The sequence below is a fragment of the Phaeobacter sp. JH20_37 genome, from assembly GCF_048056015.1.
In the GTDB taxonomy this organism is placed as follows: Bacteria; Pseudomonadota; Alphaproteobacteria; order Rhodobacterales; family Rhodobacteraceae; genus Phaeobacter; species Phaeobacter bryozoorum.
In genome coordinates this window covers 113001-168973 of record NZ_JAYMWW010000020.1, presented here as the reverse complement: position 1 = coordinate 168973, position 55973 = coordinate 113001, and the positions used below count along the sequence as shown (strand labels likewise).

Below are 55973 nucleotides of genomic sequence, written 5' to 3'. Positions count from 1 at the left end.
AACGACTTCACATTAGCGGATTTTCGCAAATCAATTTAATCGACACAATTTTCTTGGTGAAATCACCTTGGGAATAGGGTCATAAATGAATGCGCCTCGTAGCATCACGATGCGCATTCATTTATGGAGAAGAAAATGGCCGTTGACCTCACAACGATGTCACGAAAAGAGCTTTTGGAATTGCAGGCGAATGTCGAAAAGGCACTGAAAGAAGCCGAGCAGCGCGAGCGCATCGAAGCATTGAAAGCCGCCGAAGAAGCTGCCGCAAAATATGGTTTCTCGCTTGACGAGATTGCAGGCAACAACCGGGGCACTGCCAAGAAAACCAAGGCAGCTCCGAAATACCGCAACCCGCAGAACCCGGAAGAAACCTGGACCGGTCGCGGTCGCAAACCTCATTGGGTCCATGCAGCGCTGACATCGGGCGTTGATATTTCCGATCTGGAAATCTGATTTCCAGAAGTTGAGGACAAAGTATGACTGTTCATATCGGAGCCGCCAAGGGCGAGATTGCCGAAACGGTATTGCTGCCCGGCGATCCCTATCGCGCGAAATGGGCCGCCGAAACATTTTTGAAAGATGCCCGCCTCGTGAATGAAGTGCGCGGAATGCTGGGCTTCACCGGCACCTGGAATGGGCATCCGGTCACCATTCAAGGCAGCGGAATGGGCATGCCTTCCCTGTCTATTTATGTGAATGAGCTGATCCGTGACTACGACGCCAAAACCTTGATCCGCATTGGGTCCTGTGGCGGAATGCAGGACAAGGTGAAAATCCGTGACGTGATCCTCGCCATGACGGCAACCACTGTCAGCTCCCCTTCGCGTGGGATTTTCAAAGAGGTCAATTTTGCCCCCTGTGCCGACTGGTCCCTGCTTCAGGCTGCCGCGAAGGCCGCAGAGGCGCATAAGCTCACGCCGCATATCGGTGGCATCTACTCATCCGATGTTTTCTATGACGAGCGACCGGACCTGAACGAGCAGATGGTGCGTCATGGCATTCTGGGCGTCGAGATGGAGGCAGCCGAGCTTTATACCCTGGCGGCCCGCTACAGACGCCGCGCGCTGGCGGTGCTGACGGTATCCGATCACCTCGGGACAGGCGAGGCGCTGCCGTCCGATCAGCGTGAGCGGAGTTTCGGCGACATGGTGGAAATCGCTCTCGAAGCGGCCTTTGCCTGAACTGAGAAATCGCAAAGACCCATAGAAAAGGCAGCGCCGATCGCGCTGCCTTTTTCGTTCTGCCAGCAGCCAGGCTCAACCGCGCCCGTGACTACGGTCATACCCGTTGCGCGCAGGTGGCCGCCAATCTCCCAACGCACCGCTTTCGGGGGTGAAGAGCTCAATCAACAACGGATGACAGGACGCGGTGTCACTGGTGTGTTCGTCACCACAATCGCCTCCCGGACAGGCGCTCAATGCGCCCAAGAGGTCAATTTCCGCAAAAAACTCAAGATAGTCGCCTGGGCGCACTGGGCTCGCTTTCATGAAGTACTGCCCGGTGTCACGAGTAAATCCGGTACACATGAATACGTTCAGGACATCGTGAATATGCGGCTCGGCTGCGTCCAGTGGCATATCCAGATGATCTGCCAGCGCCCGGGTCAGGTTGGAATGGCAGCAATGATGATAGTGACCGCCAGACAGCAGATTACCGGTGTAGGGGTCGCAGCGGGTGCCGATCACGTCATGAACCGAGCCGCCATAGCCGTCGATCCCGTACCAGCCCAGGCTATCCGCAACAATGGTCGCCATCGGACGCAGATGCGGCAGGCTGCTCCACAGCCTCTCCCCCGTGGTTACATGAGTTCCATGCAGCGCACGCGTTTTGCCGGAGAAAAAGCGCTCGGTCAGATCAGCACTGTTCCAGAGATTTAGGTCCCCGACCTGCGGCCCCTCGACCGAGGTGATACGAAAGAAGCTTCCAGCAGAGACGCTGAAACAGGCCGCCTCCCGCGGCGAGACCAATACTTCGGCGGTTTTCTGCGCCGTCTCACGAGCAGTCCGATATCGCGACAGATCCGGCTTGGGCAATGTCTCGTTCGGGTAGCAGATGACTGGCGCCACGGCACGCCTTTGCTCTGCATCTTCGGGAGGCTGTGCCTCGGTGCCGGGAAAATCAGTAGCGGACATGGCGCAAACCTCTCTGTTGTTTGCGCCATGAAATCCAATGCAGCCGCCGGAAACAAGCCGACATTGCAGGGTGCTCAGGCCCTGCTGATCAAAGATCCGAGATCAGATCACCACCACATCGAGCGGTGGAAAGCCGTTGAAGCCAACGGAGGCGTAGGTCGTCGTATAGGCTCCACAGGAATGGATCACAACGCGATCCCCTGCTTTCAGATCAAGCGGCAGCTGGTAAAGCTGCTTTTCATAGAGCACATCAGCACTGTCACAGGACGGGCCCGCCAGAATGCAGGGGCCGGTCTGCTCATCCCCATAATCGGTTGTGATCCGGTAGCGGATAGCCTCGTCCATGGTTTCCGCCAGGCCTGAAAATTTGCCGATATCCAGATAGACCCAGCGGTGCAGATCGTGCGCATCCTTGCGCGAGACCAGCAACACTTCGGCCGCGATCGCGCCAGCCTCAGCCACCAGGCCACGACCGGGTTCCGCCATGATCTCGGTTGCGTCGGGGAAACGTGCCTCCACGAGCGCCATGACCTCCTGCGCATAGCGATTAGGGGCCATCACCTCGGTGCCGTAGCTCGCCGGGAAACCGCCACCGATGTTCAGCAGGGTCAGCTCATGACCGGCGGATTTTGCGGCCTGCCAAACCTGGGCGACCTGATCAAGCGTGCCAGCCCACATCTGCGGCTCGCGGGTTTGCGAGCCAACGTGGAAGGATACGCCGGAGACAATCAACCCAACCTCGCGGGCGCGGTCCATCAGGCTAAGCGCCATCGCACTGGAGCAGCCGAACTTGCGGCTGAGCGGCCAATCCGCCCCGGTGGCTTCGACCAGCAGGCGGATGCAGACATGGGCACCAGGCGCATGGGCGGCCAGCTTGTCCAGCTCGGCCAAGGCATCAACCGCGAAATGGGTGATCCCGATCTCATGAGCAAAGGCGATATCGCTCGGCCGTTTGATCGTGTTGCCGAAGGAAATCTGGCCAGGCCTTGCGCCTGCAGCCAGACACATTTCAATCTCGGCGCGGCTGGCCGCATCGAAATTTGCCCCCATAGTGGTGAGCCGGCGCAGAATCTGCGCTTCTGGATTGGCTTTTACCGCATAGTGGATTCGGGCACGCCCAAGGCCTTGGGCCAGGGCGGCGTATTGCCGGGCAACAGCTTGGCTGTCAATCACCAGTGTCGGGCGGTCAAACGCGGTCTGTGCGATATAGGACAGGTGGCGAGAAACGGGGACAATAGCATCTTGACGGGCAAGTTGCCCGGTTACGTTTGCGTTCATGGTCATCTCCAAAAGACCCGGCCATCTATGACCGCTCACTTCAATCAGAGACGTTACCGTCGCTACGTAACCATGGGGGATAACCCTTGGGACAGAGGCGCGTGCGTTGGCGTCTGTCCGCCATATCTACCAAACACACGAGTCGATCAAGAGTTTTCTGGGCCACTGAAGCCCTTATTTTCATGCGGGATTTGATCAGATTTCAGCCATGCGCCTATTGCAACACTTACCCGGTATTTCGGGGTCTGAGGCATGCACGCGGCACCCCGTCTCCTGGTTGGACGGCACCACAGGATGCACAGCGCCACTGGCTCGCCGACTTTTCCTGACGCCAGCGACAATCCCGGCTGAGGGTGGATGTATTGTGGCGCCAAAGGAAATATCCAAGGACACCGAGCAACAGAAAGAGGATCAACACTGGCATATCGCCTGTTTACCGATCCCCACTGTCAGCCGCAACTTCGGGGCGCAGTGGCTGCTCGACAACGCAGAACGCCGCCCACAGCAGGTGAGCGGCGTTCTCCCTAATCAAAGCTTGGCAGGGCTTAAACCGCGCGTTCAACCATCATCTGCTTGATATGCGAAATTGCCTTGGCCGGGTTCAATCCCTTCGGGCAGGTCTTCGCACAGTTCATGATGGTGTGGCAGCGATAGAGCTTAAACGGATCCTCCAGTTCATCCAGACGCTCAGGTGTTGCCTCATCGCGGCTGTCGATGATCCAGCGGTAGGCGTGCAGCAGCGCGGCCGGCCCAAGGTAACGATCCCCGTTCCACCAGTAGCTCGGACAGGATGTCGAGCAGCTGGCGCACATGACGCATTCATACAGCCCGTCCAGCTTCTTGCGATCCTCGATGGACTGCTTCCACTCTTTCGCGGGGCGGTTGGTCTTGGTTTCCAGCCATGGCATGATCGAGGCATGCTGGGCGTAGAAATGGGTCAGATCAGGGATCAGATCCTTCACCACCGGCATATGCGGCAGCGGGTAGATCTTTACGTCGCCCTTGATCTCATCGAGGCCGTAGATACAGGCCAGGGTGTTGATCCCATCGATGTTCATCGCACAGGAGCCGCAGATCCCCTCGCGGCAGGACCGGCGGAATGTCAGGGTCGGATCGATCTCATTCTTGATCTTGATGAGCGCGTCCAGAACCATCGGACCGCATTTGTCCATATCGACAAAATAGGTATCCACCTGCGGGTTTTTGCCGTCATCCGGATTCCAGCGGTAGATGCTGAATTTGCGCACATTGGTTGCGCCTTCGGGCTTGGGCCAGGTTTTACCCGTGGTGATCTTGGAATTTTTCGGAAGTGCGAATTCGACCATAGATCGTTCTCCTTGCTTAGCTGCCCGCCAGCCACAGGCACAAAGCGCTGCGCTGGCAGGAGATCGGTGTCCGCGCTCCGGCAAGGCCGGAACGAAGATCTGTCGGTGTAGCGACCCGGTCGGTCGCAATCTGGTAGGCGCAGGGCAGCATCAGCGCAGCCCTCCCGCCGCTATCGGCGTCTGATCTGCAAGCGACGCAAGCCTTTTGGCATCGTGAGGGTAGTGTCGGCTCAGCGCGGCAAGCAGTGCCGTGTCACGCGCTGCGATATGCAGGATCGCCTGATACTCAGCGTCACCGGACATGCGCTGCCAGCGCTGATCCGTCCGCAAATCAAAATCGGCGCCAGCCTCTGGCGTATCAAAGGACGAACCACCGCCATAGCGCTGAACCTTGCCAAGGGTATTGTCAACGCAGGGCAGCCCCAGTCGATCCAGCAGAGCGGAGCGGTATTCCGCGTCATGTATCCAGACATCATAGTCAATCACGGTCAGAGCGAGATCATCCGCCTGCGCGACCAACTCCAGCATCTTGCGGTAGCTGTCGATCGCCCGCAGCACCGAAGCGCTACGATGCGCTACCGTGAAATCCGGGTTCCGTTGTAGCTTCTTCAAAAGCGAGGCCGACCAGTTCAGAAACCCACGCAGCAACAGGATATCACCGCTCAGAAGAGTCTCGTCCAGATCACCGGAAACTGGCCGTTCCAGACCGAAGTCCGACGGCACCGTATCCTCATATGAGATGAGCAAAAGGCCACCGGCCCCCAGCGTTGCCCCCAACCCTGCCAGATCGCGCGTATCATGGCGCGCCAGCTGCACAGCGTTGCGCTCCACCCCCTGATGATGCGCCAGCGGCCCCCGGCCCGATTTGCAATTGTTGAAGAACAACGCCTGTCCGTGCGGCGCATTGCGCTGCAACCAATTGGCTACCGCATGATTGCCGGAACGACGCATCCCGAACATCCGCAGCGCAGCATCGGGCCGCCAGCCGAGTTCTGGCCAACAGCCCGCATTGCCAACAACGCCTGCAACCGGCATCACCGATGATGTCCGACCTGTCGCCATCACGCGACCACCTGCACAGATGTCGCCACTCCCCCGCGTATGCGGGGAAATGTTGCAATCTGATATGCTGGGGCTGCCTGCATCACGCTCTTAGAAGGTCCGTGCTTTGGGCGCGATCTTCGCCTCGCTGATGCCACCTTCGGCCTCAGTGGTGAGCGGCTCGACGATCACCGGGCGATAGGACAGATCCACCTTGTTGCCATCGACGCGGCTGACGGTATGAACCCGCCAGTTTTCGTCGTCTCGGTTGGTGAAATCCTCATGCGCGTGGGCGCCACGGCTTTCCTTGCGCGCCTCGGCGCCAACGATAGTGGCCAGCGCGTTTGGCATCAGGTTGGTCAGCTCCAGCGTTTCCATCAGGTCCGAGTTCCACACCAGAGACCGATCGGTCACAGCCAGATCATCAAGCTTAGCAGCGATCGCTGTCATCTTGGTTACGCCTTCGGACATGGTCTCCGAGGTGCGGAACACGGCAGCGTCGCTTTGCATGGTGCGCTGCATCTCAAGACGCAGATCAGCGGTCGGTATACCGCCCTTCGCGTGGCGCAGACCATCAAACCGATCAAAGGCCTTGTCAACCTGTGCCTGGTTCAGCACCGGGTTCGGGGCATCCGCATCGACAACCTTGCCCGCACGGATCGCTGCGGCGCGGCCAAAGACCACGAGGTCGATCAGCGAGTTCGACCCCAAACGGTTGGCACCATGCACCGAGGCGCAGCCCGCCTCGCCCACGGCCATGAGGCCCGGCACAACGGCGGTCGGGTTATCTGCGGTCGGGTTCAGCACCTCGCCCCAATAGTTGGTCGGGATACCGCCCATGTTGTAGTGCACCGTGGGCAGAACCGGGATCGGTTCCTTGGTCACGTCAACACCGGCAAAGATCTTGGCGCTTTCGGAAATGCCCGGCAGCCGCTCGGCGAGCGCCTCGGCCGGCAGGTGGCTGAGGTTCAGGTGAATGTGGTCGCCATGCTCGCCAACACCGCGACCTTCGCGGATTTCCATGGTCATCGAACGCGAAACATAGTCACGCGGCGCGAGGTCCTTATACTGGGGCGCATAGCGCTCCATGAACCGCTCGCCTTCGGAGTTGGTAAGATAGCCACCCTCGCCACGCGCGCCCTCGGTGATCAGACAGCCGGAGCCGTAGATGCCGGTCGGATGGAACTGCACGAACTCCATGTCCTGCAGCGCCAGGCCTGCGCGCGCCACCATGCCGCCCCCGTCGCCGGTGCAGGTATGCGCCGAGGTGGCAGAGAAGTACGCCCGTCCGTAACCGCCGGTCGCCAGCACAACCATCTTGGCGTTGAAGACATGCATGGTGCCGTCGTCCAGCTTCCAGCAGACAACGCCCTGACACTGCCCGTCCTCGGACATGATCAGGTCGATGGCGAAATACTCGACATAGAACTCAGCATTGTTCTTCAGCGACTGACCATAGAGTGTGTGCAGAATGGCGTGGCCGGTCCGGTCCGCAGCGGCACAGGTCCGCTGCACGGCGGGACCCTCGCCGAACTCTGTGGTGTGACCGCCAAAGGGACGCTGATAGATCTTGCCTTCCTCGGTACGCGAGAACGGCACGCCGTAATGCTCCAGCTCATAAACCGCCTTGGGCGCTTCACGGGCCAGATATTCCATCGCGTCGGTGTCACCCAGCCAGTCAGACCCCTTGACTGTGTCATACATGTGCCACTGCCAGTGATCAGGCCCCATATTTGACAGCGACGCCGCGATGCCGCCCTGCGCCGCGACGGTGTGGGAGCGGGTCGGGAACACCTTGGTCACACAGGCTGTGCGCAGGCCCTGTTCTGCCATGCCGAGGGTCGCACGGAGGCCAGCACCACCGGCGCCAACCACGACCACGTCATAATCATGTGTTTCGTATTCGTAAGCAGCCATTGAGAACCTCGGAATTTACAGGGCCAGGCGGATCAGCGCATAGGCGCTGACAGCGGCCACGGCATAGGACAGGCAGGTGATCAGAATAATCGTCAGACGACCTGCAAAACCGTGAACATAGTCTTCGATCATAATCTGCGCGCCGGATTTGAAGTGCATCATGCCCACCCAGATGGTCAGCAGAGCAACCAGCGCCGGGAACGGGCGCGCGTAATAGGCTGTGATCTCTTCGTAGGATCCCCCCAGCGCGGAGCCAAAGGTGAAGACAAACAGCGGAACCAGGATCAGCAATCCAATGGAGCTGACCTGCATCGACCAGTGATGTGCTGTACCGGATTTTGCTGCACCCATGCCAACGGCACGCTTGCGATCTGTCAAATAGCGCATTGCGACGGCTCCTTCAGCTCAGACGATAACAAGGGTGAGGACGGTCAGAACAACCGATCCGATAATGACGGCCCAGCCCAGTTTCTGCGCGGGTTCCAGATCCAACATCTTGCCGTTGTCCCAGATCAGGTGACGCACACCGGCCAGCGTGTGGTACCAGAGGCCCAGCACCGACAGGCTCATCACGATGTCGCCGAGCCAGCTGGTCATCACCGCATTTGCGGTGCGGAAATAATCTTCAGAAGTTGCCGCCGCCAGAAACCACCAGGCGATCAATAGCGCGCTCACAAGCAAGGCATTGCCCGTAATCCGCGTCAGGATCGAGGTGATCGAAGTGATCTGCGGGCGGTAGACCTGCAAATGTGGCGAAAGCGGGCGGTTGCCCCGATTTACATCGGCCATGTTGGCTCCTTTCCGGTTAGCTGACGACGTTTTAGCGGTTTTTTGCGTCCTGTCACGCAAACGAGCGGTAAAAATGCGCAGTTATTTTTGGGAATGCTACGAAAACAACAATATGTGATCACACGGTTCCGGTAAGTGATCACAAAACAGCATATAGGTGAATCCTTACAGAATCACATGGTGTTCGCGAATTTAATGGACTGACGGGACAAAGCTGCCCAAATCTGCATTTTGCTGTGCCACTTCCCGCAACAGTTTTTTGCGGATCGCATCTGGATAGTCGTCGAATCTGGCCGCAGTCTGAACAAAGGCGCCGGGTCCGTGAATGAGCTGTTCAAAGAAATACGCCGTCAGATCCGGCTCGCTCTCCTCAATTGCAAGCGCATTGACAGTCACCCCTGCCGCGCTGAGAGCACCGCGCATCGCCGTCGGCTCGATCCCCTCATTCGACGGCCCGTCACCAGAAACATCGATCACCCTGCGGCGGCAGCTCGGCACCAGCTGGAACTGCTCCAACGCCAGCTGCAGTGCCTCACCGATGCCGGTTGCGTAGTTGCGCCAGGGACGCGGAGCACTGGCAATCTCCGCAGCCAGCCGGTCGACCGCCGGGAAATCTGTGACGCTGCGCCAGCTGAGCGTCAGGTCCTGGCGCCCGCTGCCCGACCATTGAATTAGCGCTACCCGCGCCTGTGCCCGCACCAGAGCCTCGGCGACGATCCCATCGCGCAGCGCCGCAGCCAATCCCTCCATCTGCGTGCGGTATTCCTCGACATCGACGCTGCCGGAGACGTCAACCGCCAGAACCAAGGCAAGATCGCACGCCCGCGCCTGCATCGGCGCCAGTGTCACAAGCATAATAACGCACAGTCGAAGGATCCGCATATTCCAAGCTTAGCGAAAACCGGGCGGTTGCCCTATCGTTTTTCGCAGCCCGCCCGCTGTCCCGCAAACAGGGTCTCGATCGGCGCCCAGTGACCCAGCACCTGGCGGCTGTGCCGATCATAGGCGAACCAATTGCCGCCACCAGCGGGCTGATCCCAGCGCCGGTCAATCGCCACGCCCCTCAAGGCGCAGTATAGCAGTGTGCCGACCGCCCCGTGACCACAGAAAACTAGCGCTGAATCCGGGTAATCCTGCTCCACCGCCTGAACCTCCCGCTGGATCCGCGCCTGCGCATCAATAGCTCTCTCCCAGCCGCGTACCGACTGCGACGGCTTCGCAAAGAAGGCGTCAGCCTGCACCTCAAAGGCGTCAGGCAAAAGATACCCTGTGCTGGAGCGATCGTTCTCATGCGTGTCCGGTCGACAGCTGACCAGCGCCCCAAGCGCGGCGGCCAGCGGCGCGGCGGTCTCGACCGCTTTGCGTTCGGCGCTGGCGATCACCGCCGCCTTGCCTGTCGGCTGCAATATCGTCAGACGCTGCGCCAGGTGCGCCACCCGCGCTGAGCCGATCGCGGACAGCCCCCAATCAGGCGGGGCGACAGCCGCGTCTATCTCCACCTGCGGATGCGTGATGTAAAGAACAGTGGCGGGATCAAGTTCGATCATTTCACACCCATTGATCCCGCGTAGGTCATCGTGGCATCAGGGCCCAATAGTCCAGATCCAGCAGGACCTCGGGCCGATATTTGTTGTCATCCCCCTTCAGCTGGAACGGAGCACCGCCACTCGTCGCAACCAGACGTAACCGGATTGCCCCAACCCCGGGAGCCGCGGTTTCCGCCTTGTCCAGAACCTCCGACCAGGCGCGAATGGTCATGCCGGATGTGCAGGGGTTTGCGTGGGCGCCTCCATTCAGCCCCACGATCATCTGTGCATTGGCAAGGCCGTTGAACGACAGCGCCCGCGCCATGGAAATCACATGACCACCATAAATCAATCGTGAGCCATCAGGCCGCGCGGTGGTGTCGAAATGCACTTTGGCCGTGTTCTGCCACAGGCGCGTGGCCAGCATGTGCTCAGCCTCTTCAACAGTGACCCCGTCAATATGGTCTATCTGCTCGCCAACCTCATAGTCGCCCCAGCGATGCGTCTCGCCTGCCAGCGTGAAATCATAGTTGGAAAAATCCAGCCCGGCAGGAATGACCAGCTCCTCAGCAGAGATCACCCGGGCCAGGTCCGGAATGCAGGTCTCCGGCGCAGGGACGTCCAGATCGCCTTTGCGCACCATCACCCAGCGAACATAGTCAAGCACGCAGTCATCACGTTGGTTGAGGCCACGCGTCCGCACGTAGACCACGCCGGACTTTCCGTTTGAGTTCTGCTTGACCCCAATCACCTCACTCTCGGCGCGCAGGGTGTCGCCCGGGTAAACAGGCAGGTGCCAGCGCCCCTCCGCATAACCGAGGTTCGCCACCGCATTCAACGAAACATCCGGCACGGTTTTGCCAAAAACCATGTGAAACGCCGCCAGATCCTCCAGCGGCGATTGAGCCAGACCACATCCGCGCGCAAATTCATCCGAGGAATAGAGCGCATGTCGCGCCGGGTAGAGCGCATGATACAATGCGCGCTCACCACCTGAAACCGTCCGCGGCACCGCATGATGCAGCACGTCGCCGACGGCATAGTCCTCAAAGAACCGGCCCGGATTGGTCTTGGCCATTAGTGATCTCCCAATTTGGTGTCAGGGGTATAGGTGCCGGGCACCTCTTTCACCACAGATTGACCACAGCGCATGATACCCTTCACCGGATCGAAGGTCTGGGTGGGACTGCCATAAAGCTCCCACCCTTTGTTCAGTGCATCGGTCACCTTGTGGCAGAAGGCCGAGGTGTCGTCCTCGGACAGAAAACGATAGAGTTTCATCAGCGATCACCCCGGAAACGGCGAAGGGCCAACCAGCCCGTGGATATAGCCGATCACCCCCAGCAGCACGATCGACGCGACAAGGAACATCCCATCTTTTGCGATGCTGCCTTTGGGGTTCGGAGTCCAGTTCGGCTCGGACCGGTTGATCACAACCATTTCAGCCAGCGCCCAGACGAGCATACTGCCAAAGAGCACAAAAGAGGCCGGATCCCAATTCACCAGAAGATGCGCCACGGCCCACATCGCAAAGCCGAGCAGCATGGGGTGACGCAGCTTGTAAAACAGCGCCCCCTTGCTGGGGCCAGGACTGGTAAAGTAGAGGCCAAGCAACACCAGAGTGTTGTTGATATGGGTAAGAAACGGGGGCGGCAGCGCCAGATCGAAGGATTCGGCACTGCGGTAGCCGATCACCATCAAGACAACGCTTGCAAGCAGCGCAAGCGCCATCATCCCCTTGCCACGCCCCCCCATTGCGGCGCGCGCATCCGGCGCCAGCCTTTTGAAGAAATGCGCGCCCCACCAGATCAGGATGCCTAGAAGCAACAATGCCATGTCAGTCTCCCCAAGAAATATGACTGACCCAACGCCTAGGCGGAAAACGCCGCAATTGCATCCGCTTTTGCGAGAATTTCGCGGGCCGTGGCGACATGCAGGTTTTCGACGATCTTGCCATCGACCACCGCGACCCCCTGCCCCTCTGCTTCGGCTGCATCAAAGGCCGCGATCTGACGACGGGCGAGGTCAATCTCATCCTCTGACGGAGCAAAGGCCGTATTCGCCACATCGACCTGCGCCGGATGGATCAGCGTCTTGCCGTCGAACCCCATGTCGCGGCCCTGGGCACACTCCACTGCAAGGCCCTCGCCATCCTTGAAGGCATTATAGACCCCGTCCACAATAATGACCCCTTCCGCCTTTGCCGCGAGCAGACATTGGCCGAGCCCGGCCATCAACGGCAGCCGATCCGCGCGGAAACGGACCTGTAGCTCCTTGGCGAGATCGTTTGTGCCCATCACCATGCCCTGAAGCAGCGGGTGTGCGGCGATTTCTGCTGCGTTCAACATGCCGCGAGGCGTTTCCATCATTGCCCAGAGCGGCGTATCGCCTGTGACCTTGGACAGCTGATCCAGGTCAGCGGCAGAGGACACCTTGGGCAGCAGTATTGCATCGCAATCCATCTCGGCCGCCGCCTCTGCATCCGCGGCGCCCCAGCGGCTGTCCAGACCGTTGATCCGAACGATTTTCATCCGACCGCCATACCCCCCTTCGTCCAGTGCCGCCGCCAGCGTCGCCCGGGCGTTTTCCTTCTCATCGGCAGAAACGGCATCCTCGAGGTCGAAGATAATCGCATCCACAGGCAGGCTGCGCGCTTTGTCGAGCGCGCGAGGCTTGGAACCGGGGATGTAAAGTACCGAACGATAGGGACGTGTGCGCGGATCCATGAGTGACCTCCTGAGACATTTTGTTGCGCAAACGGGTATCCAAGTGAAAGGAAGCTTTCAAGTGAAATTACGCCGCAGCGCAGAATTCCCGACACCACACCGGTTGAAAACGAGTCACCGTGAAAACCTAAATACTTGTAACTATTTATTACTTTGAGGAAAAATCAAGGAGAACTCTGCGTTAATGGGATGTCAGCATCTATTTGCAACACTTTTCAGACCGGATGAGGACCGAACCAAAACGGCATGCCCCTTCCGGGAGCGGGCAAACAGATCCGCGCAGACGATGACGCGATACCGGCGCGATGCATGACCCGCCCGGGTCGGATCACACGACCCGAGGGACCGCCCCGCTGCCGGATCTTCCGGAAAGGGTAAAACCCATGTTGAAGAAGACGTTTGAAGTTGCAGTTCTCAAAGGCGCCACGCTGGCGGCACTTGGTCTTATGGCCCTGCCGGCGGCGGCACAAACCAGCAATAACTGCGCGCCCCGCGATCAGGTCGTGAAACGGCTGGCTGAGCGCTACGGTGAAAGCCGCCAAAGCATTGGGATTGGCCAACGTGGTGTCGTGATGGAAACATTCGCCTCGGCCGACACTGGCAGCTGGACAATCACGATCACAACGCCGGGTGGGGTGACATGCCTTGTTGCCTCGGGCCAATCCTTTGAGTTCTTGGCTGAGGCGCTCCCGGCTGTCGACAGTGACGCCTGACAAACGGCCCACCCGAAGACAGAAGACCACCTGCCCAATTGGTCGGTTCGTCTAGCGGCGGAGGGGAGCAGCAAACGGCCCTCTGCCAATCTGGCTGACCGGGACTACGGGCACGGATAAAGACACCTGGATTTCTCTGGCTCCGGCATTTTAAACCTTTGAGGCGGGGTCGATCATTAGGTCAACCCATCCCAGATCAGCTTGGTCCCCGTGGCCAGCAATAAAACATAGGTCAGTCCAAAAAATAGCGGCTCAGATACCCGGTGGTGCAGCCGCACCCCGATCCAGGCCCCCAGCAAGGCAAAGGGCGCCAACATCAGATCAAGTGTCAACGATGCCGGGGTCACCAACCCAAGCATCGCATAGGGCACGAACTTCGCCATATTCAGAACGCCAAACACCAATACGGTAGAGGCCTGATATTCCGTCTTGGTCATGTTGCGCCCCAGCAGATAGACCGCCGCCGGCGGCCCGCCGGCATGGCTTACAAAGCTGGTGAACCCCGCAACCAGTCCGGCCAACAGCCCGGTCACATCAGCGTTCTCACGCGGCTCTGCCAATCGCGCCCGCAGATGCCCCGACAGCTGCCAAGCCACAAACCCCACCGAGATGACACCGATGAGGATCCGCATGGCATCTGCGTCGACAGATCGGTAGAAGACAGCCCCCAACAGCACACCGGGCAAACCGCCGACAATCAGCAAAAGCGACTCGCGCATCCGCCAGCGCCCCCAGTACGGTCGGAGTGATGCCACATCAATCAGCATCAGCAACGGCAACATAAAGGCTAGTGCAACACCAGGCTCCACAATCAGAGCAAGAATCGAGGATGAGGCAAAGGCAGCGCCAGAGCCAAAGCCCGCCTTGGAAACACCCGCGAAGGTAACTGCCAGAACCGCCACCAGAAAAAACATAACCGTGATCTCGGGCATCTGAGAAATCCCTCTAAGTGCCTCATATGTCGATTTTTTAAACAGATCCGTCCAAAATGAACAGTCTGCGGCAGATCAGCCGTAGCCACGTAGGGATCTTGCGCCAAGACACAGAAGGGCTTAGTCCTCCCGGCAATCACAACCGGACCGGAGAGATATTCCAATGGCTCGACCCAAAATCGCCCTGATCGGCGCAGGCCAGATCGGCGGCACACTTGCCCACCTCGCAGCACTGAAAGAACTCGGCGATGTCGTCCTGTTCGACATTGCCGAAGGCACCCCTGAAGGCAAGGCGCTCGACATCGCAGAATCCGGTCCTTCGGAGGGCTTCGATGCCAAAATGAAGGGCACCCAGTCCTATGAGGACATTGCAGGCGCCGACGTCTGCATCGTCACGGCCGGTGTCCCGCGCAAGCCCGGTATGAGCCGCGATGACCTTCTGGGCATCAACCTCAAAGTTATGAAATCCGTCGGCGAAGGCATCCGTGACCACGCGCCGGAGGCATTTGTGATCTGTATCACCAACCCGCTGGACGCAATGGTCTGGGCCCTGCGCGAGTTCTCGGGCCTGCCCCACGAGAAGGTCTGCGGCATGGCCGGTGTTCTGGACAGCGCCCGCTTCCGTCACTTCCTGGCCGAAGAATTCAACGTCTCCATGAGAGATGTCACCGCCTTTGTGCTGGGTGGACATGGCGACACAATGGTTCCGCTGACACGCTACTCCACCGTCGCGGGCATCCCGCTGCCGGACCTGGTGAAAATGGGTTGGACCAGTCAGGAAAAACTCGACGCGATCGTTCAGCGCACCCGTGACGGTGGCGCCGAGATTGTCGGCCTTCTGAAAACCGGGTCAGCCTTCTACGCGCCCGCAACCTCGGCGATTGAAATGGCAGAAGCCTACCTCAAGGATCAAAAGCGCGTCCTGCCCTGCGCGGCTTATGTTGATGGTGCTCTGGGCCTCAAAGGCATGTATGTTGGCGTGCCCACGGTGATTGGTGCCGGAGGTATCGAACGCGTCATCGACATCAAGATGACCGCGGACGAGCAGGCAATGTTCGACAATTCAGTCAACGCAGTCAAAGGCCTGGTCGAAGCCTGCAAAGGTATCGACGGCTCATTGGCCTAAATTCGACGGCAAGAAACACGTCATTTAGAAGGCCCGCCATCTTGGCGGGCCTTTTTCTTGCCGCACGGCCTCCAGCAGGAAGCCGCCCCCTCCCGTACCAAGTTAGATCCCAAGAAGGCGCAGCACGATATCGGCTCGAGCCGCAACAGTCGTTTTAGGCAGGACAACGACACGATAGCCGAGCTGTCGATAAGCCATTACCAGACGGTCATACTCCTCAACAGCCTGTCCGAAACCATGCTGCCGCTCGGCGTCCTGGCAATAGATCTCCGCCCAGGGCGGCGTTAGGACCACCAGATCGTGGTAGCGTTCGGATTTGGCCAGAATATCGCCAACAGGCCGTCCGGTGACATGCGACAACGCGACCGCCGCATCCACCATCCCCCGGTCAAAGAACACCCATCCCCGGGTGGAAGAAACGCCGCGGCGATCTTCGCGCGCAAGATCCATCGCCCGTCGCGAAAACGCTTCCATATTCACCCATGGCAGCGCAGCGCCGCTCCCCAGCTTTTCCTCGGCGACGATCCGACGCCCCGGCTCGGCCACGGTCGCAAACCCGCGCCGTCCCAACTCGGTCAGTAGAGTGGATTTTCCACCCCCTGAACATCCCGAAAGAATGACATGCCGCGCTGTCCCCTCGGTCATGAAGCCCCCCCCCTTTTTGCATCATGGAAACTGCCCGTTGCCTCAGCGCTCGGGTGTTGGAAATCTCTGCCGTGCCCCGCTGAGACGGCGACCCCACATGCCCAGTTCGTGCCACGCGCGCGGCGTCCGGGCGGTCGAATGCCGCATCCGGGCATCTTACGGTCGGTCAGGATCCAAACCCCTCCCATCGAATCAACTGCATTCACATTCCGTAAATTTGTGATCACACGTCGGAAAACTGTGATCACAAATTCGATAAATCTTCGGGAATTCTTTACCAGCTGTGAGAAAACCCTTTAAACATTGGCGCCATGACGGCGTATTAGACAAGACAATTGCAGCCAGACGGGACAGTTTCAGATGAACATCCACGAATATCAGGCCAAGGCCCTCCTCCGCAGCTACGGCGCGCCGGTTTCGGACGGGCGTGTGGTGCTCAAGGCAGAAGATGCCAAAACCGCAGCTGGTGAGCTGGACGGCCCCCTCTGGGTGGTCAAGGCCCAGATCCACGCAGGTGGCCGCGGCAAAGGCTCCTTCAAGGAAGCCGACGCAGGTGAAAAGGGCGGTGTGCGCCTGACCAAATCGGTCGAAGAAGCCGCCGAAGAAGCCAAGAAAATGCTGGGCCGCACGCTTGTGACCCACCAGACCGGCCCGGCCGGCAAGCAGGTGAACCGCATCTACATCGAAGCCGGCTCCGGCATCCAGACCGAGCTGTACCTCGCTCTGTTGGTGGATCGCCAGACCTCGCGCATCTCTTTTGTGTGCTCCACCGAAGGCGGCATGGACATCGAGGAAGTGGCGGAAGCCACCCCCGAAAAGATCCTGTCGTTCTCTGTTGATCCGGCAACTGGCTACCAGGCGTTCCACGGTCGCCGCATCGCCTTCTCGCTGGGTCTTGAGGGCCAGCAGATCAAGCAATGCGTCAAACTGATGGGCCAGCTCTACAAGGCATTTGTCGAAAAAGACATGGAAATGCTGGAGATCAACCCGCTGATCGTCTCCGACAGCGGCGATCTGAAGGTGCTGGACGCCAAGGTCGGTTTCGACGGCAACGCGGTTTACCGCCACGCCGATATCTCCGAGCTGCGCGACACCACCGAGGAAGACCCCAAGGAACTGGAAGCCTCCAAATACGATCTGAACTACATCGCTCTGGACGGTGAGATCGGCTGCATGGTGAACGGTGCGGGTCTGGCGATGGCCACCATGGACATCATCAAACTCTACGGCGCTGAGCCTGCGAACTTCCTCGATGTTGGCGGCGGCGCCACCAAAGAGAAAGTGACCGAAGCGTTCAAAATCATCACCTCTGACCCGAACGTCAAAGGCATCCTGGTCAACATCTTCGGCGGCATCATGCGCTGCGACGTCATCGCCGAAGGCGTGGTCGCCGCGGTGAAAGAAGTCGGCCTGAAGGTTCCGCTGGTTGTTCGCCTCGAAGGCACCAACGTGGAAGCCGGCAAAGACATCATCAACAACTCCGGTCTTGATGTCATCGCAGCCGACAACCTGTCCGACGGCGCCGAGAAGATCGTGAAAGCGGTTAAGGGGTAAACCCGATGCAAGGCTTCAAATCCCTTCTGGTCGCTGCGCTGGCTCTCGTTGGTGCAACCCCTGTCGTGGCTCAAGAACTCATTCTCGAGAGCCAGCATCAGTACTTTGAGTCAAAGGTGTCGAAACGCGATAAGGCTTGCCAGACCGAAGCTTTGAAAGCGTTGGGCAAACGTTTTGAAGGGATCAATAGTCTCACCATTACAGCTTCGAACTACTGGACTTCTACTATTGTCGGCATTGAGAATTATGCATTCCCAGACAGTCGACTTTCGTCGGAGCACGGAGACGTGGCGGTCGAGGTGCTTTGCATGGTTTCTACCGAAAAAGAAGAAATCATCGAGATCTCATTCCAGTTCAATCCAGCACTCAAAGGCGGTCGAAACGCGAGTCCCTATACTACAGGTAGCTCGATGCTCGTGTGGCAAACCCCCACAGAATTTACAGGAGACTCCTAAAATGGCAGTCCTCATCGACGAAAACACCAAGGTCATCTGTCAGGGCTTCACTGGCTCGCAGGGCACATTCCACTCCGAACAGGCCATCGCCTATGGCACCAAGATGGTCGGCGGCGTGACCCCCGGCAAAGGTGGCCAGACCCACCTGAACCTGCCGGTGTTCAACTCCGTGCACGAAGCCAAGCACGTCACCGAGGCGAATGCCTCCGTGATCTACGTGCCACCGCCCTTCGCGGCTGACTCCATCCTTGAGGCCATCGACGCCGAAATGGAGCTGATTGTCTGCATCACCGAAGGCATCCCGGTTCTGGACATGATGAAGGTGAAGCGCGCGCTGGAAGACAGCAAATCGCGTCTGATCGGCCCGAACTGCCCCGGCGTCATCACTCCAGATGCCTGCAAGATCGGCATCATGCCCGGCCACATCCACAAGCGTGGCTCGGTCGGCGTTGTGTCCCGCTCGGGTACCCTGACCTATGAAGCTGTTAAGCAGACCGCCGATATCGGTCTCGGCCAGTCCACCGCTGTGGGCATCGGCGGCGACCCGATCAAGGGCACCGAGCACATCGACGTGCTGGATATGTTCCTGGACGATCCGGAAACCGAATCCATCATCATGATCGGTGAGATCGGTGGCTCCGCTGAAGAAGAAGCCGCAGAATTCCTCGCCGAGCAGAAGAAAAAAGGCCGCTGGAAGCCGGTCGCTGGCTTCATCGCAGGCCGTACCGCCCCTCCGGGCCGTCGCATGGGCCACGCCGGCGCGATCGTCGCAGGCGGCAAAGGTGGCGCAGAGGACAAGATCGAAGCGATGAAATCCGCTGGTATCGTTGTGGCTGACAGTCCGGCCACCCTGGGCGAGGCCGTTCTGAAAGCTATCGGCAAATAATGCCGAAGGCTGCCTCATATGGCATCAAGGACCAAATCCCGGACGGGCACACCCTGTCTGTCCGGGAACCGAGCGGCTGTCCGGGCCGCTCGTCTTCCCGTTTCAGGGATCCTTTTGCAGATAAGATTGTTACCTCCAGAGGCCGTTCTTATCTGCTGCAGGATTCCGAGGGCGTTTTACTCTTCCGAAACGCCTTCTGATCAGGCTGCAACGCATTGACCCAAGGTCGCACCAAAACCGGTCCCAACCCGCAAGAGGTACTCTCATGACCGACCAGAGCCCTAACGATCTCTTCCATGCCTCCTCCTTCATGCAGGGGCACAACGCGGAGTATCTGGAGCAGCTCTATGCCCAATATGCCAATGACCCCAATGCGGTGGATGCCGCCTGGGCGGAGTTTTTCCGGCAGATGGGGGATGCAGAGCTCGACGTGAAGGCCGAGGCCGCAGGCCCCTCCTGGGCGCGCTCCGACTGGCCGCCTGCTCCCAATGACGACCTGACGGCCGCGCTGACCGGCGAATGGCCCGCCCCGGAAGAGAGCAAGAGCGCCGGCAAGAAGATCAAGGAGCAGGCTGCCGCCAAGGGTGTCGAAGTGACCGACGATCAGGTCCAGCGCGCCGTGCTGGATTCGATCCGGGCCTTGATGCTGATCCGGGCCTACCGGATCCGCGGCCATCTGGCAGCTAATCTTGATCCGCTCGGTATGCGCGAGGACGCCCAGCACCCTGAGCTGGATCCGCGCACTTACGGCTTCAGCGAAGCCGACATGGATCGCCCGATTTTCATCGACAATGTTCTGGGTCTTCAGGTCGCCTCGATGCGCCAGATCGTGAACATCGTGAAACGCACTTACTGCGGCACCTTTGCCCTGCAGTACATGCACATCTCAGACCCCGAGCAGGCCAGCTGGCTGAAGGAGCGGATTGAGGGCTACGACAAGGAAATCACCTTCACCCGCGAAGGGCGCAAGGCGATCCTAAACAAGATGGTCGAGGCCGAGGGCTTCGAGAAATTCCTGCACGTCAAGTACATGGGCACCAAACGCTTTGGCCTTGATGGCGGCGAGAGCCTGATCCCGGCGATGGAACAGATCATCAAGCGCGGTGGCGCGCTTGGGATCCGAGACATCGTGATCGGGATGCCGCACCGGGGCCGCCTGTCGGTGCTCGCCAATGTGATGCAGAAACCCTACAAGGCGATCTTCAACGAATTTCAGGGTGGCAGCTTCAAACCCGAAGACGTGGATGGATCGGGCGATGTGAAATATCATCTTGGCGCGTCGTCAGATCGTGAATTCGATGGCAATTCCGTCCACCTGTCGCTGACCGCGAACCCCTCTCACCTCGAAGCGGTAAATCCGGTGGTTCTGGGCAAGGTGCGCGCCAAGCAGGATCAGCTGAAAGACCGCGATCGCAGCAAGGTTCTGCCGATCCTGTTGCACGGTGATGCGGCCTTTGCCGGCCAGGGGGTCGTGGCGGAATGCTTCGCCCTGTCAGGGCTGCGCGGCCACAAGGCAGGCGGCACCATGCATATCGTGGTGAACAACCAGATCGGCTTTACCACCGCACCGCATTTCTCTCGCTCCTCTCCGTATCCCACCGACAACGCGCTGGTGGTTGAGGCGCCGATCTTCCACGTCAACGGCGATGACCCGGAAGCGGTGGTCCATGCCGCGAAGGTCGCGACCGAATTCCGGCAGAAGTTCCACAAGGACGTGGTTCTGGATATCTTCTGCTACCGCCGGTTTGGTCACAACGAGGGCGACGAGCCCATGTTCACCAACCCTCTGATGTACAAGAAGATCAAGGGCCACAAGACCACGCTGTCGCTTTATACCGAACGTCTGGTGAAGGACGGGCTGATCCCCGAGGGCGAGATTGAGGATATGAAAGCCTCGTTCCAGGCTCGCCTGAACGAGGAATTCGAAGCCGGAAAGAACTATAAGCCGAACAAGGCGGACTGGCTGGACGGACGCTGGTCGCACCTCGACAAGCACGGCGCCAAGTATCAGCGCGGCCGTACCGCCATCAAGCCGGACACCCTGAACGAAATCGGCACCGCACTTTCACGCGTGCCGGAGGGCTTCCCGATCCACAAGACCATCGGCCGTTTCCTTGAAGCCCGTGGCAAGATGTTCGAGACCGGTGAAGGCATCGACTGGGCGACCGGTGAGGCACTCGCCTTTGGCTCGCTGCTGACTGAAGGCTACCCTGTCCGCCTCGCCGGTCAGGATGCCACGCGCGGCACCTTCTCGCAGCGCCATTCCGGCATCGTGAACCAGGAGACCGAAGAGCGCTACTATCCGCTGAACAACATCCGCAGCGGCCAGTCGCAGTATGAGGTGATCGATTCCGCCCTGTCGGAATATGCTGTCCTCGGGTTCGAGTATGGCTACTCGCTGGCGGAACCCAATGCGCTGACCCTGTGGGAGGCCCAGTTCGGCGATTTCGCCAACGGCGCCCAGATCATGTTCGACCAGTTCATCTCCTCCGGCGAGTCCAAATGGCTGCGTATGTCAGGCCTCGTCTGCCTGCTGCCGCACGGGTTCGAAGGTCAGGGCCCGGAGCATTCCTCCGCCCGTTTGGAACGCTTCCTGCAGATGTGCGGCCAGGACAACTGGATTGTGGCGAATTGCACGACACCGGCAAACTACTTCCACATTCTGCGTCGTCAGCTGCACCGCACCTTCCGCAAGCCGCTGATCATGATGACGCCGAAATCGCTGCTGCGTCACAAGCTGGCGGTCAGCAAGGCCGAGGAGTTCACCACCGGCTCAAGCTTCCACCGGGTGCTGTGGGATGATGCACAGCACGGCAACTCCGACACCAAGCTGGTGGCCGACGACAAGATCAAGCGCGTGGTGCTCTGCTCTGGCAAGGTCTACTATGACTTGCTGGAAGAACGTGACGCGCGCGGCATCGACGACATCTACCTGATGCGGATCGAACAGTATTATCCCTTCCCCGCCATCTCCCTCGTAAAAGAGCTGGAGCGCTTTAAGGGCGCCGAGATGGTCTGGTGTCAGGAAGAGCCCAAGAACCAGGGTGCCTGGACGTTCATCGAGCCGAATATCGAATGGGTGCTGACCCGTATCGGCGCCAAGAACAGCCGCCCGATCTATGTCGGTCGCGCCACATCGGCCTCACCCGCGACGGGTCTGGCCAGCGAACACAAAGCCCAACAAGCTGCGCTCGTCAACGAAGCGCTGAGCATCGAAGGATAACACCCTATGACCACCGAAGTTCGCGTGCCCACCCTGGGCGAATCCGTGACCGAAGCCACCGTTGCCACCTGGTTCAAGAAACCCGGTGATGCCGTAGCGGCTGATGAAATGCTCTGTGAGCTGGAGACTGACAAGGTCACCGTCGAAGTCCCCGCCCCTGCCGCAGGCACCCTGGGTGAAATCGTCGCCGCCGAAGGCGAGACCGTAGGGGTCGACGCCCTTCTGGCCACCATCTCCGAAGGTGCGTCCTCCGGCGCCGCAACCTCGGATGCGCCCAAGAGCAATACCACGCCAGCCGCAGACACCGGTGACAAGGCGGGGGCCAGCACCGATGTGATGGTCCCCACTCTCGGTGAATCGGTCAGCGAAGCCACCGTCTCGACCTGGTTCAAGAAGGTCGGCGATACCGTCGCGCAGGATGAAATGCTCTGTGAGCTGGAAACCGACAAGGTCTCGGTCGAGGTGCCCGCGCCGGTCTCCGGCGTTCTGACCGAAATCACCGCCGCAGAAGGCAGCACCGTGGATGCAACGGCCAAACTCGGTGTGATCTCCGGTGGCGACGCCGGCGCCGTCACCCCCGAGCCGACAAAGGCAGAAACCGCCGGTGGTGCGCAATACACCACACCTCCTGCAGGTCAGGGCGGTCCCGCAAAGGATGTCGCCAATGCGCCCTCCGCAGAGAAAGCCATGGCCGAGGCCGGTCTGTCCGCAGATCAGGTCCAGGGCACCGGTCGCGATGGCCGCATCATGAAGGACGATGTCGCCCGCGCTGTGGCTGCGGCCGCAGCGGCACCGGCGGCTACTGCCTCGGCGCCCGCAGCTGCCGCTCCGGTGCGCGCACCTGTGGCAGCCGACGACGCCGCGCGCGAAGAACGGGTGAAAATGACCCGCCTGCGCCAGACCATCGCCAAGCGTCTGAAGGACAGCCAGAACACCGCGGCCATGCTCACCACCTACAACGAGGTCGACATGACCGAGGTGATGGCCCTGCGTAATGAGTACAAGGATCTGTTCCTGAAGAAGCACGGTGTGAAACTGGGCTTCATGTCCTTCTTCACCAAGGCCTGCTGCCACGCGCTGAAGGAAGTGCCCGAGGTCAATGCCGAGATCGACGGCACCGACATCGTCTACAAGAACTTTGTCCACATGGGCATAGCCGCAGGCACGCCCACGGGACTGGTGGTTCCGGTCATCCGCGACGCCGATGCAATGTCCTTTGCTGACATCGAAAAAGCGATTGCCGAAAAAGGCGCGCGCGCCCGCGACGGCAAGCTGTCGATGGCGGAAATGCAGGGCGGCACCTTCACCATCTCCAACGGTGGTGTCTATGGCTCGCTAATGTCCTCGCCGATCCTGAACCCGCCGCAATCCGGTATCCTCGGCATGCACAAAATCCAGGACCGCCCGATGGCGATCAATGGCAAGGTCGAGATCCGCCCGATGATGTATCTGGCGCTATCCTACGACCACCGCATCGTCGACGGCAAAGGTGCCGTGACCTTCCTCGTGCGCGTCAAAGAAGCGCTGGAAGATCCCCGCCGCCTGCTGATGGATCTTTAAGAAAGCTATGCCCCACTCTTAGCAGAGAGTGGGGCACAATCTGTTATGAGCGAACCTGAACAACTTATTATTCCGGGCTTTGAGCGCGTACTCAGCGATGCAGCCGAGTTTCGCACTTTCACTCAAGGACTACGAAATGAATCCCCGCGCGCAATCGTACTCATCACGATGTGCGTAATGGATGCGCTGTTGGATAAACTGGTTAGACTTTGCTTAGACACTTCAGAAATGAACAGTGCTCAAAAAGACGCGCTCAAGACCGCTTTGAAGAATTTCACAAGCAATGTGGCCCTTGCTCAAGGACTTGGACTACTCGGAAACATCGAAGCAAAGTCACTCGTGGTGCTAAACAGTGTTAGGAACAAGTTTGCCCATTCATGGGATGCGAGCTTTAACTCGATGAATGTCGTAAAAGAATGCGAGAAGCTCCATTTAGAGTTCTCGGACGAGCAGGATGAGGATTGCGCGAAGTTAGCCTACGACAAGTTTCGCTACTCGATTGGAAGTCTGTTGCGCGACATTATTGCCCGCTGCTCATTGTTGCAGGAGACCGGAGAAGTATCCGCCTTCAGCTCTAAGCGCTCTTTTAACCGTAAATTCACAGGTGCGTGGTAGATGCCCCCAGAACTCACCGCTCTCACCCTCGCCGCCCTGCTCCAGGTCTTTCAGATCGCCCTGATGGCGGTGCCTGCGAACCTTGAGCTGGGTCAGGGCAAAACGCTTGGCCCGCGCGACCGGGATCGTCTGGGCGGTGATCTGCGCGATCAGCTCTCGACCCGCACCGCGCGTCTACACAGGGCGATGTCAAACCACTTTGAGGGGCTGATCCTCTTCGGCATCGCCTGCCTGGTGGTGTCACTGGCGGGCAAGTCAACCGGGTTCACCGCGGCCTGCGCCTATGCCTACCTCGGCGCGCGCGTCCTCTACATTCCCGCCTATGCCTTTGGCTGGGTCCCGTGGCGCTCGCTGATCTGGTCTGTGGGCTACCTCGCAACCACCCTCATGCTGATTGCGGCCCTTACATGAGCCGTCATCTTTCCCAAAATACTCCGGGGGAGGCCCCGACAGAGGCCGGGGGCAGCGCCCCCTTTCCCCATGATCTTCATCGCTAACCCCTCAAGGAGCACATCAATATGGCATCCTATGACGTGATCGTAATCGGCGCCGGCCCCGGTGGCTATGTCTGCGCTATCCGCTGCGCCCAGCTGGGCCTCAAGACCGCAGTGGTCGAGGGCCGCGAAACCCTCGGCGGCACCTGCCTCAATGTCGGCTGTATCCCGTCAAAGGCGCTCTTGCACTCCACCCATCTGCTGCATGAGGCCGAGCACAACTTCGCCCATATGGGTCTCAAGGGCAAAAGCCCCTCGGTCGACTGGGCACAGATGAAATCCTACAAGGAAGAGGTCATCGGCCAGAACACCGGTGGCATCGAATTCCTCTTCAAGAAGAACAAGATCGACTGGATCAAGGGCTGGGCTTCCATCCCGGAGGCTGGCAAGGTCAAGGTGGGCGATGACACCCATGAGGCAAAGAACATCGTGATTGCCTCCGGCTCCGTTCCCTCGGCTCTGCCGGGCGTCGAGGTCGACAATGACAAGGGCATCGTGGTGGATTCCACCGGCGCACTGGACCTGCCGAAGATCCCAAAGAAAATGGTGGTAATCGGCGCTGGCGTCATCGGTCTGGAGCTCGGCTCGGTCTATGCCCGCCTGGGCAGCGAAGTCACCGTGGTGGAGTATATGGACGCCGTCTGCCCCGGTATGGACAAGGACGTTCAGCGCAGCTTCAAGCGGATCCTTGAAAAACAGGGCCTGACCTTTGTCATGGGCGCGGCCGTCCAAGGGGTCGACGCCGCCAAGACCAAGGCAAAGGTGAAGTACCAGCCGAAAAAAGGCGGCGACGAAGAGGTGATCGACGCAGATGTGGTGCTGGTAGCGACGGGTCGCAAACCCTATGCGGAGGGGCTGGGGCTGGACGCCCTCGGCGTCAAGATGACCGAACGGGGTCAGATCGCCACCGACGCCCATTGGGCGACCAATGTCAAAGGCGTCTATGCCATCGGTGACGTCATTGAAGGTCCTATGCTGGCCCATAAAGCCGAAGACGAAGGCATGGCCGTTGCCGAGGTGATTGCGGGCAAACATGGCCACGTCAACTACGGCGTGATCCCTGGCGTGGTCTACACCACACCGGAGGTGGCCACCGTCGGCCAGACCGAAGATGCGCTGAAAGCCGAAGGTCGCAAGATCAAGGTGGGTAAGTTCATGTTCATGGGCAACGCCCGCGCCAAAGCGGTGCATCAGGCAGAAGGCGGCTTCGTCAAGCTGATCGCCGATAAGGAAACCGACCGCATCTTGGGCGCTTCGATCATTGGCCCGGCAGCCGGTGACCTGATCCACGAAATCTGTGTAGCGATGGAGTTCGGCGCCTCCGCCGAGGATCTGGCGCTGACCTGCCACGCACATCCGACCTATTCCGAAGCTGTCCGCGAAGCGGCGCTGGCCTGCGGTGACGGTCCGATCCACAGCTAAATGGAGCAGCGCAGGAAACCGGGTGCCCTACCCGGGCTCCGCCTGCTAGATATCTAATCCACACCAGAGCGGCCCATCCATGGTGGGCCGCTTTCTCATGAACCGGAGCCTCTGCCATGACTGTCAGCCTGCAAGTGATCTACCCCGCCTCCGCCGATGCGACGTTTGACTATGATTATTATGAGACCACCCACCTGCCACTGGTCGAAGAACATTTTGGCGATCTGATGGAAACCGTCGAGGCATCGCGCGGGATTGCAAGCGGCCCGGATATTCCGCCGGCCTATCTGCTGATCGCCACGATCACCTTTCCAGATATGGACACATTGGACCGCGCGATGGGCGAAAAAAGCGGACCAATCATCGACGACGTCGCCAATTTCACCAATGTGCGTCCGCAGATCCTTGTCGGTGAGGTCTTGATGAGCTGACCCTGCTCTGCCACCCGGGCGAACCCTGCTGTGAAAGCCCGGATGGGGCATTCACAGCCGCTCCCGGTTACCAGAGGGTCTTGGCTGCACGGGGCGCCCAGGCCTCGTCATAGGCGACACCGCCCTCTTGCCCTGCGGTCTGCTCGGCCAGGATCTCGCCCATAGAAGGAAGCCCCGCGCTTTCGTCGCCTGAGGTCCAGGTCCGCGCCCGCATCAGCGCGCGGGCGCACTGGCTGTAGATCTCGCCAATCTCGATCACAATCACTGTGCGCGGCTGCTTGCCGTTCTTGTCGAACCGGGCCAACATCGCCGCATCCGCAGTGACCCGTGCCCGCCCGTTGACCCGCACCACATTGTTTGACCCCGGTACCAGAAACATCAGCGAAACCCGGGGGTCCCGCAGGATGTTTCGCAAACTGTCGATACGGTTGTTACCGCGCCAATCCGGCAGCGCGAGCGTTCCGGGATCCAGCTCCAGCACCACCGGACCATCATCACCGCGCGGGCTGTCATCGGTCCCCTCCGGCCCAACAGTGGCCAACATGCACAGTCGCGATGCCATGATCCACTGCCGGTACAGCGGCGTCATCTGCCGTGCCACCTTGCGCAGGGACGGTGTTCCCGGAGCGCCGTAAAGCGCCTCCAACTCATCAACTGTGCTGAGAAATTCCATCGACCTTGAACCCCGCTTCCCGCATCAACTTGTCTGAATGTGTCTCAACTTCGCGCTCCAGCGTGGCCATGAAGGCATCGCGGTCCAGTCCCGGGGCGATAGCAGGCAGAAATTCCACAACGCCCAACCCCGGTTTGCGCATGATCCCGGTGCGTGGCCAGAACAACCCCACATTGGTCGCCGCAGGCACACAGGGCTGCTCCAGCGCGGCATAAAGGACGCCAGTGCCGATCTTGTAGGGCCGGTCAACCCCCGGCGCGACCCGCGTGCCTTGCGGATAGATCACCAGTTGGCCGGGTTCTGCGAATTCTGCTGCCACGTCCTTGACCATGCGGGCAATGGCATTGCCCTTCTTGCCACGGTTGACCGGCACACAGCCCAGGCGCTTGGCATAAATGCCGATAATCGGCGTCCACAACAGCTCACGTTTCATGATGAACTTGGCTGCTGGCGTGGCGTGAAAGATAATCAGAATATCCAGAAAACTCTGATGTTTGGCCGCAATGATCACCTCATCGGTCGGGACCTCGCCACGCACCTCCGTACGCAGGCCCAGCATCCAACGCGCGCACCACAGCACATAACCGGCATAGCTGCGACAGGCCACCCGGGCACCGCGCGGCGAGACCAAGGCCCATGGCGCAAAGACCAGACCAAAGATCAGCATCATCACATAGATCTGAATCATGAACACGGCCGAGAGCAGCCATCTAAACGCAGTTTTCACGCCAAATCTCCAAGACGTTTGTTGGCCGCACGGGTGGTCGCGGCAAAGGCGACAAGCGCACCAAGCAGAGGGATGCAGAGTGGCAGGAGCCAGCTCCAACCTTGAAAGCCAAGCCCGGTCAGGAACCCGCCCTCGCGGGAGGCTTCGGGCATCAGCCAGACCCCGAGCATTCCCAGCGCCATGCCAACGCTGGCACCAAATAGCGCGCGCAGGGTGAAACGCCGGATAAAGGCCTGAGCGATATAGGTGTCCAGCGCGCCGACGAGACGCAGCACCTCAATCACCTGGGCATTGGCCGCAAGCGCTGCATTCGCAGCAAGGGTGATCATCGCCGCGGTGGCCCCGCCGATCAACAGGATGGACACCCAGGCCAACCGCCGCAGCGCCTGGGCAGCATCCACCAGCGGCGCCCGCCAGCGCGTGTGATCATCCAAGATCGCGCCCGGAACCTCAGCCTGAAGGCGCAAGCGCAGACCGGTCTCATCATAGCCCGGATCGCCCTCGATCACTTCGATCAGCTGTGGGATCGGCAGCGTATCCAGCGGCAGTTTGGTGCCAAACCATGGCGCCAACAGCGCCGCCTGTTCCTCGCGGCTCAGCGCACGAGCAGAGGCGACACCCGGCGTCTGTTCCAGAATGGTCATTGCCGCCTCGGTCTGGGCAGCACGCTGCTCCGCCGGTGCATTGATCCGTAGCGTGGCCGCGCGCGCCAGTTCCTCTGCCCAGCGATCTGCCAAACGGCCGGAGGCCAGCGACAGCGCCAAGGCAAAAACCGCCAGAAACGCCATCGCACCAGAGACAAACAAAGTCAGCTGGGCGGTAAATCCACTGGGCGGAACAACACGGTCAGCCTGGGCATCCCCGACAATCAGGTTGCGCAAACGGGTCAGTTTCATAGGTCCGCTCCGGCCTGCTGAAGCTGGCGGTTCGAAATCCGCAGGACTCGTGCCTGAACCTGCTTCTTGGCGGCCCGGATCAACGACAGATCATGTGTCGCAACCAGAACGGTTTTGCCCATGTGATTCAATTCCACCAACAATTGCAGCAGCCGCTGCGACATGTCCCAATCCACGTTGCCAGTTGGTTCATCGGCGATGATCACCTCAGGCGAGAGGATCACCGATCTGGCCAGCGCCGCGCGCTGCCGCTCGCCACCAGAGAGCTCCGGAGGGGTGGCATGGGCGCGCTCCGACAGGCCAACCCAGTTCAACAGCTCGCGCAGATTAGCCTCTTCCTGGGTGATATCCCGCCCGGAGACCGTCAACGGCAACGCGATATTCTCCAGAACCGGCAGGTGATCGAGGAACCGGCAATCCTGGTGGACCACCCCGATGCGGCGGCGCAGATAGGCCATCTGGTCACGATCCAGCCCCTTGATATCCATGTTGAAAGCACGTGCGCGGCCTGACGTTGGTGTCAGCGCGCCATAGCAAAGTTTCAACAGGGTGGTCTTGCCTGCGCCCGATGGGCCTGTCAGGAAATGGAACGACCCCGGTGCCAGCTGCACCGACACGTCGCTTAGCAGTTCCCCGCCACCGTAGTTGTACCCCACATTGTCCAGCTCGATCACGGCGGTCCCCTTTTGGTCACCGGTGTTTTGCCCGACTGTGCGCCCAGTTTCAATGGTCCGCGCTGTTGCCACGCCACCCCGGCTGAAACAGTCCGTTCAGATGAGAGCGATTGGCTCTTTCGTGGAAAGACGGAACTGCCTATGATTATTCAACAATCACCCGCCGACAGCCGCCCGGCCCCCCCGGGAGCCACCTCAGGTCCCAAGGAGTGACCCATGCGACTGACATGTCCGAACTGTGCCGCCCAATATGAGGTGCCGGATGATGTGATCCCCGATGAGGGGCGCGACGTGCAATGTTCCAACTGCGGGCAAACGTGGTTTCAGGCTGGCCGTGCGATTGAGGCGGAGGATGACCCGAGCATTTCCCCCGCTGCGGAACCCGGCGACGAAATAGCCCCGGTTGAGGACGAAATCGGCGCCCCTGATCCTGCTTCCCTTACGGCGACACAAGACGATGATATCGTGGAAGACGCGCCGGAGGAGGAGACCGCAGAGCCTGATCAGCAGGATGAAATCCAGAATCAGCCGCCAGAGATCACAGCCACGTCGCGAGGTCTTGACCCGACGATCAGCGATATTCTGCGCGAGGAGGCTGAGCGTGAAGCCCGGCTGCGCGCCGCTGAAAGCAACAGCTTACAAACACAGACGGATTTGGGACTGGATTCTCTGCCGGAAGAAGAATCCGCCCGCCGTGCCCGCGAAGCCCGCGAGCAGATGGCCCGGATGCGTGGCGAAGATCCCCAGCAGCTCTCCACCTCGGAAACCGAATCCCGTCGCGGATTGCTGCCCAATATCGACGAAATCAACTCGACCCTGCGATCCGGTGAAGGGCCTGCGGCCCCGATCGCACCACCAGTCGATGCACCGGCCCCAAGGAAAAAGCGGAACTTTGCGCGGGGCTTTGCCTTTGCACTGTTGATCGCGCTGGGTCTTGCCATGGCCTATGATAACGCGCCCCTGATCGCCCAGAAGCTGCCACAGGCGGATCCCTACCTCAGCACCTATGTCGCCAAGGTGGACGCGGCGCGGCTGTGGCTAGATACGCAGGTGCGTGCATTCACCGTGCAGCAGTAGAACCGCAACCAGACGGTACCGGCGACCGATCGGACACGAACGGTCGCCCCGCAGGTCCACCGCCGTCGTCAGAAGCGATCCAGAAGACGCTCGAGATAGCTTCGCTCAGTCTCGCTACGGCTGCGCTCGCCGGCGCGGCGGCGGATCTCTTCAAGAAGATCCCAGGCGCGGCGATAGGCCTGCCCTTCGCTGAACTGCCCGTCGGAAACACCACCATCACCCTGTTCCCCATTGCGTCGACCAAGCGGATCCATTTGGTTGCCTTGGCTTGAGCTGCTGGTGCGCCCCTGCCCCTGTCCCTGACCCGGTTGCTGCTGTTCGGCCATTGCCTCTCCCAGCGCGCGCATTCCCTCTCGCAGAGCTTCCATCGCGTCGGACTGGCGGTCGATGGCCTCGGCGAGGTCACCCTGCCGCAAAGCCTCCTCCGCCCCATCCATGGCCCGTCCGGCATCATCAAGCGCATCACGCGTCGCCTGACCGCCTTCGCCATTGCCGAGCGGGAGGCCATCCCGCTGCGCTCGCAACTGATCGCGAAGAGCTTGCTGGCGATCAGCCAGCGACCCGGCAGGACCCTGTGTGCCGCCCTGCGGAGTGTTGGCGCCGCCACCCTGCCCGGTCCCATCATTATCAGGCGCGCGCTGTCCCTGACCACCCTGACCGGGCTGCCGGTCACCGCTGGGGTCGCCGGAGCCGGGCCTGTCGCCTTGGCCACCCTGATTGCCCTGACCGCCCTCGTGGGACTCCCCACGGCCCAGGCCGCCATTGCGCCCTTCATTTCCCTGACTTTCGCCGCGGCGTGCACCGGGATTGAACTGCTCCTGCAAATCCCGAAATGCCTGATCCGACAAGCCCTGCTGCTCACGCAGGGTTTCGGCCAACCCCTCCATGCTCTGCTCTCCGGGGCTGCCATCCTGACCTTCCTGCCCTTGGGTGACACGCATGTTTTCCATCATCTGCTGGAACTCGCGCAGCGCCTGCTCGGCCTCGGCCATCCGGCCCTGTTCCATCAGCTCCTGAATACGATCCATCATCGCCTGAAGATCCTGCTGAGTGAGCTGCATGGCGTTCTCATCCGGAGCGCCTTGCGGCTGCCCGTCATTGCCCTGCTCCTGCGCCTGTCGCTGCAACTGACGCAGATAGTCCTGCGTGGCATCGCGCAGCTGTTGCATCAGACGGGCAATCTCTTCATCGCTGGCACCATCGCGCATCGCTTGGCTCAGCTGCTCCTGAGCGCGCTGCATGCGGGCAAGAGCGTCGCCGACATCGCCTTCCTCCAGCTGGATTGCCAAATCCCAGAGCGCTTCAGCCAACGCGTCCTGCTGCTCTGGCCCAAGCGTTCCTGCGTTGCTGTGCTGTTCCAGACGACGCAGGATAGTGCGCAGACGCAGATAATCCCCATGGTCGTGGAACACTTCGGCCGGATAGGTCGACAGGGCGCGCAGGACCTGGGCCACCCGTGGCGCATTGGCACGCGCCCAGAGCAGATCGCGCCGCTGCTCTGCCACCGCTGCGGCCATCGGATCAAAGAAACGCCGGGTCACCAGCGGCGCCCTGAGCACCTCTGCCTCGGTCTCCTGCCCCTTGGCGTCCTGTGCGACCATACGGTAGCTGACAGGCATGTTGGCCCAGGGGTGTTTGGCGAAGGCCTCGATCACCTGCTCATCGAAGCTGTGGCGATCACCGGTCAGCGGCAGTGGCAGGTCCAGAACAATCGGCTCCCGCGTATCTGGTTCGGCTGCCAGCCCATGGCTCCGATCAATCTCGGCCATATCCAGCGAGATTACGACCTGACCAGCCGCCACGCCGTAATCGTCACTGGCGGTATAGGCAAGCGAGGTCGTATCATCGGACTCCAGCGTCGGCTCTCCCATAATAGCAATCGTCGGAGGCAGGTCCTCAATCAGCGTCACATCCCAGCTGCGGCCACCGGTGCCATTGATGGCCAATGTCCCGTCGCGGGTGATCACGAAACTCTGCTCAGCCGCAGCGGCAGAGGGCACGTCTCCGGTGCGTCCCGAGAGGGTTTCATCCAGTGTAAGATCTCCGACCTCACCGTAAAACCGCAGGGTCAGGCGGCTGTTTTCGGGCAGGGTCAGAACCGGCTCGGACTGATCATTGAGATAAAGCACCGGCAGACCGGTGTAGCGCGGCGGTTCGATCCAGCCCTCCCATGTCGGCCCTGCTGCCGCATTCACCGCGCCGGGGGTCATCTCGCCAAGGCTACCAACCCGCCAGATGGAACCGAAGAGCATGGCAACCGATAGCGCCAGAAGTGCCAGATAGCGCAGCGCAAAGGGGTCAGCGCGCGCGACTGACAGATTGGGTTTAGGGGCAACTGCGGTGGCGGCGCGCGCCTGCATCCGCCGCTGATGCGCCTGCCACAGGGCTTGCGAGGCTGGATCATCCGACCCGATGGCCTGCGCGTCCAGCAGCGCCGCAATAGGATGTCCGGGCAGCGTCATATCCAGACGAGCCAGGGCGTCGGACAGACTGGGCATTCTGAACCGCCAGCCCCCAAAGCCAATCGCGACTGCCGCAGCCAACACCAGCAGCACGGCCCCCACCCAGACCAGTTCGATCGGCAACTGCTCGTGCAGGCCCAACATCACAGCGGCAAGCGCCAGCATCAGTAGCGAAACCAACGGCCAGAAGGCGCGCACCAGACGTTCCGACAACAGCCCCACCCAGGTCAGCCGCAACGGCCAGCGAAGCCGCACAAGGCGCGGATCTGAGAGCCTCGGGCCTGAGCCGCGACCTGTTGGGATCGGATCGGACGGCAGATCGGAACCGCCGTCTTTCCGCGAGTACCCGCCCTCCGCCTGCGGGCGCGCCGGTGGACCCGGCGCGGCGGCAGATGTCGCGTCAGCCTTGCGGCGAAACTTGGGGTCGTTGACCATGCGGGCGGCGCCTCCGATCAGCCCTGCGCCGCGTCAGATGTCGCGGTACCCGTCAGAGCCACTCGGGGATGGTATCGCGGTTTATCATTTCGTCAAAGTCCGGACGTCGGCGGATAACCGCGAATTGATCCCCATTGACCAGCACTTCAGGGATCAACGGGCGCGAGTTATATTCGCTCGACATCACTGCCCCATAGGCGCCGGCACTGCGGAAAGCCACCAGATCCCCCGCTTCCAGGGGCGGCATATCGCGATGGCGCGCAAAGGTATCGCCAGTTTCGCAGACCGGTCCAACGATATCATATGGACGCTGCTCCACTCCGGCGTCGGCTTCGATCACCGGAACAATCTCGTGATGCGCCTCATACATGGCGGGGCGGATCAGATCATTCATGGCGCCGTCGATGATCAGGAAATCCCGGTCCTCGCCGGATTTCACATAGATCACCTTGCTCACCATGATGCCGGCATTGCCGGCAATCAGACGCCCCGGCTCGATTTCGATCTCACACCCAAGATGCCCCAAGGTGCGCTGTACCATAGCGCCGTATTCAACCGGCAACGGTGGCGTATCGTTCGAGCGGGTGTAGGGAATACCAAGACCACCGCCAAGGTCGAGACGGTGAATCTCATGACCATCAGCGCGCAGCTGCTCGGTCAGTTCCGCCACTTTCTGATAGGCCAGCTCGAACGGGGCCAGTTCGGTCAGCTGCGAGCCGATATGTACGTCAATGCCGATCACCTTCAGCCCTGGCAGGCTGGCGGCACGGGCATAGACTTCCCGCGCCCGCGCAATCGGAATGCCGAATTTATTCTCAGATTTGCCCGTCGCGATCTTGGCGTGTGTCTTTGCATCGACATCCGGGTTCACGCGTACGGTGATCGGCGCCACAACGCCCAGTTCCTGCGCAACCGCGTTGATCACGTCCATTTCCGGCTCGGATTCGACATTGAACTGACGGATACCACCGCTCAGGGCGGTTCGGATCTCGTCCTCGGTCTTGCCGACGCCCGAAAACACAATCTTGTCACCGGGCACCCCGGCCGCCTTGGCGCGCAGATATTCGCCCTTGCTGACCACATCCATGCCGGCGCCGGCCTGTGCCAGCGTTTTCAGGATCGCCTGATTGCTGGCTGCCTTCATTGCGTAGCAGACCAGATGATCCATCTCCTTCAGCGCATCATCAAAGAGGTGGAAATGGCGCAGCAGTGTCGCCGTTGAATACAGGTAAAACGGAGTGCCCACAGCAGCCGCGATCTCGGCCACCGGCACATCTTCGGCGTAGAGAGCGCCGTCACGATAGAGAAAATGATCCATAGATCGCGCTTAGACCAGAACCGGGGCGCGGATCAAATGATTCCGCTCAGGGTCAGACGCCCAGATAGACGCTGAGTGGCCCTTTGTGCAGGCCAAGGCTGCCGCCCGCGTGGACGCCGCTGCTGGACACGCCAACTCCGGCATTGAGCGAGGGTCGTACCGGCTCTCCGTCGACCCCGCAGGCCGCAAGACCCACGCAGGCCACCAGAATACCCAGGATCAGAACGGTTTTCTGCATATTGATCCCTTTCGATCTGGGCGGTTGCGATTGAACCGGCACATCACCGCTTAACCGCAACCGCCTTGCTATCAGTCCGCCAGGAGGCTCTGCCAGCGGGCCACCTGCGCGCGCACCTGGGCGGGTGCGGTGCCGCCATAAGACATGCGCGAGTTTACCGAGTTTTCGACGCCAAGCACAGTGAAGATGTCCTCGGTGATGCCTGCATGCACGCGCTGCATATCCTCCAGGGAGAGGTCCGGCAGGTCGCAGCCGCGCTTTTCGGCCATCGCCACCAGGGTGCCGGTCACGTGGTGCGCATCGCGGAACGGCACCTTCAGCACCCTAACCAGCCAGTCGGCCAGATCAGTGGCGGTGGAGAAGCCGGAGCCTGCCGCAGCGGCCAGTGACTCGCGATTGCCGGTCATGTCCTTGACCATGCCTTCCATCGCCGCCAGCGCCAGCATCCAGTTGTCGGCAGCGTCAAAGACCTGTTCCTTGTCTTCCTGCATGTCCTTGGAATAGGTGAGCGGCAGCCCCTTCATCACCATCATCAGCGCGGTGTTGGCGCCAAAAATCCGGCCCACCTTGGCGCGGATCAGCTCAGCCGCGTCCGGGTTCTTCTTCTGCGGCATGATCGACGAGCCGGTGGAGAAACGATCGCTGAGCGTCACGAAACGGAATTGGGCGGAGGACCAGATCACCAGCTCCTCGGCAAAGCGGGAGAGGTGCATGGCGCTGATCGAGGCGCAGGACAGGAACTCCAGCGCGAAGTCACGGTCAGAGACCGCATCCAGCGAGTTTGCCGCCGGGCGGTCGAAGCCCAGCGCCTTGGCGGTCATTTCCCGGTCAATCGGGAAGGAGGTCCCGGCCAGCGCTGCCGCGCCCAGCGGCGATTCGTTCATCCGCGCGCGGGCGTCGCGCACGCGGCTGAGGTCGCGGCCGAACATCTCGACATAGGCCATCATGTGGTGGCCCCAGGTGACCGGTTGCGCGGTCTGCAGATGGGTAAAGCCCGGCATCACCCAATCGGCACCAGCCTCCGCCTGCGACAGAAGCGCGCGGATCAGCGCCAAGAGGCCGCTTTCGGCGGCGTCCAGCTGGTCGCGCACCCAGAGTTTAAAGTCGGTTGCCACCTGGTCATTGCGCGAGCGGCCCGTGTGCAGACGGCCCGCAGGCTCACCGATGATCTCTTTCAGGCGGGCCTCCACGTTCATATGGATGTCTTCCAGTGCGGTGGAATACTGGAAGGTTCCGCCCTCGATCTCTGACAATACGGTGAGCAGCCCTTCCCGAATGGCCTCGGCATCATTATCCGTAATGACACCTGTCGCGGCCAACATCGCCGCATGGGCCCTGGAGCCGGCAATGTCCTGCGCCGCCATCCGCTTGTCGAACCCGATCGAGGCATTGATCGCCTCCATGATCGCGTCCGGGCCAGCGGCAAAGCGGCCGCCCCACATCTGGTTCGAGGATTGATCTGTCATGGTGTGGAACCCCGGAGATAATATGCGTCTGTTTCGTCAGCTAACCCTTTATATGGCCCTTGCCCTCGGTGCAAATGCCGCCTTTGCCGCGGACCCCGCAGCCCTTTCCGAGCTCCGCGAAGGTGACATGCGCCGTCTGATCCTCCACCCGGAAGCAAAACCGACCTCCAGCAACAGCTTTGAACTGGAAGACGGCAACGGCAGCGCCTCGCTTGCCGATTATGAAGGCAAGGTTGTCCTGCTGAACTTCTGGGCCACCTGGTGCGCTCCCTGCCGGAAAGAAATGCCGATGCTGTCCGAACTTCAAAGTGAATTTGGCGGTGAGGATTTTGAGGTCCTGACCCTAGCCACCGGCCGCAACTCGCCCGCCGGGATTCAGAAGTTCTTTGATGAAACGGGCATCACCAATCTGCCCCGCCATCAGGATCCAAAGGGTGCGCTGGCCAAGGAAATGGCCGTGTTTGGCCTACCGATGACAATGATCCTCGATCGCGACGGCAATGAAATCGGCCGCCTGCGTGGCGATGCAGAGTGGAACTCCGACAGTGCCAAGGCAATCCTGCAAACTCTGATCGACGCAGAATGACTGATTGACGCTCATTAAGAAGACCCGCGGCCGTACCGCAGTGCAGCAGCTTTCCCGGGCGTGCGCGGGCGGTGGCCAGATAGCTGGCATCTTTCGGAGCTTGACCCAACGCCACCTTTGACAGAGCCGTCACCCTGCCGCCAATCTGAGCGGCAGGGAGGACGTGATGCCGCTGGAATTCTTGGTGACGATGGTGCTGATCGGCATTGTTGTCATAGCTATACTGCTTCATGTCACCGGGCGGTCCGCTCCGGTTCTGATGACGCGAGACACCGCCGCCAAGGCCTGGTCTCGTCATGATCCCGATACTCAAATCCTGAACACATGGCCAAGCACTCTTGGTCAGGCCGCCCTGATTGAAACCGATCTCGGGCTTGGTCTGGTCTGGTGTTTTGGCGCCGATACCATCGCCCGGCCACTTGCCGGGGTGCGACTATTGGATCACCCCAAGGGCCTGAAGCTGCGGTTCGCCGATTTTGCTACCCCCTCCGTGGTGCTGCACCTGTCGGATGCCGAGCGAAAAGATTGGCGACGGCGCATCATGGGCGACCACAGCGCACCAATCACACCGACCGTGACAGCGCAGACAGAAGGACAGACACATGCCTGATACGATTTCGTACCCTGATGTCACCCAATGGGCGGTCCCTTTCTTCATCGCCGCGATTCTGGCTGAGTTCCTCTGGATCGCCATCAAGGGACGTGGCGGGCGATATGAAACCCGCGACGCCGTCACATCTCTTGTTATGGGCGCCGGTAGCGTGGCGTCAGGCATTGCGCTTGGCTTCATCGCCTGGGCCTTCTTCATGCTTTTGTGGCAGATCACGCCGTTGGACCTGGGCACATCGGTCTGGGTGATCGTTCTGTGCTTCGTCCTGGACGACCTGCGCTACTACTGGGTGCATCGCTTTGGCCACCGGGTGCGCTGGGTCTGGGCCAGCCATGTCAATCATCACTCAAGCCAGCACTACAACCTCACCACCGCTCTGCGGCAGACCTGGACGGGCACATTCACCTTTATGATGGTGGTGCGCGCGCCGCTGGTTCTCTTGGGCTTCCATCCTGCCATGGTGCTGTTTGTCGGAGGCATCAATCTGGTCTACCAGTTCTGGATCCACACCGAGGCCATCGGCCGGATGCCGCGCTGGTTTGAGGCCGTGATGAACACACCCAGCCATCACCGCGCCCACCACGGCCGCAATCCGCGCTATCTTGATTGCAACTATGCTGGTGTCTTTATCATCTGGGACAAGATGTTCGGCACATTCGTACCCGAACAGGATCACGACCGCCCGGATTACGGCCTGGTTCACAACATCGGCACCTTCAACCCACTGCGTGTCGCCTTCCACGAATGGGTCAGCATCTTCAAGGATGTGACCCAACCCGGGCTGACGTTCCGGCAGCGGTTGCTATATGCGGTTGCCCCGCCGGGCTACAGCCATGACGGCAGCCGCGACAGCTCCGACACAATCCGCGCAAAGCATTTGCAACGTCATCCTGAGGACATCGGCAGCGCTGGCTTTGACAAGACCTGAGTGCAGCTCTCAATTTGGGTAAAATTGTCGCCTTAATCCTAGCTCAACGCTTTTGCGCCAAGGTCCGGTCTGATCCATATTGATCAGACCACCCCAGCGCCAAGGGATATACCCGTGAAGAAGAAGCAAAAGGTCATGGCCGACATGCCAGAAGGCGGCGATAACCCGCTGACCTCTGCGGTTGTATCGCGTGATCGGTCGACTCTCGACATGGTCAGCGACGCGATTCGCCACAACCAGACGATGCTTGCCTATCAGCCCATCATACAGGCTATGCCGCCACAGGGGGTTGCCTTTTACGAGGGGTATATCCGGGTTCTCGATTCAACGGGTCGCGTGATACCTGCGCGCGAATTCATGCCGCTGGTCGAGGATAAGGAAACCGGGCGTGAACTGGACTGTCTTGCCCTCGAACATGGCCTGAAAGCACTTGCCCGCAGCCCCAATATCCGCCTCTCCGTCAATATGTCCGCGCGCTCGATCGGCTATCAGCGCTGGATGCGTGTCCTTGAAAAACATCTGAAGAAAGATGCCGCCGCAGGCGAAAGGCTGGTGCTGGAAATCACCGAGGCCTCTGCCATGGCTGCGCCCGAGTTGGTCATCGACTTCATGGACCGGATGCAGAAACACGGTATCGCCTTTGCGCTTGATAACTTCGGCGCCGGGGCAACGGCCGTCAGCTATTTCCGGCAGTTCTTCTTTGATGCGGTGAAAATTGACGGGCAGTACATCCGTAACATTCATGCCAACCACGACAATCAGGCTGTTGTCCGCGCACTGGTAGGGATCGCCAAGCAATTCGATATGCTGGTGGTCGCGGAATCCGTCGAAAGCTCCGCTGACGCCGAGTTCCTGATCTCCATCGGTGTGGACTGCCTGCAGGGCTATTTGTTCGGCGCCCCCTCGGTCAGCCCGCCATGGCTGGAAGAGCTGCGCAGGAACAGTCGCGCATCCTGACCTCACAGCACGTTGCATTATGGGTGAATTCGCCCATCTTTGCGCCAGATACCTGCCGCGCAATGTAAGGGCGAGTTCCTGTCGGGAATGATCGCTTGGCAAACGACCGGACCTGCCTCAGAATATGTGCCATAGTATTGATTGACACAGGCTCTCCCTGTGGGACACCTTGCACGTGCTGCAATTGCAGCGAAACACACGGCCTTTAAAAAAAGGCAGGGGGATCCCGGTTGCTGCGGCTGCGAAATGCGGACTGCGCGGTTGGCCTCCCGGGACTATGAATGGCAGAGGACCCTAACTGATGACCAATGTAGTAATTGCATCCGCCGCGCGCACCGCCGTCGGCAGCTTTGGTGGCGCATTCGCCAATACCCCCGCCCATGATCTTGGCGCCGCAGTGCTGGAGGCTGTAGTTGAACGTGCCGGGATCGACAAATCCGAAGTTTCCGAAACCATTCTGGGTCAGGTGCTGACAGCGGCGCAGGGTCAGAATCCTGCTCGCCAGGCCCATATCAATGCCGGCCTGCCACAGGAATCGGCAGCCTGGGGGATCAATCAGGTCTGCGGGTCCGGTCTGCGTGCCGTGGCACTTGGCGCCCAGCACATCCAACTCGGTGACGCGGCCATCGTCTGTGCGGGCGGTCAGGAAAACATGACCCTCTCGCCCCATGCCGCCAATCTGCGCGCCGGGCACAAAATGGGCGATATGAGCTATATTGATACCATGATCCGCGATGGCCTTTGGGATGCCTTCAACGGCTACCACATGGGCCAGACTGCGGAGAATGTTGCCGAGAAATGGCAGATCTCCCGTGACATGCAGGATGAATTTGCCGTTGCCAGCCAGAACAAGGCCGAAGCGGCACAGAAGGCAGGCAAATTCGCCGATGAAATCGCAGCCTTCACCGTCAAGACCCGCAAGGGCGACATCATTGTGGATCAGGACGAATACATCCGCCACGGTGCCACCATCGAGGCCATGCAGAAGCTGCGCCCCGCCTTCACCAAGGACGGTTCGGTCACAGCCGCCAATGCCTCAGGCCTGAACGACGGCGCCGCGGCCACCCTGTTGATGAGCGCCGATGACGCCGAAAAACGGGGTATCGAACCGCTGGCCCGGATCGCCTCCTATGCCACCGCAGGTCTGGACCCCTCCATCATGGGCGTTGGTCCGATCTACGCCTCGCGCAAGGCACTGGAGAAAGCCGGCTGGTCCGTGGATGACCTTGATCTGGTTGAGGCCAACGAAGCCTTCGCAGCGCAGGCCTGCGCCGTGAACAAGGACATGGGCTGGGATCCGGCAATCGTCAACGTCAACGGTGGCGCAATCGCAATTGGTCACCCGATTGGTGCCTCCGGCTGCCGCGTCCTCAATACGCTGCTGTTTGAAATGAAGCGGCGGGGTGCCAAGAAAGGCCTCGCCACGCTTTGCATCGGCGGCGGTATGGGCGTTGCCATGTGCGTGGAGCGTCCCTGAGGCGCATTATTCTGACCATATCAAGGGCGCCCGATTGGCGCCCTTTTCTATATGGAGCGCATTTTACGATAGCTTTGTCGAAGAGGGCGACGCAGCGTCGCACTCCGTATCGGCTCCAGCGCCCGGATTCACGGAGTAATATAATTGCGCAATCAAAAACAAAATAGTAGCAAGATTACCAAGTCAAATAACGGAGGACTTTTCCATGGCACGTAACGCACTCGTCACCGGCGGCTCTCGCGGCATCGGCGCTGCAATCTCACAGGCGCTGAAAGCGGAAGGCCATACTGTGGCGGCGACCTATGCCGGTAATGATGAGGCAGCGGCGAAGTTTACCGATGAAACCGGCATCAAGACGTACAAGTGGGACGTTGCCAGCTACGAAGACAGCGCCGCTGGCATCGCCAAGGTTGAAGCGGATATCGGCCCGATCGATATCGTCGTCGCCAATGCAGGCATCACCCGCGATGCTCCGTTCCACAAGATGACACCGGAGCAATGGCAGCAGGTGATCGACACCAACCTCACTGGTGTCTTCAACACCGTGCACCCGATCTGGCCCGGCATGCGCGAACGCAAGTTCGGCCGTGTGATCGTGATCTCCTCGATCAATGGCCAGAAAGGCCAGTTCGCTCAGGTAAACTATGCCGCGACCAAAGCAGGCGACCTCGGCATCGTGAAATCTCTGGCCCAGGAGGGGGCGCGGGCGGGCATCACCGCCAACGCGATCTGCCCAGGCTATATTGCGACCGAGATGGTGATGGCCGTTCCTGAGAAGGTCCGCGAGTCGATCATTGGCCAGATCCCAGCTGGCCGCCTGGGTGAGCCGGAAGAGATTGCTCGCTGCGTGACCTTCCTCGCATCAGAGGACTCGGGCTTTATCAACGGCTCCACCATTTCGGCCAATGGCGCGCAGTTCTTCGTGTAAGACCGCACCAAGCACACATGGCAAGGGCCGGTCCACTGGGCCGGCCCTTTTCCAATCCCGTAAGGACATGCGCGCTATGCCCAGCGGGAAACCCCGGCACGCAGCCGCGTGGCGCGACGCGGTCCAAATATACGCGCCCACAGCGCACGTACGACCTGGCCGCGCTCCTCATGTGCGCGTTGCAGGGCGAGTTTTACGGTAGCACTGGCAGAATATTCCATCGTTTCGGCCTCCATTCAGATCAGTGTTGCTAACTTGACCCAGATATGCGCCTTTTCGTGACAACAGACAAACGAGACTTTTCAGCACTTCACTTAAGTATTACTTATCTCACATGTCTGATCGCCTGCCACCACTGACCGCCCTGCGCGCCTTTGAAGCCGCCGCCCGCCATATGTCCTTTGCCCGTGCGGCACAGGAGTTGAACGTGACCCCGGCAGCGCTGTCATTTCAGATCAAATCCCTGGAAGAGCATTTGGGAACACCGGTATTCCGCCGCCTGAACCGCGCCGTCGAGCTGACGGAAGCAGGGGCTGCCCTGGCGCCCGGGACGTCTGATGGGTTTCAGGCACTGACGGCAGCCTGGCGCGCGGCAATCCGGCTACAGGACGATGGGGTCCTGACGGTCACGGCCGGCCCTGCCTTTACCGCGAAATGGCTGGCGCCGCGCTTTTACGAGTTTGCGCGCGCCCACCCTGAAATCGACCTTCGGTTCTCGGCCAGCCTGCGCCGTGTTGATCTGATGCGCGACGACGTCGATGTGGCGATCCGTTTTGGCTACGGCCCATACCCAGACGTCTATTCAATGCCGCTGCCTGTGGAGTGGGTGATGCCGGTCATGACACCTGATATCGCGCAGCGTTACCCCACCGTCGCCGCGCTGAAAGACGCGCCGCTAATCCACGACGATTCACTGAACTTTATGTCACCGCAGCTCGACTGGACCGCCTGGTTCAAGTTGATGGGTGAGGAGTTCAACCCCACCCATGGCGCCCGCTTCAGCAACGCCGACCACGCGGTGGATGCCGCTTTGGCAGGGGCCGGTGTGGTTTTAGGGCGGCGCGCGCTGGTGGTAAAGGATCTTGCCGAAGGGCGTCTGGTTGCCCCCTTCAAAACGGCGCTAACCGGCAAGGCCCGATTTAGCTTCCTCTGTCAGAAAGGCGCTGAAACGCGCCCGCAGATCGTGGCATTCCGCGACTGGATCCTGGCCGAAATCGAAAAGACCGCCGCTGTGTCAGATGGGCTGACCATCGTGTCGGTAGACAGTCTCACATGACCAGGAACCGCGCAACGGCGACCGGCTTTGTCGCGGTATTGCTTTGGTCGCTACTGGCTGTTCTCACCGTTGGTACTGCGCCGACCCCACCGCTCCTGTTGAACGCCTTGTGTTTCACAATCGGCGGCTCATTGGGCCTCATATGGTGTTGGCGCAGTGGTGGCCTCACGGCACTGCGACAAGTGTCATGGCGGGTCTATCTCTTCGGCAGCCTCGGTCTCTTTGGCTATCATGCGCTTTACTTCTCCGCGCTGAGGATGGCCCCCGCAGCCGAAGCAGGGCTCATTGCCTATCTCTGGCCATTGCTGATTGTGCTGTTGTCCGGCCTGCTGCCCGGGGAAACACTGCGCGCGGGGCATTTGCTGGGGGCCCTCCTCGGCTTCGCCGGTGCCGCAACGATCATCACCGGTGGCGGAGCCGAGTTTGATGCCGCGGCACTGCCCGGCTATGGGCTTGCGCTACTCTGCGCACTGACGTGGTCGGGATATTCCGTGCTTGCGCGACGCCTGGGGACAGCCCCCACCAGCACGGTTGCCGTATTCTGCCTGATCACTGCGGCAGCATCCTGGGGCCTTCATTTCGCGCTGGAAGAAAGCCATTGGCCCATCGGCATCAGCGGTTGGGGAGCGACAGTCGCGCTGGGTCTGGGGCCGGTCGGCCTTGCGTTCTATGTCTGGGACATCGGAGTGAAACAGGGTGACATCCAACTGCTCGGCACCAGCTCTTATGCAGCACCTTTGCTTTCAACACTGATCCTTGTTGTTGCAGGAATTGCGCCTGCGTCATGGACGCTGGCGATTGCAGCCTGCCTGATAACAGGCGGGGCGCTGCTGGCCGCGCGGGCCAATGCGACGCCCTGAAGCATCCATCTACCAGCGCATCCCTCCCCAAGGGCCGCAACAGAAAATCCCGCGCCAGACCCAGAAACAAGAAGGGGTCACCAGCCGTGCTGATGACCCCTAACAACCAATCGGTTCTGCCTCAGGCACCGCAGCGACGGGACTGCGGTCACCTCAGATCAGACCACTCTCTCAGACGGCAAGTTCCTCCGTCGAGAGACGTTTAATTTCTTCTTTGAGTTTCAGTTTCTGTTTCTTCATCGACGCGATACGCAGCCCGTCGGTCGCGGGTGAGCGTTGGGCGTGTTCGACTTCCATGCTCAGATGCTCGTGCTTCTTCTTTAGTTCGGTCAGATGCGAGCTGAGGCTCATGTCATTCCTCCTTCTTTGAGCGTGTTGCGTACAAAGTGAGTGGAACACAAGATTATTGCTCTGTCACGCTGCAGAAGCATATATTTTGTCATGAAACCGTCATTTCGGCATGTCCTCGCCGAATGAGAGCCGATTCTCCGCGAGTCTCCCGCAAATATCAGCTTGGCCAGGGCAACCCGTGGCCATCACGAAGAACAGCCCGGATCTCCGCCTGGTAGTTTTCGGCGTCACGCAAATGTGCTTCACCGTTGTGCAGGATCAGCGGCGCATGCAGCCTGAACCCTGCACGGCCACCCTTGCGCGCCCGCAGCAGAACCAATTCGGCGCCACGACCGACACGGGCGGCCAATGGCAACACCTCAAGTGAGCCCAGACGTCCAAGACAGGCCCCAAGCATTTCCGGCAGGCGATCGGCCCGCTGGATCATGTGCAGATATCCCTTATGGGTGAGGCGTCGCGCGGCGGTATCGAACCAGACGGTCAACTCCGTCGCCCCGCCGAGTGCAATCTGCCGCCCCACGTCCTGCGCCGGACTATGCGCACCGGCGCGGTAATAGGGTGGGTTGGCGATGACATGGTCAAACTGGATCTGGCGCAGATCCACCGGCAGTGCTGCCAGATCAGCCTCGACGACCGTGATATCGACTGTGTTCAGCGCGGCATTGCGTCGCGCCAGATCGGCATAATCGGCCTGAAGCTCGACCCCGGTCAGGTCCAGATCCGGGACCCGCGCAGCCAGACATAACAGAGCCGGACCGCCTCCGCAGCCCAGCTCCAGCACCCGATCACCAGGCTGTGCAGGAACGGCTGCGGCCAGCAGGACAGGGTCGACCCCGGCGCGATACCCCTGCTTTGGTTGCAACAACTGTACCCGCCCACCCAGAAACGCGTCCTGGCTAAGAGCGCTGTCCTCAAATCCCGACATCAGCGCAGCGGAATATCATTGTCACGCATCACGCGCTCGGCAGCGGCATGATCATCGCTGCGCACCATCAATCTGCGCGGGAATATCCCGATACCACCTTCAAGGATGCTCATATTTACGTCCATTTGAAAGCAGTCTATATCCTCACCCTCAAGAAGGGCGGTGGCAAAGGCCATGACAGTTGGGTCGGTGCTGCGCAAAAGTTCCTTCATAGGGATGGATCTAAGGGCAAGGGCTGCGCCTTGTCGAGCCTTGCAAGCGGGAAAACGATGAATCAAATCCTGACGCAAAAGCCGCATGACATGCTGGCCGCGACACTCAGCGACGAAATGGCAGCGGTCAATACGCTGATCCAGACACGCATGGCCTCGAAACATGCGCCGCGCATTCCCGAGGTAACGGCCCATCTTGTCGAGGCCGGCGGCAAGCGTTTGCGCCCGATGCTGACCCTCGCGGCAGCGCGCCTGTGTGGCTACAGCGGTGAAAACCACGTGAAACTGGCAGCAACCGTTGAATTCATTCACACCGCCACCCTGCTGCATGATGACGTGGTTGACGAAAGCGGACAGCGCCGCGGTCGTCCGACAGCCAATCTCTTGTGGGACAACAAAAGCTCCGTTCTAGTCGGCGACTATCTCTTTGCGCGCAGTTTCCAGTTGATGGTGGAAACCGGCTCTCTGCGGGTGCTCGATATCCTGGCCAACGCCTCGGCGACCATTGCCGAGGGTGAAGTTCTGCAAATGACTGCGGCCAGCGATCTTGCCACCGATGAGGCCGTGTACCTGCAGGTTGTGCGCGGCAAGACAGCAGCGCTGTTCTCCGCCGCGACTCAGGCAGGTGGCGTCGTCGCCGGCGCACCCGAAGCGCAGGTAGACGCGTTGTTTGCCTATGGCGATGCGCTTGGTATCGCCTTCCAGATTGCCGACGATCTATTGGATTATCAGGGTGATAGCTCCGCGACGGGAAAAAACGTCGGCGATGATTTCCGCGAACGCAAGCTGACCCTGCCGGTGATCAAGGCCGTTGCACAGGCCACCGCAGAAGAGCGCGCCTTCTGGGTTCGCACCATTGAAAAGGGACGTCAGGATGAGGGCGACCTCGACCATGCGCTGTCCCTGATGGACAAATACGACACGTTGGCCGCGACCCGCCGCGATGCGATGCAATGGGTTGCCAAGGCACAGGACGCCTTGACCTCCCTGCCAGAGGATCCGATCCGCCAGATGCTGCATGATCTGGCCGACTATGTTGTCGCCCGCCTTGCCTAGGCCTAAAGAATAACCGGATTAACGCCTGAGAGGCCCGCACCGCTGCGCAGGCTTTTTTGGCTGTGCGCCGGTCATGCCAGCAACCGGCCTGCGCGCACCCACCAGTCAGGATGTGCCGCCTGCAAGGTGGCAGCCGCCGCCTCTGCCGTCGCCTCGTCGGCAAATAACGCGTAGCAGGTCGCACCTGACCCCGACATCGCGTGAAACAGCGGGGCCAAACCCGACAGCGCGTCGAGAACCGCTCCGATCAGAGGCTCGAGCATGATTGCCGGCCCCTGCAGATCGTTGCGCTGACCCGAAAGCCAGGCCGCCAGCTCCTCTGCGCTCTGCCAAACGGGTAGCCTGTCGGGCATCGGTGGGTTGTCACGTTTCTTCATCGCGCGAAAAATCGCGGGCGTGGCGACTGACACCCCCGGATTTGCCAGAACAATCGCGCAGTCAGGCAAGGCTGGCAGCCGCTCCAGCTGCTCACCGATACCACGCATCCGCTGGGCGCCCGGCTCCATGCAAACCGGCAGATCCGCTCCCAGGGGGAGAACCTCTGCAACTCCGGGAAGAGGTACCTGCCACAGCTCGCACAGGACCCGCAACGTCGCCGCCGCATCGGAGGACCCGCCCCCGATGCCAGAGGCCGGTGGCAGCTGCTTGTCCAACCTCAGCTCCGCCCCCCGCTCGACCTGTAACAGCTCAGCCGCTTTCATCATCAAGTTGGAGCTGTCGGTCGGTACGCCCTTTGCCATGGCGCCCCCCACCCGCAGGCTCAGGGCGTCGGCAGATACAGCCGTGATCCGGTCCCCGATGTCAGCAAAGACCACAAGCGAATCCAGCAGATGATAGCCATCTGTGCGCTGGCCGATCACATGCAGGGTCAGATTGATCTTGGCCGGGCCAAATCCCTCAACCGTCATGTGCCACGTTCAACGGCGCCGCACCCTCTTCGGCAAGAACGGCATCAAGCCCGCTTTCCAGCTTGCGGCGAATGCGCTCAGGGTCGGCTTCACTGTCGGTATCTTCGGGGTCGATGAACGACAGCGCGCGCTTCCACTGGAACTCAGCTTCCCGCGCCCGCCCGACAGCCCAGTAAACATCCCCGAGGTGGTCGTTGACCACAGGGTCGACCGGCATCAATTCAACCGCGGTTTCCATATGGCCAACCGCCTCTTCATAGCGACCCAGCCGATAGAGTACCCAGCCGAGGCTGTCGACGATATAGCCCGCGTCAGGGCGCGCGGCGACAGCGCGTTCGATCATCGACAGCGCCTCGTCCAGTTTGATCTGCTTCTCCACCAGAGAATAGCCGAGATAATTCAGAACCTGCGGCTGATCAGGGCGAATTTCGAGTGCGGCGCGGAAATCCGCCTCTGCCTGCTCCCAATTTTTCAGCCGCTCGTGGCAGATGCCACGGGCATACAGCAGGAACCAACGTCCCTCCACGCTTTCATCCATCAGCCCCAGCGCGGTGTCATAGGCAGCGACGGCGCCGCTGTAGTCCTCCTGCTGCCGCAACAGATCACCCAGATTGGTGTGGACCGGTGCCTCTTTCGGGAAATCACGCGCCAGCTGCTGCAGGACCTCGGCGGCCGCATCAGGTTTGGCGGCGCGACGCAATGCTTCGGCGCGTCCCAGTTCTGCGGCGTGGTAGTCCGGATGCTCGCGCGGCACCTGCTTGTAAAGCTCGATCGACAGGGCGTAGCGGCCCAGCTGGTCAAAGAGCTCCGCAGCCAGCAACAATGCGTCCACGTGATCTTCGCGCAAGGCAGCTGCGACACGGGCATACATCAGCACATAGTCATCGGCCATTTCACCATTAAGGGCAGCCCCCATGGTGAAGAACACTTCGGCAATGCCCTGTGTCGGCGTGGCCGCCAGCGTATAGGGAAGGGTTTCGCCGTCCTTCAGCCGTGCGGACAGCGCTGCAAGCCCCGGATCCAGCTGCCCATTGAAGGCGTCGGACAGCACATCGAGCGCCTGTTCATTGCGCCCCAGCTGCGACAGGATCTCAAGCCGCGCGATCACCGCCCGACGCGAGGTATTGGTCAGCTGGCCCTCCTCGGCAGCAAACAGGGCCTCCGCCCCCTCGTAATCCCCGACAGAGGCCAGCGCCAGCGCCCGGTGATAGCGCGCGAAAAGGCCAAGCCCCTCTTTTTCACCCAAGACGTCAAACTGTGTCAGCGCATCGGACACTGAACCGGCGCCCAGATGTGCCCAGCCCAACAGCAAGCCATCCACCAGGGCATTGATCTCATACTGCCCCTCTTGCTGAGAGGTCACGCGTTCGATGATGGTCTGATAGTCCTCGGTCAGGACCAGGTTGGCAGTGGTAACGATATTGGCGACCTGACTGCGCGCGCCCATCTCCGACAGGCGGGCCGCGACCGGCGCGGCCCCTTTGATATCACCCAGCGCAAGCCGGGAAAACACGACATGCTCCATGAGCAGCGGGTTCTTCGGGTCGCGCACCAGCGCGCGGTTGTAATAATCCGCGGAGGCGCGGAAATCACTATCTAGGGTAGCAGCCCGTGCCGCCAGATACGCACCCGCCAGCCCATCTGCACGCACCGCATCGGCCTGTACCAGTATCGGCAGGGTGGTCGCCACGGCAAGAGCCGCTGCGCTTGTCAGGCTGCGAAAGAATGGGACGGGCACGGGGGGCCTCCTCGTTGGTGACTGGTCAAATACTGCCTCGCCACAAAGCGTAGAACGCCGCCCCTTAACACGCAATGGGGCAGCCCGCAGGCTGCCCCAATTATTCCGGCAAATACCTGCCGAAACCGATCACATATTCGGGTAGTTCGGCCCGTCACCGCCCTGCGGCGTGGTCCAGGTGATATTCTGGCTCGGATCCTTGATGTCGCAGGTCTTGCAGTGGACGCAGTTCTGGAAGTTGATCACGAACTCCGGCTTGCCGTCCTTCTCCACCACCTCATAGACACCCGCCGGGCAATAGCGCTGCGCAGGCTCCGCGAACTTTGGCAGGTTGACGCTGATCGGCGTGTCCAGATTGCCCAGACGCAGGTGGCAGGGCTGGCTCTCTTCGTGGTTGGTCGCCGCAAAGGCAACGTTGGTCAGGCGGTCAAACGAAAGCACACCATCGGGTTTGGGATAGTCGATGGGTTTGTGCTTGGAGGCTTCCTCGGTTGCCTCTGCGTCATTTTTACCGTGACCCAAAGTGCCAAACAGCGAAAAGCCCAACGTATTGGTCCACATATCCAGACCACCCAGCATCAGCGAGGCGGTGAGGCCCCACTTCGACCACATCGGTTTGACGTTGCGCACTTTCTTCAGGTCGGCACCGATCGCGCCGTCGCGGACACTGACCTCATAGTCGGCAAGTTCGTCGCCCGAACGCTCAGCCTTGATCGCGTCATAGGCGGCTTCGGCGGCTGCCTTGCCCGACAGCATGGCGTTGTGGTTGCCCTTGATGCGCGGCACGTTGACCATGCCAGCCGAGCAACCCAAGAGCGCCACGCCGGGGGCGACCAGCTTCGGCATCGACTGATAGCCACCTTCGGTGATCGCACGGGCGCCATAAGCCACGCGCTTACCGCCTTTCAGCAGCTCAGCCACCATCGGATGGTGCTTGAAGCGCTGGAATTCCATGTAGGGGTACAGATGCGGGTTCTTGTAGTTCAGGTGAACCACGAAACCGACGTAAACCTGATTGTTGTCGAGGTGATAGATAAAGGAACCGCCACCCGCGTTGGACCCCAGCGGCCAGCCCATGGTGTGGGTGACAGAGCCCTCTTTGTGCTTGGCAGGATCAATTTCCCAGATCTCTTTCATGCCAACGCCGTATTTCTGCGGCTCCTTGCCGTCAGACAGGCCGTATTTGGCAATCACTTCTTTGGAAAGCGAGCCGCGCACACCTTCGGAGAGGAAGACATATTTGCCGTGCAGTTCCATCCCCGGCTCGGTGTTCGGACCATAGGTACCGTCGGATTCCAGACCAAAGACACCGGCAACCACGCCTTTGACTTCGCCATTGTCACCATAGACCAATTCGGAACAGGCCATACCCGGGAAGATCTCGACGCCCAGCTCTTCTGCCTGCTCAGCCATCCAGCGGCAGACATTGCCCATCGAGACGATGTAGTTGCCATGGTTGTTCATCAGCGGCGGCATCGGGAAGTTCGGGATGCGGATCTGACCCGCCTCACCCAGCATGTAGAAATTGTCGTCCTTGACCGGAACGTTCAGTGGCGCGCCTTTTTCTTTCCAGTCGGGGATCAGTGCATCCAACCCGCAGGGGTCCAGCACCGCGCCGGACAGGATATGCGCACCCACTTCAGAGCCTTTTTCCAGCACCACGACCTGCAGGTCGCTGTCCAGCTGTTTCAAACGGATCGCCGCAGACAGACCAGCCGGGCCTGCCCCAACGATCACAACGTCGTATTCCATTGCTTCGCGTTCAATCTCGGCCATCGAAGGCTCCTTAGGCTATGGCTCAGGACCAGCCCGTGTAGGCTGTGCGTCCTTGGCGCAATTTTCTTTCGCGGTTGCTTAGCGGGTGCCAGAGGCTCTGGTCAATCCAAACTCTACGTTACGATGATCTAGAACCCTCAATTGCGACAAATGGTGCGTCAAATATCGTCATTTGGCGCGCTGTTCCCGTCTTTGGCCAGATCCGCTGGCCGGTCCCCCATTAGATAGCGCGGCCCCTGCCCCTTGGAAGCGGCAGCATCATCCGGATTGTACAACTTGCAATTGGGCAGCGACAGGCAGCCACAGCCGATGCAGCCATCCAGATTGTCACGAAGCCGCTCCAGCGTTTCGATTCGGGCGTTCAGGTGCTCGCGGAACTGCGATGAAAGCCGCGTCCAGTCAGCCTTGGTCGGGGTGCGCCCACCCGGCAGGCTCTTCAGAAACCCCTGGATCTCAGGCAGGGAAAACCCAAACTTCTGCGCGATCATCACAAAACTCAGCCGCCGCAGGTCCGCCCGGTGGAACCGCCGTTGTCCTCCCGCATTCCGCCAGGGCTCAACCAGACCCTGCGACTCATAATAGCGGATAGCAGACACGGCGAGCCCGGTTCGCTCCGCAAGATATCCGATCGACACGCCAGCTGACTTTGCCATAACCCCTCCATCATTCCGATAAGCAACTGAAAAATAATAGGTTTGCAGCTTCACCTTCAAGGTAAAGAAAAACCTTGATCTAAAGTTAGGTTGAGAAATTAGCCTACAGGTAATCGATCCAAACTGACAAGCATCGGAGCCTGATATGACTGTACGTCTTGAACATGCAAACATCACCGTTTCTTCCCCTGAAGCCACCGCCGCCTGGATGCAGGATGTGTTCGGCTGGCGCATTCGCTGGCAGGGTGAGGCTATCAACGGCGGCTACAGCCTGCATATCGGTGGTTCTGACAGTTATCTTGCGCTCTACTGCCCCCCGGAACCGCTGGCCAAAGCCCCGATCAGCTACGGCATCACCGGAGGGCTCAATCACATTGCCGTCGTCGTTGATGATCTGAGCACGGTCGAGACCCGTGTACGGGATGCAGGCTTCACCCCAGGTGAGCATCACGACTACGAGCCGGGTCGCAGGTTCTACTTCCGCGACCGCGACAATATCGAATTCGAGGTGGTGGAATATGATGCTTGATCTGCTCTGGCACGCCAGCCGCCCGCGCGCGGTCCTGCCTCCGCGCCTCATCACGCCTGACGCCGAACGCTCGAAGCGGCAACCTGTGATACAGCCACGCTTCGGGCGGGAAGAAACCCTGCTCGGGTACAGCCGTCTGCTAAAGCTGCTGCGGCAACTGGATCCGCGCCCGCGGGTGCCCCGTCACAGCATCACCGGCAAGACGTCCACCACGGCGCAGGTTCGCTGACCTTACTCCGTAACGGCAGGACTGCGAGGCGCCCGCCCGTCGTCCCGCCTGTCCATGACGCGTTTGCCGCCACACCGCGCCCCGGACAGGCGCAAAGCGGACAGGCGTAAAAAAGCGGAGTTTTCCGCCTGTTGGCATGAAATCGCTGTGGACAGCCCCTGCCGCCCTCTTGCATTCGGCGGCAGGATTGGGTCAGGTAAATGAGACATAACCGGTTTGTCCCGCTGTCAGTCTGGCAGTGGGACAAACCGGTTTTCCTATAGACGCGAACCGCCACGGCCGGTGGCAAAACCTGACACGATATCTGGACACAGACATGGAAAAGATCCCGATGACCCCCGCGGGTCACGCCGCCCTAGAAGCTGAATTGAAGACCCTGAAGTCGGTCGAACGCCCGGCCATCATCAAGGCCATTGCCGAAGCCCGCGAACTCGGCGATCTTTCGGAAAACGCCGAATATCATTCCGCGCGCGAAAAACAGTCCTTCATCGAAGGCCGCATCAAGGAGCTGGAAGGCATCCTGTCGCTCGCCGATGTGATCAACCCGGCCAAACTGTCCGGCGCGATCAAATTCGGCGCCAAGGTCACCGTCGTCGACGAAGACACCGATGAGGAAAAGACCTGGCAGATCGTCGGCGAGCATGAGGCCAATATCGAAGCGGGCCTTCTGAACATCAAATCCCCGATCGCCCGCGCTCTGATTGGCAAGGAAGAAGGCGACAGCGTCGAGGTCCGCACCCCAGGCGGCGACCGCGCCTACGAAATCCTCAAGATCGTCTTTTCCTGATACGCATTACCGGCTCGGCGCCAGTCACCGGCGCCCCGCCATGTCCATCTCGCCGCCGCGCCATGCGGCATATGCCAATCTCTCTCGCCACCCTCTGTTTCGAGCAACAGTATGACCCGCACCAGTTCCACCGCTGCAAAGCCGCCCACCAGCGCCCTCGACGCGCCGCCGGAACGACCTGTCTTTGGCCTGATCGAGGCTGCGGCGCTTGCGTTGAGCGCGTTGTGGCTGCTCGTGGTTGTCGCAGTTTTCGTGCTGGGTGGTACGCCTGACGCGACGCCTGCGGCGGGATGGTCGGATATCCTGCTGCGGATCGTCGCTGTGGTCCTGCCTGTCCTCCTGATCTGGGTCGGTGCTATCGCCCTGCGATCCGCCCAGGTGATGCGGGATGAATCGCAGCGCCTGCACGCTGCCATCGACGGAATGCGCAACGCCTATATCGCCCATGCGCAGCAGGCGGCTTCGGTCTCCGAACCCTCCGTCACACGCAAGTTGGACGAGATTGCCGCCGCGACCCGCAAGACGGAAACCGCCCTCGCGACATTTCACACCAGCCGCCGTGATCGACCCATGCCGGGCATATCCACCACCGCGGCGACGGACGGCGACGCGACCGATCAGGGACTGCTGGCGCTTGGCACGCCCGCCGAGGATTTTGCAGCGCCGCTGCCTGCTCCGCAATTGATCCGGGCCCTGAATTTTCCTGAAACCGCCGAAGACGAGGAAGGCTTTGCCGCCCTGCGCCTTGCCTTGCGGGACCGCAAAGCCGCCCAGATCATTCAGGCCGCGCAGGATGTGCTCACCCTGCTCAGCCAGGATGGCATCTACATGGATGACCTGCGCCCCGATATGGCCCGACCAGAGATCTGGCGACAGTTCGCCCAGGGCACACGCGGTCGCGCCGTTGCCGCATTGGGCGGCGTGAGGGATCGCAGCTCACTTGCCCTGACAAATGCGCGGATGAAACAGGATCCGATCTTTCGCGATGCCGCACATCATTTCCTGCGCCGCTTTGACCAGATGCTGGCGGAATTTGAACAAGAGGCCAGCGACGCCGAGATATCATCGCTTGGCGAAACCCGCACCGCCCGCGCCTTCATGCTGCTGGGGCGGGTCGCTGGCACCTTTGACTGACGGTTTCCGCCCGCGCTCCGGTTACATGCCAAAGCTGGCGTAGGGAATAAAACGGACGGGATCCCCCGGCTGAATCACCGCAGCGCCATCCGCCAGTTCCACCAGACCTTCGGCCCAACTCAGCGAACTGACACGGCCCGACCCTTCTGATTTGAAGACCTCGACCTGACCGTTGCGTACACGGGCGCGCAAATATTCTCGCCGTCCCGGCTTTTTGCGTTTCTCAAAGGCGGCTGGCAAATCAAACCCCTGCGGCTCAGCCCAGCTTGCCCCCGCCATCAGCCCCATCGCAGGGCGGGCAAAGATCAACGTGCAGACCATCGCGGCCACCGGATTGCCCGGCAGACCGAACACCGGCGTTCCCTGCCAAATCCCCAGCGCCAGCGGTCGGCCCGGTTTCAGGGCAATCCGCCATTGCTGCATGGCCCCGCTTTCGCGCAGCAGCGCCGACATATGATCCTCATCCCCGGCAGAGGCACCGCCACTTGTCAGGATCACATCCACCGCCTCAGCCGCAGCGTCTAGGCGACGTCGCAGAGCGGCGCGATCGTCGGCAGCTTTGCCCAGATCCACAGCGTCGAACCCCATCTTTGCCAGCAGCGCGAGCAGCATCGGGCGATTGGCATCGTAAATCTGCCCTGCCGCAGCCGTCTCACCCGGCTCGATCAGTTCATCTCCCGTCGACAGCACACCCACCCGCAGCAGTTGCCGCACCGGTAGCTCAGACAATCCCGTGGCAGAGGCCAGCGCCAGATCCGCAGGGGTCACCACCCGACCCTTGGTCAGGATCCGATCGCCGACGGCGGCATCTTCGCCAGCCCGGCGAGTATTGGCGCCCAATTTAAGTGGTCCGTGAAAAGCAATCTGCGCACCATCGCAGGTTACGTCCTCTTCAAGAATGACGGTATCAACCCCCCTAGGCAACGCCGCCCCTGTCAGAATGCGGATGGCCTGGCCCGGAGCAACCGCGCCTTCATGGGCCAGCCCCGCCGCCGCACGCCCCTCGCTCAGCTGCATCACCTGCGGCCCCTCTCCGGCGGGACCCGCAAACCCGTAGCCATCCACGGCCGTGTTCGCCTGTGGCGGGTTGCTGCGCGCGGCAAAAACATCCTCAGCCAGAACCCGCCCCAAAGCCTGCCCCAATGGCAGAACCTCTGCCGCCGTCACTGCCGTGAGATTTCGCCGTAAGTGATCCAGCGCGTCATCCACCGGTGTCCAATCGACGCCTGCTGGAAGAGCAAAGCAATCATTACGCAGGGGTGGCGGGGCAAGGCTCATATCTGGTCCACTCCCAGGA

General features: G+C 60.5%; 60 protein-coding genes (2 of these 60 cut by a window edge). 28 read left to right on the top strand and 32 right to left on the bottom strand.

What is annotated here, in order from left to right; translation table 11 throughout:
* From VWZ87_RS17465 to deoD, 3 genes are all read left to right on the top strand, one after another.
* Positions 1–16, top strand: partial view of a protein meaA gene (locus tag VWZ87_RS17465; protein ID WP_416536460.1) — the final stretch only. The gene continues 1952 nt to the left of window position 1, outside the view; only the last 16 of its 1968 coding nucleotides appear in the window; its start codon lies beyond the left edge, outside the window; it ends in the stop codon at positions 14–16.
* 119 nt (positions 17–135) lie between these two features.
* Positions 136–453, top strand: coding sequence for an H-NS histone family protein (locus VWZ87_RS17460; RefSeq protein WP_340544320.1), 318 nt, complete (start codon positions 136–138; stop codon positions 451–453).
* 23 nt (positions 454–476) lie between these two features.
* Positions 477–1181: a purine-nucleoside phosphorylase gene (deoD, locus tag VWZ87_RS17455; RefSeq protein WP_416536459.1), complete on the top strand. Its 705-nt coding sequence runs from the start codon at positions 477–479 to the stop codon at positions 1179–1181.
* 75 nt (positions 1182–1256) lie between these two features.
* On the opposite strand, the gene VWZ87_RS17450 is transcribed toward deoD, so the two are convergent.
* The 13 genes from VWZ87_RS17450 to VWZ87_RS17390 all read right to left on the bottom strand — a co-directional run bounded on the left by VWZ87_RS17450 (position 1257) and on the right by VWZ87_RS17390 (position 12734).
* The gene (locus VWZ87_RS17450; protein WP_416536458.1) at positions 1257–2132 is read right to left on the bottom strand and encodes an urea carboxylase-associated family protein; all 876 of its coding nucleotides are present in this window, start codon (positions 2130–2132) and stop codon (positions 1257–1259) included.
* 102 nt (positions 2133–2234) lie between these two features.
* Positions 2235–3416, bottom strand: a complete 1182-nt coding sequence (locus VWZ87_RS17445) for a type III PLP-dependent enzyme (protein ID WP_416536457.1) — start codon at positions 3414–3416, stop codon at positions 2235–2237.
* A 539-nt stretch (positions 3417–3955) separates the two neighbouring features.
* Positions 3956–4735, bottom strand: coding sequence for a succinate dehydrogenase iron-sulfur subunit (locus VWZ87_RS17440; protein ID WP_340544315.1), 780 nt, complete (start codon positions 4733–4735; stop codon positions 3956–3958).
* A gap of 150 nt (positions 4736–4885) precedes the next feature.
* The gene (locus VWZ87_RS17435; RefSeq protein WP_416536456.1) at positions 4886–5797 is read right to left on the bottom strand and encodes a hypothetical protein; all 912 of its coding nucleotides are present in this window, start codon (positions 5795–5797) and stop codon (positions 4886–4888) included.
* Between the two features lie 90 nt (positions 5798–5887).
* A complete protein-coding gene (gene sdhA, locus VWZ87_RS17430; protein ID WP_340544312.1) occupies positions 5888–7693 on the bottom strand; it encodes a succinate dehydrogenase flavoprotein subunit in 1806 nt (601 codons plus the stop codon).
* A 15-nt stretch (positions 7694–7708) separates the two neighbouring features.
* Positions 7709–8080, bottom strand: coding sequence for a succinate dehydrogenase, hydrophobic membrane anchor protein (gene sdhD, locus VWZ87_RS17425; protein ID WP_340544311.1), 372 nt, complete (start codon positions 8078–8080; stop codon positions 7709–7711).
* Between the two features lie 18 nt (positions 8081–8098).
* Positions 8099–8482: a succinate dehydrogenase, cytochrome b556 subunit gene (sdhC, locus tag VWZ87_RS17420; protein ID WP_416536455.1), complete on the bottom strand. Its 384-nt coding sequence runs from the start codon at positions 8480–8482 to the stop codon at positions 8099–8101.
* Between the two features lie 192 nt (positions 8483–8674).
* Positions 8675–9364, bottom strand: a complete 690-nt coding sequence (locus VWZ87_RS17415) for a DUF1194 domain-containing protein (protein WP_416536454.1) — start codon at positions 9362–9364, stop codon at positions 8675–8677.
* 32 nt (positions 9365–9396) lie between these two features.
* Positions 9397–10029 (bottom strand): histidine phosphatase family protein, encoded by a 633-nt coding sequence (locus tag VWZ87_RS17410; protein WP_416536453.1) that lies wholly within the window; start codon positions 10027–10029, stop codon positions 9397–9399.
* Between the two features lie 25 nt (positions 10030–10054).
* Complete coding sequence (locus tag VWZ87_RS17405) at positions 10055–11086, bottom strand: MaoC family dehydratase (protein ID WP_416536452.1); 1032 nt, start codon at positions 11084–11086, stop codon at positions 10055–10057.
* Positions 11086–11289, bottom strand: a complete 204-nt coding sequence (locus tag VWZ87_RS17400; protein ID WP_340544304.1) for a DUF1737 domain-containing protein — start codon at positions 11287–11289, stop codon at positions 11086–11088. Before VWZ87_RS17400 ends, VWZ87_RS17405 begins: the two co-directional genes overlap by 1 nt.
* Positions 11290–11295: 6 nt before the next feature.
* On the bottom strand, positions 11296–11844 hold the full coding sequence (locus tag VWZ87_RS17395; protein WP_340544303.1) for an NnrU family protein: 549 nt from the start codon (positions 11842–11844) through the stop codon (positions 11296–11298).
* Positions 11845–11879: 35 nt separating this feature from the next.
* Complete coding sequence (locus VWZ87_RS17390; protein WP_340544302.1) at positions 11880–12734, bottom strand: HpcH/HpaI aldolase/citrate lyase family protein; 855 nt, start codon at positions 12732–12734, stop codon at positions 11880–11882.
* Positions 12735–13117: 383 nt separating this feature from the next.
* Between VWZ87_RS17390 and VWZ87_RS17385 the strand changes: the two genes are divergently transcribed.
* Positions 13118–13447, top strand: a complete 330-nt coding sequence (locus tag VWZ87_RS17385; RefSeq protein ID WP_340544300.1) for a hypothetical protein — start codon at positions 13118–13120, stop codon at positions 13445–13447.
* Between the two features lie 176 nt (positions 13448–13623).
* Here the strand turns inward: VWZ87_RS17385 and VWZ87_RS17380 are convergent, their stop codons facing one another.
* Entirely contained in the window at positions 13624–14379 is a 756-nt protein-coding gene (locus VWZ87_RS17380) for a sulfite exporter TauE/SafE family protein (RefSeq protein WP_416536451.1), read from the bottom strand.
* Between the two features lie 163 nt (positions 14380–14542).
* On the opposite strand from VWZ87_RS17380, the gene mdh reads away from it, so the two are divergent.
* A complete protein-coding gene (mdh, locus tag VWZ87_RS17375; protein WP_416536450.1) occupies positions 14543–15505 on the top strand; it encodes a malate dehydrogenase in 963 nt (320 codons plus the stop codon).
* A 102-nt stretch (positions 15506–15607) separates the two neighbouring features.
* On the opposite strand, the gene VWZ87_RS17370 is transcribed toward mdh, so the two are convergent.
* The gene (locus tag VWZ87_RS17370; RefSeq protein WP_416536449.1) at positions 15608–16150 is read right to left on the bottom strand and encodes an AAA family ATPase; all 543 of its coding nucleotides are present in this window, start codon (positions 16148–16150) and stop codon (positions 15608–15610) included.
* Positions 16151–16510: 360 nt separating this feature from the next.
* Between VWZ87_RS17370 and sucC the strand changes: the two genes are divergently transcribed.
* From sucC to VWZ87_RS17325, 9 genes are all read left to right on the top strand, one after another.
* Positions 16511–17704 (top strand): ADP-forming succinate--CoA ligase subunit beta, encoded by a 1194-nt coding sequence (sucC, locus tag VWZ87_RS17365; protein WP_416536448.1) that lies wholly within the window; start codon positions 16511–16513, stop codon positions 17702–17704.
* A gap of 5 nt (positions 17705–17709) precedes the next feature.
* The gene (locus VWZ87_RS17360) at positions 17710–18159 is read left to right on the top strand and encodes a hypothetical protein (protein WP_416536447.1); all 450 of its coding nucleotides are present in this window, start codon (positions 17710–17712) and stop codon (positions 18157–18159) included.
* Position 18160: 1 nt separating this feature from the next.
* Positions 18161–19045: a succinate--CoA ligase subunit alpha gene (sucD, locus tag VWZ87_RS17355; protein WP_008559701.1), complete on the top strand. Its 885-nt coding sequence runs from the start codon at positions 18161–18163 to the stop codon at positions 19043–19045.
* A gap of 265 nt (positions 19046–19310) precedes the next feature.
* Entirely contained in the window at positions 19311–22268 is a 2958-nt protein-coding gene (locus VWZ87_RS17350; RefSeq protein ID WP_416536446.1) for a 2-oxoglutarate dehydrogenase E1 component, read from the top strand.
* A gap of 6 nt (positions 22269–22274) precedes the next feature.
* Positions 22275–23828 (top strand): 2-oxoglutarate dehydrogenase complex dihydrolipoyllysine-residue succinyltransferase, encoded by a 1554-nt coding sequence (gene odhB / locus VWZ87_RS17345; RefSeq protein WP_416536445.1) that lies wholly within the window; start codon positions 22275–22277, stop codon positions 23826–23828.
* A gap of 45 nt (positions 23829–23873) precedes the next feature.
* On the top strand, positions 23874–24443 hold the full coding sequence (locus tag VWZ87_RS17340; protein ID WP_416536444.1) for a hypothetical protein: 570 nt from the start codon (positions 23874–23876) through the stop codon (positions 24441–24443).
* Entirely contained in the window at positions 24444–24854 is a 411-nt protein-coding gene (locus tag VWZ87_RS17335) for an MAPEG family protein (protein ID WP_340544289.1), read from the top strand.
* 107 nt (positions 24855–24961) lie between these two features.
* Complete coding sequence (lpdA, locus tag VWZ87_RS17330) at positions 24962–26359, top strand: dihydrolipoyl dehydrogenase (protein ID WP_416536443.1); 1398 nt, start codon at positions 24962–24964, stop codon at positions 26357–26359.
* 116 nt (positions 26360–26475) lie between these two features.
* On the top strand, positions 26476–26790 hold the full coding sequence (locus tag VWZ87_RS17325) for an EthD family reductase (RefSeq protein ID WP_340544286.1): 315 nt from the start codon (positions 26476–26478) through the stop codon (positions 26788–26790).
* Between the two features lie 67 nt (positions 26791–26857).
* Here the strand turns inward: VWZ87_RS17325 and VWZ87_RS17320 are convergent, their stop codons facing one another.
* From VWZ87_RS17320 to VWZ87_RS17305, 4 genes are read right to left on the bottom strand one after another with little or no spacing between them, the layout of a single operon-like run.
* Complete coding sequence (locus tag VWZ87_RS17320; protein WP_416536442.1) at positions 26858–27463, bottom strand: pyridoxamine 5'-phosphate oxidase family protein; 606 nt, start codon at positions 27461–27463, stop codon at positions 26858–26860.
* On the bottom strand, positions 27441–28190 hold the full coding sequence (locus VWZ87_RS17315) for a lysophospholipid acyltransferase family protein (protein ID WP_416536441.1): 750 nt from the start codon (positions 28188–28190) through the stop codon (positions 27441–27443). The genes VWZ87_RS17320 and VWZ87_RS17315 overlap by 23 nt, the downstream gene beginning before the upstream one ends.
* Positions 28187–29086: a cell division protein FtsX gene (locus tag VWZ87_RS17310; RefSeq protein WP_340544283.1), complete on the bottom strand. Its 900-nt coding sequence runs from the start codon at positions 29084–29086 to the stop codon at positions 28187–28189. The genes VWZ87_RS17315 and VWZ87_RS17310 overlap by 4 nt, the downstream gene beginning before the upstream one ends.
* Complete coding sequence (locus tag VWZ87_RS17305) at positions 29083–29760, bottom strand: cell division ATP-binding protein FtsE (RefSeq protein ID WP_340544281.1); 678 nt, start codon at positions 29758–29760, stop codon at positions 29083–29085. The genes VWZ87_RS17310 and VWZ87_RS17305 overlap by 4 nt, the downstream gene beginning before the upstream one ends.
* A 216-nt stretch (positions 29761–29976) precedes the next feature.
* On the opposite strand from VWZ87_RS17305, the gene VWZ87_RS17300 reads away from it, so the two are divergent.
* Entirely contained in the window at positions 29977–30837 is an 861-nt protein-coding gene (locus VWZ87_RS17300) for a zinc-ribbon domain-containing protein (RefSeq protein WP_416536440.1), read from the top strand.
* Positions 30838–30905: 68 nt separating this feature from the next.
* Here the strand turns inward: VWZ87_RS17300 and VWZ87_RS17295 are convergent, their stop codons facing one another.
* The 4 genes from VWZ87_RS17295 to argH all read right to left on the bottom strand — a co-directional run bounded on the left by VWZ87_RS17295 (position 30906) and on the right by argH (position 36756).
* Positions 30906–33734 (bottom strand): DUF4175 domain-containing protein, encoded by a 2829-nt coding sequence (locus tag VWZ87_RS17295; protein ID WP_416536439.1) that lies wholly within the window; start codon positions 33732–33734, stop codon positions 30906–30908.
* 52 nt (positions 33735–33786) lie between these two features.
* Positions 33787–35052: a diaminopimelate decarboxylase gene (gene lysA / locus VWZ87_RS17290; protein ID WP_340544278.1), complete on the bottom strand. Its 1266-nt coding sequence runs from the start codon at positions 35050–35052 to the stop codon at positions 33787–33789.
* 52 nt (positions 35053–35104) lie between these two features.
* Positions 35105–35290, bottom strand: a complete 186-nt coding sequence (locus tag VWZ87_RS17285) for a hypothetical protein (RefSeq protein WP_340544277.1) — start codon at positions 35288–35290, stop codon at positions 35105–35107.
* A gap of 71 nt (positions 35291–35361) precedes the next feature.
* Positions 35362–36756 (bottom strand): argininosuccinate lyase, encoded by a 1395-nt coding sequence (gene argH / locus VWZ87_RS17280; RefSeq protein ID WP_416536438.1) that lies wholly within the window; start codon positions 36754–36756, stop codon positions 35362–35364.
* A 22-nt stretch (positions 36757–36778) separates the two neighbouring features.
* On the opposite strand from argH, the gene VWZ87_RS17275 reads away from it, so the two are divergent.
* From VWZ87_RS17275 to VWZ87_RS17240, 8 genes are all read left to right on the top strand, one after another.
* A complete protein-coding gene (locus VWZ87_RS17275; RefSeq protein ID WP_416536437.1) occupies positions 36779–37342 on the top strand; it encodes a TlpA disulfide reductase family protein in 564 nt (187 codons plus the stop codon).
* 166 nt (positions 37343–37508) lie between these two features.
* Complete coding sequence (locus VWZ87_RS17270; protein WP_416536436.1) at positions 37509–37952, top strand: hypothetical protein; 444 nt, start codon at positions 37509–37511, stop codon at positions 37950–37952.
* Positions 37945–38880: a sterol desaturase family protein gene (locus VWZ87_RS17265; RefSeq protein WP_416536435.1), complete on the top strand. Its 936-nt coding sequence runs from the start codon at positions 37945–37947 to the stop codon at positions 38878–38880. The genes VWZ87_RS17270 and VWZ87_RS17265 overlap by 8 nt, the downstream gene beginning before the upstream one ends.
* Before the next feature lie 135 nt (positions 38881–39015).
* Positions 39016–39837, top strand: coding sequence for an EAL domain-containing protein (locus tag VWZ87_RS17260; RefSeq protein ID WP_416536547.1), 822 nt, complete (start codon positions 39016–39018; stop codon positions 39835–39837).
* Between the two features lie 301 nt (positions 39838–40138).
* Positions 40139–41314: an acetyl-CoA C-acetyltransferase gene (locus tag VWZ87_RS17255; protein ID WP_340544269.1), complete on the top strand. Its 1176-nt coding sequence runs from the start codon at positions 40139–40141 to the stop codon at positions 41312–41314.
* A 205-nt stretch (positions 41315–41519) separates the two neighbouring features.
* Complete coding sequence (gene phbB, locus VWZ87_RS17250; protein ID WP_416536434.1) at positions 41520–42242, top strand: acetoacetyl-CoA reductase; 723 nt, start codon at positions 41520–41522, stop codon at positions 42240–42242.
* A 334-nt stretch (positions 42243–42576) separates the two neighbouring features.
* Positions 42577–43518 (top strand): transcriptional regulator GcvA, encoded by a 942-nt coding sequence (locus VWZ87_RS17245; RefSeq protein WP_340544266.1) that lies wholly within the window; start codon positions 42577–42579, stop codon positions 43516–43518.
* Positions 43515–44378: a DMT family transporter gene (locus VWZ87_RS17240; protein WP_416536433.1), complete on the top strand. Its 864-nt coding sequence runs from the start codon at positions 43515–43517 to the stop codon at positions 44376–44378. The genes VWZ87_RS17245 and VWZ87_RS17240 overlap by 4 nt, the downstream gene beginning before the upstream one ends.
* A 171-nt stretch (positions 44379–44549) precedes the next feature.
* On the opposite strand, the gene VWZ87_RS17235 is transcribed toward VWZ87_RS17240, so the two are convergent.
* From VWZ87_RS17235 to VWZ87_RS17225, 3 genes are all read right to left on the bottom strand, one after another.
* Positions 44550–44729, bottom strand: coding sequence for a YdcH family protein (locus VWZ87_RS17235; RefSeq protein ID WP_340544264.1), 180 nt, complete (start codon positions 44727–44729; stop codon positions 44550–44552).
* 157 nt (positions 44730–44886) lie between these two features.
* Complete coding sequence (locus VWZ87_RS17230) at positions 44887–45654, bottom strand: tRNA1(Val) (adenine(37)-N6)-methyltransferase (RefSeq protein WP_416536432.1); 768 nt, start codon at positions 45652–45654, stop codon at positions 44887–44889.
* Positions 45654–45866 carry a DUF2007 domain-containing protein gene (locus tag VWZ87_RS17225; RefSeq protein ID WP_340544262.1) on the bottom strand — a complete coding sequence of 71 codons (213 nt, stop codon included), beginning with the start codon at positions 45864–45866 and terminating at the stop codon, positions 45654–45656. The genes VWZ87_RS17230 and VWZ87_RS17225 overlap by 1 nt, the downstream gene beginning before the upstream one ends.
* Before the next feature lie 57 nt (positions 45867–45923).
* Between VWZ87_RS17225 and VWZ87_RS17220 the strand changes: the two genes are divergently transcribed.
* Positions 45924–46922: a polyprenyl synthetase family protein gene (locus tag VWZ87_RS17220; protein ID WP_416536431.1), complete on the top strand. Its 999-nt coding sequence runs from the start codon at positions 45924–45926 to the stop codon at positions 46920–46922.
* Between the two features lie 71 nt (positions 46923–46993).
* Here the strand turns inward: VWZ87_RS17220 and VWZ87_RS17215 are convergent, their stop codons facing one another.
* The 4 genes from VWZ87_RS17215 to soxR form a co-directional block, all read right to left on the bottom strand.
* Positions 46994–47830 (bottom strand): 4-(cytidine 5'-diphospho)-2-C-methyl-D-erythritol kinase, encoded by an 837-nt coding sequence (locus VWZ87_RS17215; protein WP_416536430.1) that lies wholly within the window; start codon positions 47828–47830, stop codon positions 46994–46996.
* Positions 47820–49568: a tetratricopeptide repeat protein gene (locus tag VWZ87_RS17210; protein WP_416536429.1), complete on the bottom strand. Its 1749-nt coding sequence runs from the start codon at positions 49566–49568 to the stop codon at positions 47820–47822. Before VWZ87_RS17210 ends, VWZ87_RS17215 begins: the two co-directional genes overlap by 11 nt.
* Positions 49569–49697: 129 nt before the next feature.
* Complete coding sequence (locus VWZ87_RS17205) at positions 49698–51344, bottom strand: 4Fe-4S dicluster domain-containing protein (protein ID WP_416536428.1); 1647 nt, start codon at positions 51342–51344, stop codon at positions 49698–49700.
* Positions 51345–51502: 158 nt separating this feature from the next.
* Positions 51503–51997, bottom strand: a complete 495-nt coding sequence (soxR, locus tag VWZ87_RS17200) for a redox-sensitive transcriptional activator SoxR (protein ID WP_416536427.1) — start codon at positions 51995–51997, stop codon at positions 51503–51505.
* A gap of 145 nt (positions 51998–52142) precedes the next feature.
* On the opposite strand from soxR, the gene VWZ87_RS17195 reads away from it, so the two are divergent.
* The 4 genes from VWZ87_RS17195 (at position 52143) to VWZ87_RS17180 (ending at position 54676) form a co-directional block, all read left to right on the top strand.
* Complete coding sequence (locus VWZ87_RS17195; RefSeq protein WP_340544255.1) at positions 52143–52526, top strand: VOC family protein; 384 nt, start codon at positions 52143–52145, stop codon at positions 52524–52526.
* Complete coding sequence (locus VWZ87_RS17190) at positions 52516–52755, top strand: hypothetical protein (protein ID WP_416536426.1); 240 nt, start codon at positions 52516–52518, stop codon at positions 52753–52755. Before VWZ87_RS17195 ends, VWZ87_RS17190 begins: the two co-directional genes overlap by 11 nt.
* 316 nt (positions 52756–53071) lie before the next feature.
* Complete coding sequence (gene greA, locus VWZ87_RS17185; protein WP_340544253.1) at positions 53072–53542, top strand: transcription elongation factor GreA; 471 nt, start codon at positions 53072–53074, stop codon at positions 53540–53542.
* Positions 53543–53653: 111 nt separating this feature from the next.
* A complete protein-coding gene (locus VWZ87_RS17180) occupies positions 53654–54676 on the top strand; it encodes a hypothetical protein (protein ID WP_416536425.1) in 1023 nt (340 codons plus the stop codon).
* A 21-nt stretch (positions 54677–54697) separates the two neighbouring features.
* Here the strand turns inward: VWZ87_RS17180 and glp are convergent, their stop codons facing one another.
* Complete coding sequence (gene glp / locus VWZ87_RS17175; RefSeq protein ID WP_416536424.1) at positions 54698–55954, bottom strand: gephyrin-like molybdotransferase Glp; 1257 nt, start codon at positions 55952–55954, stop codon at positions 54698–54700.
* Positions 55951–55973 carry the 3' portion of a molybdopterin guanine dinucleotide synthesis gene (locus tag VWZ87_RS17170; protein ID WP_416536423.1) on the bottom strand. 790 nt of this gene lie beyond the right edge of the window, so 23 of the gene's 813 nt are visible here — the last part of the coding sequence; the start codon falls outside the window, past its right edge; the stop codon is at positions 55951–55953. Before VWZ87_RS17170 ends, glp begins: the two co-directional genes overlap by 4 nt.

Coding starts and splice junctions, on each gene's coding strand:
- VWZ87_RS17460 (WP_340544320.1), top strand. CDS start 136: ATGGCCGTTGACCTCACAACGATGTCACGAAAAGAGCTTTTGGAATTG.
- deoD (WP_416536459.1), top strand. CDS start 477: ATGACTGTTCATATCGGAGCCGCCAAGGGCGAGATTGCCGAAACGGTA.
- VWZ87_RS17450 (WP_416536458.1), bottom strand. CDS start 2,132: ATGTCCGCTACTGATTTTCCCGGCACCGAGGCACAGCCTCCCGAAGAT.
- VWZ87_RS17445 (WP_416536457.1), bottom strand. CDS start 3,416: ATGACCATGAACGCAAACGTAACCGGGCAACTTGCCCGTCAAGATGCT.
- VWZ87_RS17440 (WP_340544315.1), bottom strand. CDS start 4,735: ATGGTCGAATTCGCACTTCCGAAAAATTCCAAGATCACCACGGGTAAA.
- VWZ87_RS17435 (WP_416536456.1), bottom strand. CDS start 5,797: ATGGCGACAGGTCGGACATCATCGGTGATGCCGGTTGCAGGCGTTGTT.
- sdhA (WP_340544312.1), bottom strand. CDS start 7,693: ATGGCTGCTTACGAATACGAAACACATGATTATGACGTGGTCGTGGTT.
- sdhD (WP_340544311.1), bottom strand. CDS start 8,080: ATGCGCTATTTGACAGATCGCAAGCGTGCCGTTGGCATGGGTGCAGCA.
- sdhC (WP_416536455.1), bottom strand. CDS start 8,482: ATGGCCGATGTAAATCGGGGCAACCGCCCGCTTTCGCCACATTTGCAG.
- VWZ87_RS17415 (WP_416536454.1), bottom strand. CDS start 9,364: ATGCGGATCCTTCGACTGTGCGTTATTATGCTTGTGACACTGGCGCCG.
- VWZ87_RS17410 (WP_416536453.1), bottom strand. CDS start 10,029: ATGATCGAACTTGATCCCGCCACTGTTCTTTACATCACGCATCCGCAG.
- VWZ87_RS17405 (WP_416536452.1), bottom strand. CDS start 11,086: ATGGCCAAGACCAATCCGGGCCGGTTCTTTGAGGACTATGCCGTCGGC.
- VWZ87_RS17400 (WP_340544304.1), bottom strand. CDS start 11,289: ATGAAACTCTATCGTTTTCTGTCCGAGGACGACACCTCGGCCTTCTGC.
- VWZ87_RS17395 (WP_340544303.1), bottom strand. CDS start 11,844: ATGGCATTGTTGCTTCTAGGCATCCTGATCTGGTGGGGCGCGCATTTC.
- VWZ87_RS17390 (WP_340544302.1), bottom strand. CDS start 12,734: ATGGATCCGCGCACACGTCCCTATCGTTCGGTACTTTACATCCCCGGT.
- VWZ87_RS17385 (WP_340544300.1), top strand. CDS start 13,118: ATGTTGAAGAAGACGTTTGAAGTTGCAGTTCTCAAAGGCGCCACGCTG.
- VWZ87_RS17380 (WP_416536451.1), bottom strand. CDS start 14,379: ATGCCCGAGATCACGGTTATGTTTTTTCTGGTGGCGGTTCTGGCAGTT.
- mdh (WP_416536450.1), top strand. CDS start 14,543: ATGGCTCGACCCAAAATCGCCCTGATCGGCGCAGGCCAGATCGGCGGC.
- VWZ87_RS17370 (WP_416536449.1), bottom strand. CDS start 16,150: ATGACCGAGGGGACAGCGCGGCATGTCATTCTTTCGGGATGTTCAGGG.
- sucC (WP_416536448.1), top strand. CDS start 16,511: ATGAACATCCACGAATATCAGGCCAAGGCCCTCCTCCGCAGCTACGGC.
- VWZ87_RS17360 (WP_416536447.1), top strand. CDS start 17,710: ATGCAAGGCTTCAAATCCCTTCTGGTCGCTGCGCTGGCTCTCGTTGGT.
- sucD (WP_008559701.1), top strand. CDS start 18,161: ATGGCAGTCCTCATCGACGAAAACACCAAGGTCATCTGTCAGGGCTTC.
- VWZ87_RS17350 (WP_416536446.1), top strand. CDS start 19,311: ATGACCGACCAGAGCCCTAACGATCTCTTCCATGCCTCCTCCTTCATG.
- odhB (WP_416536445.1), top strand. CDS start 22,275: ATGACCACCGAAGTTCGCGTGCCCACCCTGGGCGAATCCGTGACCGAA.
- VWZ87_RS17340 (WP_416536444.1), top strand. CDS start 23,874: ATGAGCGAACCTGAACAACTTATTATTCCGGGCTTTGAGCGCGTACTC.
- VWZ87_RS17335 (WP_340544289.1), top strand. CDS start 24,444: ATGCCCCCAGAACTCACCGCTCTCACCCTCGCCGCCCTGCTCCAGGTC.
- lpdA (WP_416536443.1), top strand. CDS start 24,962: ATGGCATCCTATGACGTGATCGTAATCGGCGCCGGCCCCGGTGGCTAT.
- VWZ87_RS17325 (WP_340544286.1), top strand. CDS start 26,476: ATGACTGTCAGCCTGCAAGTGATCTACCCCGCCTCCGCCGATGCGACG.
- VWZ87_RS17320 (WP_416536442.1), bottom strand. CDS start 27,463: ATGGAATTTCTCAGCACAGTTGATGAGTTGGAGGCGCTTTACGGCGCT.
- VWZ87_RS17310 (WP_340544283.1), bottom strand. CDS start 29,086: ATGAAACTGACCCGTTTGCGCAACCTGATTGTCGGGGATGCCCAGGCT.
- VWZ87_RS17300 (WP_416536440.1), top strand. CDS start 29,977: ATGCGACTGACATGTCCGAACTGTGCCGCCCAATATGAGGTGCCGGAT.
- VWZ87_RS17295 (WP_416536439.1), bottom strand. CDS start 33,734: ATGGTCAACGACCCCAAGTTTCGCCGCAAGGCTGACGCGACATCTGCC.
- lysA (WP_340544278.1), bottom strand. CDS start 35,052: ATGGATCATTTTCTCTATCGTGACGGCGCTCTCTACGCCGAAGATGTG.
- VWZ87_RS17285 (WP_340544277.1), bottom strand. CDS start 35,290: ATGCAGAAAACCGTTCTGATCCTGGGTATTCTGGTGGCCTGCGTGGGT.
- argH (WP_416536438.1), bottom strand. CDS start 36,756: ATGACAGATCAATCCTCGAACCAGATGTGGGGCGGCCGCTTTGCCGCT.
- VWZ87_RS17275 (WP_416536437.1), top strand. CDS start 36,779: ATGCGTCTGTTTCGTCAGCTAACCCTTTATATGGCCCTTGCCCTCGGT.
- VWZ87_RS17270 (WP_416536436.1), top strand. CDS start 37,509: ATGCCGCTGGAATTCTTGGTGACGATGGTGCTGATCGGCATTGTTGTC.
- VWZ87_RS17265 (WP_416536435.1), top strand. CDS start 37,945: ATGCCTGATACGATTTCGTACCCTGATGTCACCCAATGGGCGGTCCCT.
- VWZ87_RS17260 (WP_416536547.1), top strand. CDS start 39,016: ATGGCCGACATGCCAGAAGGCGGCGATAACCCGCTGACCTCTGCGGTT.
- VWZ87_RS17255 (WP_340544269.1), top strand. CDS start 40,139: ATGACCAATGTAGTAATTGCATCCGCCGCGCGCACCGCCGTCGGCAGC.
- phbB (WP_416536434.1), top strand. CDS start 41,520: ATGGCACGTAACGCACTCGTCACCGGCGGCTCTCGCGGCATCGGCGCT.
- VWZ87_RS17245 (WP_340544266.1), top strand. CDS start 42,577: ATGTCTGATCGCCTGCCACCACTGACCGCCCTGCGCGCCTTTGAAGCC.
- VWZ87_RS17240 (WP_416536433.1), top strand. CDS start 43,515: ATGACCAGGAACCGCGCAACGGCGACCGGCTTTGTCGCGGTATTGCTT.
- VWZ87_RS17235 (WP_340544264.1), bottom strand. CDS start 44,729: ATGAGCCTCAGCTCGCATCTGACCGAACTAAAGAAGAAGCACGAGCAT.
- VWZ87_RS17230 (WP_416536432.1), bottom strand. CDS start 45,654: ATGTCGGGATTTGAGGACAGCGCTCTTAGCCAGGACGCGTTTCTGGGT.
- VWZ87_RS17225 (WP_340544262.1), bottom strand. CDS start 45,866: ATGAAGGAACTTTTGCGCAGCACCGACCCAACTGTCATGGCCTTTGCC.
- VWZ87_RS17220 (WP_416536431.1), top strand. CDS start 45,924: ATGAATCAAATCCTGACGCAAAAGCCGCATGACATGCTGGCCGCGACA.
- VWZ87_RS17215 (WP_416536430.1), bottom strand. CDS start 47,830: ATGACGGTTGAGGGATTTGGCCCGGCCAAGATCAATCTGACCCTGCAT.
- VWZ87_RS17205 (WP_416536428.1), bottom strand. CDS start 51,344: ATGGCCGAGATTGAACGCGAAGCAATGGAATACGACGTTGTGATCGTT.
- soxR (WP_416536427.1), bottom strand. CDS start 51,997: ATGGCAAAGTCAGCTGGCGTGTCGATCGGATATCTTGCGGAGCGAACC.
- VWZ87_RS17195 (WP_340544255.1), top strand. CDS start 52,143: ATGACTGTACGTCTTGAACATGCAAACATCACCGTTTCTTCCCCTGAA.
- VWZ87_RS17190 (WP_416536426.1), top strand. CDS start 52,516: ATGATGCTTGATCTGCTCTGGCACGCCAGCCGCCCGCGCGCGGTCCTG.
- greA (WP_340544253.1), top strand. CDS start 53,072: ATGGAAAAGATCCCGATGACCCCCGCGGGTCACGCCGCCCTAGAAGCT.
- VWZ87_RS17180 (WP_416536425.1), top strand. CDS start 53,654: ATGACCCGCACCAGTTCCACCGCTGCAAAGCCGCCCACCAGCGCCCTC.
- glp (WP_416536424.1), bottom strand. CDS start 55,954: ATGAGCCTTGCCCCGCCACCCCTGCGTAATGATTGCTTTGCTCTTCCA.